This window comes from Brucella sp. HL-2 (assembly GCF_025846885.2).
Classification (GTDB): domain Bacteria; phylum Pseudomonadota; class Alphaproteobacteria; order Rhizobiales; family Rhizobiaceae; genus Brucella; species Brucella quorumnocens.
This window is the reverse complement of sequence record NZ_JAOYTK010000016.1, coordinates 1-57,671: the sequence shown is the minus strand read 5'-3', so window position 1 is coordinate 57,671 and position 57,671 is coordinate 1. Positions and strand designations below refer to the sequence as shown.

Genomic DNA, 57,671 nt, shown 5'->3' with positions numbered 1-57,671 from the left:
CGCGGACTTGTTTCGGTCCTTTCAGGTCTTATGGAAGCGAGCAGCGGGGCTATTCGTCTGAATGGCGCAGACATGCTTGCTGCCAAAACCGCAAGCTGGCGCAAAAAGGGTCTCGCCTATCTGCCAGCCGATCGCTTTTCGCAGGGCGGCGCGCCCGGTCTTTCGCTGGCGGAAAACGCGATTGCCGGAACCGGTCGTAACAACAAGACCGCAGGTCCCCCAATCTATTGGGGTCCTTTCCTCCGCTGGAATGCGATCAAGGCACGCGTCAGCGGCATGATCAAACAATATTCGGTGCGTGCAGGCGCAATCACCGAACGGCTTGACTCGTTGTCGGGCGGCAATGCTCAGAAGCTCATCGCTGCACGCGAACTCGCCACCAATCCGAAATTTCTGATCGCCGACCAGCCTACACGTGGCATCGACGTTTCAGCAGCAGCTTTCCTGCATCGTCGTATTGATGAGGTTGCGCAGGGTGGCTGTGCTGTGCTTCTGGTCAGTGCTGATCTTGATGAATTGCTGCGGCTCAGCGACCGTATCGTCGTGCTTTTCAATGGTCGCATTGTTGCCGTTCTCAAGAATGGACCAGACATCACTCCAGCGGTTCTCGGCCCGTATATGCTTGGCACGAGGAATGTTGCCTGATGCGTAGATTTATATCCTATCTTATTCCCTTCTTTCTGACCGTGCTGGTAATCGGCGTCATCATGGCGGCCCTGCTGGTGCCTCTGGCATTGATGCAGGATAATCCGGCAGGCGTTCTCAGAACCTTCTTCCTCGGCCCCTTTGGCAGCATTCGCCATATGGGCAATGTGGTTGAAGCCGCAACGCCGATCATGCTTACAGGTCTTGCTATCACCATTCTGTTCCGCTCTGGCCTGTTTAATCTCGGCGCAGAAAGCGGCTTTTATCTCGGTGGTCTGGGTGCGGTTGCGGGTGCGGTTCTGCTGCCTTCGCTTGGCTGGTTCTCGCTGCCTGTCGCCATTTTATGCGGTGCGGTTGCGGGTAGCTTTGCCTGCACCATTCCAGCGGCATTGCGCCTGCGCTTTGGCGCATCCGAAATGGTGACATCACTGGTTCTGAACTATGCCTTCCTGTTTTTGGGGCTGTTCGTGCTCAATTACGTGATCCGTGATCCTGCAGCCGGCGGTATGATGTCCATGCGCATTCCGCCTGACGCCAAGCTCGAACGACTTCTGGCAGGCACGCGCCTTAACAGTGGCTCGATCATTGCGATCCTCGCCTGCATCGCAGGCGGCATCTGGCTCTATTGGACGCGCTCGGGCCTCAATATCCGTATTGCAGGGTCCAGCCCCGGCCTCGCCAACCATCTTGGCCTGCCACTCAAGGGCATTGTCATGCGTGCGCAGATCATTGGCGGCCTGGTGGCAGGCATGGCTGGCGCGCTCGAAGTTCTGGGCTTGCACAATCGTTTCGCATGGCTCGATCTGCCCGGTTATGGCTGGACTGGCCTTGTCGTTGCAATTCTCGCGCGCGAAAACCCGTTTCTGGTCGTTCCGGCAGCATTGTTCTTGGGCTTTGTTCAGGTGGGTGGCGATCTTCTGGCACGGAACATGAATATTCCGACCGAAGTCGTGGGACTTGTGACCGCCGCCATCATGGTGGGTGCAACGGCCAGCGTCATTCACAATCATCCAACTGTGCAGCGTCTGATCCGAAACTTGCGCAACCGGGAAGGAGAACAGTCATGAGCGCCGTTCTTGCACAAATTCTCGATCCTTCCTTCATCGCAACAATCCTGCGTGTCGCCACGCCTCTTTTGTTGGCGGCATTGGGCGTGATGATCTCTGACCGCGCTGGCGTGCTCAATATCGGCATGGAAGGCATGATGTTGATTGCAGCATTGATTGCCGTTCTCGCAAGTGCCGCAACGGGAAGTCCTGCCATCGGCCTGCTCGCAGCTCTTATTGTGGGGGCCTTCCTTGGCTGGCTGATGTCATTGTCCGTCAATCGGCTCGGTACTGATCTCATCATGACCGGTATCGCGCTCAATATTGCAGCAGCTGCAGGCACGACGCTGGGGCTTTTTCTTGCCACCGGCGACAAAGGCATGTCAGGCGCGTTGAAAAGCGGCGCACTGCCAAGCTTTGCCATACCTTATATCGGCAATATCCACATACTGAGCTTTGCAGCATTGCTCGCTGTGCCTGCTGTTAGCCTCATGATGATGCGTACACGCTTCGGCCTTCATGTGCGTGCAACGGGCGTTGATCCCAAATCCGCACGCGCGGCAGGCATTCACGTCAAGCGTGTGCAAATGCAGGCGCTGGTGCTTTCGGGCATATTCAGTGGTGCTGCGGGTGCTTATCTTTCGCTCGGCTATGTCACATGGTTTGGCCAGAACATGACGGCCGGTCGCGGCTTCATTGCCATTGCAGCGGAGGTTATGGGACAGGGAACTGCGTGGGGGACACTGGCCGCAAGCCTTGTGCTGGCTGCCGCAGAATCTCTTGCAATTACGCTGCAAAGCCTTGGACTACCGTTCGAGCTGATGCAGATGATCCCTTATCTCGTGCCCGTCGTGGTGCTGACAGTGCATGCCGCCAGAAGACAGCGGCGTGCAAGACAATTGAAGAAATCCTGACATGCATAAGAATGAGAAAAACATGAAAGCCTGGGAGCTTACACGCGATCTGTTGCGCGACACCAAACCTGTCATACGCACAGCAGAAGAACAGACATGGGATGCAAGCGCTGTCATGAAGGCGCAGGACGACCTCATGGCAATGTTCTGGAAAAGCAATGTGCCGGGATCGGCAGCGCCTGAATGTCTGATGGCTGGCGCGCTGCAATCGCTGGAGAACAAGGGCTATGTGCTGGCACCATATGCGGAGCTTCTGCGCGATGGGCTTGCAGCGCTGGAGCGCGGCGACTTTGAAACGCTTTATCGCATCGATATGCGTTTGCGCGTGCTGATGCGGGCGGCAAAGCCGGACCCGAGCCACCCATCGCAAAAGACTACGCGTTTTGCATCATGGGAAGCCTTTGACGCAACGGTCAAATGGCCGGAAGACGTGGCTTATGATCTTAGCTCCGATGATTTCCGCGCGCGCACCTCGGGCGCGTGGATGGCACAGCTGGTGGGGGCCGCCGCTGGCACGGCCCTTGAAGGCTATACAGCCGAAAACATCGCCGAAGTCTTTGGCCCAATCCGCGATTATGTACGCGAACCCAACACCTATAATGACGATATCACCTTCGAGATCGCCTTTCTCGAAGCCTTTGGCGACAAGGGGTCTGCCGTTACCAGTGCCGACATTGCTGAACGCTGGACGTCGCTCATCCCGCTTGGCTGGTCTGCGGAGGCAATCGCACTTTCCAACATGCGTCGGGGGCTTACAGCGCCTGAAACCGGCACATCTGACAATCCGTTCGACGAATGGATCGGCGCACAGATGCGCGGCACAATCTGCGGCATGGTTGTGCCAGGTCGCGCGCGCGAAGCTGCCCGTCTCGCATGGATGGATGCAGAAATCTCCCACGCCGGAAACGGAATTCTGGGCGAAGTTTTCAATGCAGTCATGGCCGCACGCGCCTTTGCAGTGAGCGACACGCGCGAATTGCTCGTCTCCACGGCAGCGCTTTTCTCGACCGATACCGAATATGGTGCGGTTTTGGCGTTCGCGCTGGATGCCTGCCATACGGCTGTTAACTGGCAGGATGCATGGGCAAAATGCGATGCAGAATATGCCGAATTTAACTGGATTCATGTCACGCCAAACGCCGCAGCACAAGTGGTGGCACTGTGGTTTGGCGAGGGTGATTTCGACCGCACGCTCGAAATTGTCTGCGGCATCGGACACGATGTCGACTGCAATGCAGCGCAGATTCTAAGCATGATCGCCATCCAGCATGGCCCCGCCATCATCGCAGAACGCTGGTCGAAGCCGCTTTTGGCCGACGACATTGTCACCTATATGCGTCGTCCGGCGAAAATCTCCTTCAAAGCGCTCGTCGACCAGACCGTTGATGCAGCGCGCAACGCTCTCTAAATCTTTTTATCAGGAAGCTCTTATGGCTCGTAAAATCATTATCGATACCGATCCCGGTCAGGACGATGCAGTCGGAATTCTTCTGGCACTCGCAAGCCCGGAACTTGATATTCTCGGCATCACAGCCGTTGCTGGCAACGGCCCGCTGGCCCGCACCGAAATCAATGCCCGCACCATCTGCGAAGTGGCAAAAAAGCCGGACACAAAAGTCTTCGCCGGTTCAATCCGTCCGCTGGTGCGCCCGCTGGTAACGGCTGAAAACGTCCATGGCAAAACCGGCCTTGATGGCTATGATCTGCCTGCCCCAACCATGCCGCTTCAGGAGCAGCATGGCGTTGATTTCATTATTGAAACGCTGATGAAGGAAGAAGCTGGCACCGTTACGCTCTGCCCGCTTGGCCCTCTCACAAATATCGCATCTGCACTGATCCGCGAGCCGAAGATCGCTGAACGCGTCAAGGAAATCGTGCTGATGGGCGGCGGCTATTTCGAAGGCGGCAACATCACGCCATCCGCAGAATTCAACATCTATGTCGATCCACATGCTGCTGCGGTTGTGTTCAAATCGGGCATTCAGATCACCATGATGCCGCTCGATGTGACGCATAAGGTACTGACCACCGAGAAACGCATCGCAGCCATTCGCGGCATCGGCACCCATGTCGGCGAGGTGGTCGCGGCATGGCTCGAATTCTTCGAGCGTTACGATGAGGCGAAATACGGCACCGACGGTGGCCCACTGCATGACCCGAATGTCATTGCCTATCTGCTGAAGCCAGAACTTTACTCAGGCCGTCATTGCAACGTGGAAATCGAGATAAACTCGGAACTGACGATTGGTGAAACAGTCGTCGACTGGTGGGAAGTGACCGATCGTCCGAAGAACGCGCTCTTCATCAAGTACGTCGATGCGGATGGCTTCTTTGCACTGCTGACCGAGCGTCTGGCAACACTCTAAACACATAATCGCCACAAAGTAGCCGCAATTACCATAAAATTGCGGCTACTTAGCCTTTATTTAAAGGGCTTTTTGTGCGGCTTTACTGCTGTTTTTGCAGAAGTTCCGCGACTTCTTTTGCTGTCGGTGCAGCCGAACCGGCACCAGCGCGGGTCACGGCAATCGCACCTGCGGCAGACGCAAAACGCACGCAATCATGCAGTGACTGACCTTGCGAATAGGCAACGGCAAAGCCGCCATTGAAACTGTCACCAGCCGCAACCGTATCGACCACCTTCACCTTGAACGGCTCGAAATGCTTGACCTCATCAGCGGTCACAAGCAATGAGCCGCGCCCGCCCAGCTTGACGATGACGATCTTCGGGCCGCGTTCGAGAAGCTTGCGCGCAGCAACTTCCGCAGAGGCAATATCGGTGGGCTCAATGCCGGTGATTTCAGCGGCTTCGGTTTCATTAGGCGAAATGATTTCGCTCAACGAAATCAGATCGGCCATGCGGCTTGCATCACCCACTGGAGCAGGGTCGAGCAACACGGTGCCCCCTGCCGCCTTCACAGCCTTTGCAACAGCCAGATTGGCTTCATGCGGGACTTCACGCTGCAACAGCGTGATTTTCGCCTTAGCGATATCAGACGCATAGGCATCGATATCGGATGCCGACCAATGTGCATTGGCACCTGCGCAAACAACAATCGTGTTCTGCCCTGCTTCTTCGACTTGAATGATCGCAATGCCGGTATCGACACCATCAATCATTCGAACCCCGTCGGTATTCAGACCGAACTGCTGCATCTCTTTGACAGCCAGTTCGCCAAAAGCATCTTTGCCGACTGCACCGACAAAGCGAATGTCGCCGCCAAGCTTTGCCACAGCTACCGCCTGATTGGCCCCCTTACCGCCAAGGCCAATGCCATAGCCCGACGCATTGAGTGTCTGGCCGGGACGCGGCAGTGCTGCCATTCTGGCGCTTACATCCACGTTCACACTGCCGAAAATAAAAATTTTCAATGGAGTTCTCCACGATTGCTATTGCCGCCGAACATAGCGTCGCTTGTGGCAAACTTCCATGCCATGGCGCAAGGGTTCCGCTGCAAAAATGAGTTTGGCACAGAACACGGCTTAACTTTGGACGTAGTTATGCTGCGAGCGCTGTAAACTGCTGCTTGAGAGAAAGTGGTGTCGCTGAGGCGAGGCCCATTGTTGCTGGCTGTGTTGCAAACTTTTCGTCAATGAACACGATATAAGTTTCTAGGTTTCAAAACGCTGGGTTGTTCGATGTTCAAAGGCCGCCATTTCGATAAGTCCGTCATCCTTCTGTGTGTTCGATGGTATTTGGCTTACAATCTGAGCCTGCGCAATCTGAATGAAATGATGGCTGAGCGCGGTATCGCGATGGACCATTCGACGATGCAGGTTGTGTGCAATTTTTTTACATCTGATGAGTTATCACATGAAACTATGTAGAACTTGAGTGAGGCGGAAGCGGATGGCGGTCGATTTCAAAGGCGCACATTTCCCCAAAAGCGTCATTGTGCACGCGGTGTTCTTTTACGTACGATATCCGGTTTCCTATCGTGACCTTCAGGAAATTCAGGCCGAACGCGGAGTAGCCGTTGATCATGCAACCTTGAACCGTTGGGTCACTCGTTATGCACCGCAGATCGCGGAGCAAGCTCAATTGCGCAAACGCCGCACGGCCAGTTCCTGGCGAGTTGACGAGACCTATCTCAAAGTTCGGGGAAAAGACCTGGCATCCAGCGGTCTGCAAATTTTGCAGGAAAAGCAAGGTAGAGCGGCGCGCGTGTGCTTTCAGATGTCACCGCGCCGATATCGATCAGGGCTGACGTAACCCGACGTGCTGCGCGGTCGCTTAATCCCAATAGCGGCGCGATCTCGCTACGTTGCAATTCGCCTTGGTACAGAATGGTCTTGAGGACGATATCGGACTTGGGCGGCAATGCATCGGCCCTAATTTGCTCTTCTGTCCAAATCATGATCCGGTCGCGCAGCCTTTCCGGCTTCATCAATTCTTCCATAAAACTGACCTGATCGATACAGGCTTCCAGAAAGAAGGCTGTAAATTCCGCTAGCGTCTCTTCGCTCAACGTGCCGCGCCCATCCATGTCGTTGCGCCGTTTCATATCGCACGCGGCAAGATGCTGCTTGTAGCGGGATTCTCGGCGAGCGAGCCCCCGTGCTACGGACCAAAGGCCGCGCGTATCCAGCGATTTAAGCAGCATGGCATAGGACATCAAACGCGCAACGCGTCCGTTCCCGTCAATAAACGGGTGAACCCATAGCAATCGATGATGAGCAGAGGCAGCGGCCAGGATTGCATCAACCCTGCCGAGCTTGGAGTAGGCGGCATCCATGCGCGCCAGAAAACGCGGCACCGCGCCGGCGCTGATAGCAATGTGCCGTCCGACCTGCACATCGCGCTCGCGTAGCGCGCCGGGAATGACCTCGACATCCTCTCCGGTGGTCGGGTCATTCACAAACAACAACTCTTTGGGCAAAAGCGCGCAAAAGCGCCGGTGTATCTCCCGAATAACATCTGGATTAGTCGGGGACGCGATAATGCCGCCATCATCAATCCACTTTTGAACAGTGATATGGGCCTTGGCTTCGAGTTGTAGATTGCGCTTTTCGGGGTCGGCGCTGTAGTCATTATTCAGCGCGCGCTCGATATCGACCGGATGGGTATTATGCCCCTCGATCAGATTGCTGTAATAGCAGTTCATCGACCGCACGAGATCGGCCAGCGCCGTTGCTATGGAGACGGGCAGGCTCCGGCGGAATCCTTCGGAGCGCGTAGCAAGCTCTAACGCAAGATCGGCCAGCTTCCCGCGATGTTTCGAGCTTTCTGAAACCAGCAGCGGCTCGAATAGTCCTGTTGTTTCGCCATCGTCTCGGATAGGCATAGTAAGGCTGGCTTTCTGGCCGCTTTAATGGCCGCATTCTTATCGTTCAATTCGCTAATGATATCATAGGCGTAATTAAATTGACAGCGGAAGATATACCGCAGAAATGGCCGGTTTGATGGCCGGTGGGTCAGCCGCCTCGGACTTAGGGGCGTAGCGTACGCCGCGTCAACTCGCGAGTTAAGAGTTGCTGGCCGCTTGGCGCGGCGCGGCCGCTGGCGTCATCTTTGGGTATGCACGCGGTATTCTTTTACGTACGATATCCGGTTTCCTATCGTGACCTTCAGGAAATTCTGACCGAACGCGGAGTAGCCGTTGATCATGCAACCTTGAACCGTTGGGTCACTCGTTATGCACCGCAGATCGAGGAGCAAGCTCAATTACGCAAACGCCGCATGGCCAGTTCCTGGCGTGTCGATGAAACTTATCTCAAGGTTCGGGGTAAATGGACCTATCTGTATCGAGCTGTCGACCGCGATGGCCAAACGCTTGATTTCATGCTGTCTGAACGTCGGGATCTGGCTGCGACGCGGCGCTTTTTCAAGAAAGCCATTGCAACTAACGGCGTTCCCGAGAAGGTTGTCATTGACAAAAGCGACACCAATCTGGCTGGCCTTCAAGCTGTTAACACCATCCTGAAATTCACCGGAACAGGTGATATTATCGAAATCAGGCAGATAAAATACCTCAATAATATCCTTGAGCAAGACCACCGCTCTATCAAACGGATCACCAAGCCAATGATGGGCTTCAAGGCATTCCATTCCGCCTCGGCCACCATCGCAGGAATCGAAGTAGCCCACATGATCCGCAAGAACCAATTCGCCAACGACAACCGTTCGCCATTTCAGGTCTTTGCGGACCTCGCAGCATAAGTGTGCCCAAGGATAAGCACGCTTTTAACTGACTGAAAAGTTTGCAACAGATCTGACCGTAACTGATTGGATGAGACAGGTTTACTCTGTCTAAATGACTTGATATATATAAAACAAGATATGGAATATATATCAAAAAGGATATGCGTATGGCTCTTTATATCAAGGATTCTAACGTAGAGAATCTACTCGATCAAATCATGAAACAGGGAGGCGTTAAAACAAAAGTTGATGCCGTTCGCATCGCCCTGCAGCATGAGGTTGAACGCATAAGCCGCAACACTCCATTGCGCGACAAGTTCTCTGCTATCAGAGATAAGCGTAGCGACCTCCTTGGTCGTCCTATAGCCGGTGTGGATCAAAAGAAGCTTATGGACGATCTTTGGGAGAACGGTGAATGAGCTTCGTTGATGCATCGGCTATCGTGGCTATTATTAATGAGGAACCCGGCTTTGAAGAGATCGAGAAGCGACTGAACGATACCAAGGCACGCTTTTACATAACCTCGCTTGTACGGTTTGAAGCTGTGATGGCCATCTCACGGATACACATCACAGCGGCTAATGATAAAATTGATCGCACCAAAGTTATTACTGCGGCGCGAGAAGTCGTGGACGATTTCATACAGGCACTCGAAGCTAAAGAAATCGCGATCGATGCCGCGATTGGAAACCGCGCACTGGATGCTGCGGCCGAGTATGGCAAGGTTGCCGGTCATCCGGCAGCTTTGAATTTTGGGGACTGTTTTTCTTATGCTGCGGCCAAAGTCCACCGCTTACCGCTTATCTATAAAGGAAATGACTTTGCTGAAACTGATCTCGCTTAGAACGCGGGATCGGCAGAACAATCGTAATTGCCGTTTGCCCAATTATATCCGCAATTCGGAAACGCATGCCTAAAAGATTTCAAAATATATAGGGAGACGCAGGTATGATATCAGACAAGCTGCAGAACATGATTTCGCATGTTCATCTGGCACTTGAACGAGACATCCAGCCACTCAATGGGCAAACGCCTCCCTTTATTCTTTTCTTTTCTTTCACCGACACGAAATCCCGCGCACAAACACTGACCGCCACCGCCGGAAGCTTCAAAGACTGCTGGAATGCAGGCCTGGAGAAATTGCGACAGACCATCGCCAAGTCGAAAATCGATATAAAATGGCTGCGGGTCGATTGGGTGGAAAGCGTTGAAGAGATCGATGACCAGAAACTGATCAAGCGTCTTGGTCAAGTCAAACGGAATTATTTCCGCTATGGCATCGCACTCGATGCGCAATTTCAGACGGCTTTTCTCGAAACTGAACTGAATGGCAACGCCATGCTTTACGGCGGTCCATCGATCCCGACCGCAATTCTCAATGAAGCGAACTTCAACCGCTATGCAAAGCGCTCGCGGGGATTTGAGAAAATCCCGGTGTCTGAAGTGGAGCAGTTTTATGTTTTCTCCACAAAAGCGCTGTTCACGACTGATGACGACGATACCGTCCATCTGATCCCCGGTTCGGGGCCGAACGCCGGACGCAGAACAGTCGAAATGATGGATATCGCCGATGTCGACGGGCTGATTGAACGCGGCAGTCGGTTTCTCACAAGCCAGTTGGGTGAGGACGGACGCTTTATCTATGGCTGGCATCCGTGCTTCGACAATCAGATCAAGACCTACAACACGCTCCGCCACACGAGCACGCTTTATGCAATGCTTGAATCCTGGGAAGTCACCCGAGACGTCGCGCTGAAAGATGCGATTGAGCGCGGGCTTATGCATCTCACCACCAAGCTCATCAAGACAGTCGCTAAGGATGATAAGGAGCTGGCTTTTCTCACGGAAGAGAATGGCGAAATCAAACTTGGCGGCAATGCCGTTTGCCTGCTGGCTCTGGTCAAATACAGCGAGTTGACGGGAACCGACCGCTATCTGCCATTGCTGGAAAAACTCGCGCTCGGCATTTTGCATATGCAGGATCGGGAAACGGGAAAATTCAACCACGTCCTCAATTATCCATCGCTGAGCGTCAAAGAACCTTTCCGCATCATCTATTACGATGGCGAAGCAGCATTCGGGCTGATGCGACTTTATTCGCTAACCCACGACGCCCGATGGCTGGACGCGGTGGAAAAAGCTTTTCAGCATTTCATCGAAGCCGATCACTGGAAGGCGCATGATCATTGGCTTTCCTACGCCGTCAATGAGTTGACCCGTTATCGACCGCAACAGAAATATTACGAATTCGGCATCCGTAATTTTGCGGATTATCTGGATTTCGTCAGCAACCGCATCACAACTTTCCCGACTCTTCTCGAACTGATGATGGCGGCGCAGCAAATGATCAAGCGGATTGAGGCCGATCCAAAGCTCGCACCACTTCTGGCCGAGGTCGATCTCAAGAAGTTTTATTTCGCGCTGGAAAGACGGGCGCATCACTTACTCAATGGCCATTTCTGGCCAGAACTTGCGATGTTTTATGCAAACCCCGAGCGGATCAATGGCAGTTTTTTCATTCGTCACCACGCTTTTCGCGTGCGCATCGACGATGTGGAACACTATCTGTCGGGCTTTGTCGCCTATCGCAAATATCGCCTTGGAATGCAGTCTGCGGAAAGCTTAAAGCATGTCTCCCAAAAGTGGGAACCGGTTTTGGGATAAAGCCATGCGTTAACGCTTCCCGCCAGACCGAATTGCAAGCCGTTATATCGTGAGCGCTCTACTCACTGGTCCCTGATCGGGTCGGATCAGCAACAGGAAAGCTCTTGTCTGTCAGGCAGGTCTTGAGCCAGTCATAGTCGTCACTATCGTTGACTTCGCCGTCAAGTTTCAGCTCTGGTTTTGAACTGTAGAGTGCCGACTGCGCTTCTGGCTTCACATTCCAACTCCGCCCTTCCCCGCTCGTCGTGGGGCAGGTGTTATCATCACCATTGAATGAACAGCTGGCAATCAGCTTTGGCTTTCCATCGACGATATCGGCAATAAAGCGTTTGGTGTAACCGGTATTGGTCGCCCAATATTCCTCTACGCTGCACACACGATCATCATTCTGATAATGCCGCGTTGGAAAGCAGTTATAAGTCTGGTCAGGCGGCAGCATATCGCATGACGTCTCATAGCCCGCATAGTCGCCGCCACTGAATTGCTTGAGAAACGTCTGCTGTTTGCGTGCCACTTCAATGAGGCTCGTTCTGCCCTTTTCCTCAAGCTGCGCTGTGCGTTCGGCAATCATATCGTTGGCGACCTGAGTGGCACTTTTATCATCCGGTGCGCTGTCTTCAATAATGCCTTCAAGCGCCTTGTCGCGGGCTGCAATCCAGCGCTTCTGGCTGGCCACCAGCATAGTACGGATTTCCTCGTCGGGTGCAGCCTTCAGCGTTGCAGCATAGGTTTTATTCAGCCTGCTATCGGCTTTCTGGAGCGATTTGCTTGAGCAGATCAGCTTTTCGCTTGGCGTTTGTGCCTTGCTGCAATCAATTGCCCATGCCGGTGCGGACAAAGCACACAGAGCAGCCAGAACGGCCAGAACGGAAAGACGCAGAGCGGTTAGTTTCAAATTCATGTCAAATACCTGAAAGTTATTGATCAACTGACTTCATATCGCAGGTTGTTTCTGCATTCGAACATAGCCCCCGAAACCAGGCGCGCCCGGTCAACTGTTCATCGTTGGCAAGTTCGACAAGTTCTTCACCCGCGATGCGCTTGCGCAGCACCGTGTAATCCAACAGCACCCAATCCTCGTTACAGGCGAGGATGTTGTTGATCCTGCCCATTTCTGCCAGCCAGTCGCTGCCAATATCAAGCAGTCGCTCGCTCTGAGGATCAGGCTTGAGAAAGCCCCGCGCCGACTGAATGCCAACTCTGGCCTCGTCTGATTTTATCCAGCCTTCGCCCTTGTAGACCTCGCGCGGAACATAATCGTCGCTCTCTTCATTATAGGCATCGCTGGCGTTGGCTATTTTCAGCCAACCGTCTTTCGCTTCAAGCACATCAAAGCTGATGCTGTAGGCATATTCAGCTTCTCCGGCAGCGGAAACCGTCGGTATCTGCCCCACAAGTTGGGCGTCTGCAGACGGCGCTGCGCGCACCTCAATCAAGGCCTTGTCATTGTTGGTCCATGCATTGAACGCGCATGACGTTGCACCTGCAGGAACCTCGGCCTGAGTGCCTGCACCGTTGGCCAATGTCGTGGAAAAAAGTGCGATTGAAAGCGCAGGCACCAATACGAAAGGGATCAAAAGAGAACGAACACGCATTAAAATCTCCAACTATCAATTCTCCCGCTTGAGCGGCCTGTATCGACTATCCTCATTCAATGAAAACCTTCACACTTGTAGCCCGTCCGCCTGCATCAACAACGGTCAATGTCGAATAGCCGGTGCCATCCGGCAACCATGTCGCCGTGCGGCGGCGATTTGGTTCAGAAATAGGTTTGCCATTGGCAAGCCAGCGGAACGGCGCGCGTCCGCCCTGTAATTTTAGCACCAGCGGCGATGCATTATCAGTGAGCGCTTTCAGCTCCACATGCGCGCCATCAGGTGGAAACACGATGCGCGGCGCAGGTTCAATCGCGGCTTTGAGAACAGGCAGGGGGTCGCTCGCAGACGAAAAGCGTATCTGGGTCACCGGAAGATCGGCGCGCGCCGTGCGAAACGCACCAGCCGGTGCACGCGGCAGCGGCACTGACGCTACGCCCGAACGCACAAAGGCTTCAAACAGGATGGGAGCCGCTGAAACATAGCCAGCAAGGCCCGGCACAGAACCGCCATCGGCGCGACCGACCCAGACACCCAGCACATAGCGACCGTCGTAGCCGACCGACCATGCGTCGCGATAACCATAGGACGTGCCTGTCTTGTAAGCGAGGCCGAGGCGTTTCGCGCCTTGCGGTGGCACGACACCGGCCAGAATATCGCCAATCTGCCACGATGCTTGCTCGCTCAGAACAGGAGCCGATGGCTGCACAGGCTCTGAGCCTTCGGTGCCGTCACGAAGTGCTGCACCACGACCGCCATTGGCAAGCCCGGTATAAAGCTGCACCAGATCGCGCAGGCTGATGCCCGCGCCGCCAAGGCCGATAGCCAGTCCCGGCGCTTCGCCTTTTGGCAGTTGCAGATTGACCGCCGCCTGACGAATGCGCGTCGTCAGGCGCGCTGGCCCAACGGCATCAAGCAGGCTGATGGTCGGGACATTCAACGACATTTGCAGCGCCTGACGGATGCTGACATCGCCCTGATAGCTCATGTCGAAATTGCGCGGACGATAGCCGGCAAAATCCTGCGGACGGTCCTCGATAATCGTTTCCTGTGCAATCAGCCCCTGCTCGAAGGCCAGCCCATAGATGAAGGGCTTCAGCGTGGAACCGGGCGAACGCACGGCGCGGGTCATATCGATCCAGCCCTGCCGCTTCCCATCGAAATAATCAGCCGAGCCGACTTCACCTAAGACATTGCCGTTGCGACTGTCAGCCAGCACCATAGCAACGGATACTTTTGGACCGAGCTTCGCAGCAGCTTCTCGCGCCACAACTTCAAGCCCCGCCTGCACCGACTTTTTAAGCGTCAGGTGATGCCGGGCCTCAGTCGGTGCCTGTTTCAATGCGAGATCGGCAAAGTGGGCCGCGAGCGCTGGCAGCGGATGGCGCACATCGGATATGCGCTCACGCGATGCGCGCTCGGCTTCCTCGGCCGTGAACACAGCGGACGTTACCATGCGATTTAACACACGATCCCGCGCCGCGACCGCATTGCTCAATTCACGATCCGGGCGGCGGCGTTCTGGCAATTGCGGCAAAGCGACAAGCAATGCGGCTTCCGATGTGGTAAGGCGCAGCGGCCCCTTGCCAAAATAGGCTAATGATGCCGAACGTACGCCTTCCAGATTGCCGCCATAGGGCGCGAGTGTCAGATAGCGTTCGAGAATTTCAGGCTTGCTTAGCCGTCGTTCGATCTGGATCGCACGCGCCAGCTGTCGGAATTTGGAACCGAAGCTGCGGCTTTCACGCGGCTCGATCAGTCGGGCAAGCTGCATGGAAAGGGTGGAGCCGCCAGATACAATGCGCCCACTGCCTGCGAGCTGTGTTGCCGCCCGCGCCAATGCCCAGAAATCAATGCCGCCGTGATCGTAAAAACGCTTGTCTTCATAGGCGATCAGCATTTTCACGAATTTCGGATCGACATCCTCGATCCGCGTATTGAGACGCCAATAGCCATCCGGCGTTGCATAGGCGCGCAGCAAAGCGCCATCGCGATCCATGACTTCGGTGGAAATGGTCAGCCGTTCAGGCAACGGCGGAGGAAAAGCGCGGTCGAGCCAGTCAAGCCCAACTACGGTTCCGAGTGCAGCGATGCCACAGAATGCGGCACCGCCAATGGCTATTTTCCAACGCCTTTTCATTTTTTTTGCCATGATCTTGTCCGAAAACCGGTTCCCACTTTTCGGGATCATGGCTTACGGTGCCGCCACCTCCATCATGCCCGTTGCCGTGCGCGCCGCAAATTGCGGACGATACATGTCCTCAACGGTTGCTGCCGGATGGGTAAAGAGCCCCGGCGTCACCGCACGCACGACATAGGCCAGCGTGATCGGCTTCTTCTCGCCTGCGGAGCGGTCGAAAGCAGCCACAAAACGGTCGTTGCGGAATTCGAGATGCGCTGCCTGTGTGCTTTCAAGCCATGGGAAATTACCAAGATCAGCACTCGAAACAAGGCCCGGATTGTCGATCTCGAAACCAGCTGGCAGCAGATCGGTCACAAGCAGACGCGACTGCCATTGCTGCAAATCGTCGATTTTCAGAACAACCACATAGCGTTCATTCTGATTGACGCCTGTGACATTGGCCGGTTCGCCATCAAGCGTATAGTAAGTGCGCTCGATGTTGAAACCCTCACCACCAGCTGGCAGCGATTGTGCAGGCGGTGCGACCGCCGTCACAACAGCATCGACCGAGCCTTTGCCGGTGTTGGTAACGACCAAAGGCTGTGCTTCAAGCGCTGAACCGTTCAGGCGCTCGGAGAACGCGCCCTGATGCGCTGTGCCATTGATGTCAAGGCTAATTGCGCCATTGTCATCCTGAAGCCCGCGTGCTGCAAGCAGCATCCATGCCTGATCCTGCGTGCTAAGGTAACGTGCCTTTTCACGCTGGAATTCGACCAGCGTAATCAGCGATGGCAGCACTTTCGGCGCAGGTTTGGTTTCCGAAGCAAGAGCCAGCATGGCCGCGCCATCACGCAAAGGCGAACCATAATCGGAGCGATTATAATCGTAGCTGGACTGGCTGGTTGCGAGCTGGAGCGACGAATTGAACACGCGTTCCGAACGCGGCTGATCACCGTAAAGAGCAAGGGCCGCACCAAGCTGGGCAACGGCCATCGGGCTTGCAAAGTTTTCAAGCTGGGTATCGGCAAAGTAACGCAGATCGCCAACTGAAGCCTTCTTGTTGCGTGCCAGAACATAGAGCGCATAGGCAATGTCGTTGCCGCGTTCCTTGACGTCGGTGGTGTAGCCGAGCGCATTTTGCAGATTAGAAAGTGCGGACAGCATCGCCTGCTGCGGCACGTCATAGCTCTTTTCGCGGGCACGCGTCAGGAAGTCGGTCACATAAGCGTCCATCCAGAGATCACCTGATCCCGGCGACCAGAGGCCAAACGAACCACTCGAAGACTGGTTGTTGAGCACGCGGAAGATGGAATCCTGTACGCGCTTTTTAAGTTCTTCCTGACTTTCCAGACCCGCTGCAGCTTCTGTGCCTGCCGCCATTTCGCTCAAATAAAGCAGCGGCAATGCGCGGCTCGTGGTCTGCTCGGTGCAACCATAAGGATAGCGGTCGAGCGCCATCAACAAAGCTGGCACATCAAAGGCTGCACTGCGCGTGACGCCAACGCTGACAAAAGCACCATCGAGCAGGCTTTCAGACAGAAGACCGCCATCAACCTTGAGGCTTCCGCCATTGGCCGCGAGATTGACGACATGACGGCTCGTGACCGGCAGATCGACCGGACGTACCGGCAATGCAAGTGCCTGTTCGACTGAGAGGCCTGCATCGTTGGAAAGCCGGATCGTCACACCACCGGCACCCGTGGCCACCGCATTGAGCGGCACGGCAATTGACTGCCGCTTGCCACCGGCAAGTGCGATTGTTTCGGGATAGGAGCCAACCTCGACACCGAGATTATCGGTAGTTTCAAGGCTCACACGATAATTGCCGTCTGGCGCATCGGTATTAGCAATATCGAAGCGGATATTGGCCTGATCGCCAGGGGCCATGAAGCGTGGCAGACCAGCGGTGATAACCACAGGATCGCGGATGATGACATCTGTAACCGCGTGGCCGACGGCCTTCTTGGTCCATGCCACCGCCATGACACGCGCGGTGCCGTTGAACTGCGGTATGTCGAAGTCTATGCTCGCCTTGCCATCGCTGTCGAGTTCAACCGGACCGGAGAACAGTGCGACCAGCTTCTCGGTGGGCGGGCTGCCTTCGGCTGCCATATTGCCACCGTCGCCACCTGTGCGCAGCTTGCCGGTAACACCGAGCGAACCATCGATCAGGCGGCCATACATATCGCGCATTTCAAGGCCGAGCTGACGTTGACCGAAGAACCAGTTTTCAGGGTTCGGCGGCTGGTAACGCGTCAGATTGAGGATGCCAACATCGACCGCTGCTACCATCACATAGGCCTGCTCGCCACCCGCATTTTCAACTGAAACGGGGATGGAAAGTGTGGACCGCGGAACGATCTTTTCAGGCGGGGTCAGCTTGACAGCAAGCTGCTTGTCGGCAGGATCGACCTTCAGCCATTTAAGGCCAATCGCACGCGCAGGCATACGGCTTTCAATCGCCTCACCCGGACGGAACAGCGTTGCCGTAACATAGGCGCCCGCACCCCAATCCTCACCCACCGGAATTTCGATGGTCGTGCCACCTTCCGGCACGCTCGCGGTGATTGTCTTGAGCAGCTTTTCCGCACCAATGGTGATGAGCAGTTCACCGGCAAAACGCGGAGACACTTTCAGTTCAGCCGTATCGCCGACTGCGTAATGTTCCTTGTCGAGCGCAATTTCGAGCCCGTCAGGTGTTTCGGTCGAGGTCGAGCTGACATACCAGCCGGCATCGAATTCATAGCTGGTGGTCGGCCCCGAAGCATCTGCAGTTTCGATTTCCAGACGATAACGACCCCAATCGACCGGCAGGCTGATTTCAGCCTCGCTATCGGTTTTGAGATCGATCTTGCCGTTGGAGATGGCCTTGGTGAATGTCACCGGCTCGTAATTCCAGCTGTTGCCGCTGCGATACCACTGATAATTACGCTCGATCTTGACCAGCGACCATTGTGCGCCATCAAGCGCCTTGCGATCACCCTTGCTGTCGGATGCGATCAAGCTGAACTTCGCCGTTCCGCCCTGCGGGACTTCATCGCCGGAAAAATCGGGACGAATGCCGATGAGATCAGTTTCCGGCTGGATAGCGACATCGATCTTGCGCTCAACGGCACGACCGCCGGTTTCACGCATACGAACGGTCACGGCTGCGTTGACGAGACGTGTCGTCGACGGCATTTCATCGACTGCAACCGGGAAAGTCGCTTTGCCGTTGTCATCAACTTTTGACAGGCCATCAAGCGGAAGGCGTGTGGCTTCGCCCTGTTCCTCGTCGGCGAGGCCGAAATAATAGCCCTTGAAGCGGTCCCACTGACGCTTGGTTGAAAGTGTTACTTCGCCTTCAAGCGCAAGACCGGCAGCAGGCGCACCATAGAGGAAACGACCGTCTACGGTGATATTGGCCGTTTCACCCACGGCGATTTCCGGTTTGTCAGACGTCAGATCGAACTCGATCCGGTCCGGTACAAAGTCTTCAACCAGAAACATCTGCGATGCGATGGCTGGCTGTTTTGGATCGGTATAGATCGAAACATTCCAGGTGCCGCGCATGGCGTTTGTCGGCAATGTCAGGTCGATGGCATGACCACCGGCGAGCTTGCTGTCGGAAACAAGACGGCGATCTTCCACACCATCAGGACGCGTGAAGATGAAAGTAAGCGGCAGATCGTCAATTGCCTCAGCACGATCATCGCGCGCCAGCGCACCCACATGCACAACTTCGCCAGCGCGATAGATGCCACGCTCGGTCCATGCATAAAGATCAAGCGCCTTGGGCACTGCACGGCCCGTCACACCACGATCAGAAAGATCAAAACCAGCGCGCGCCATATCGAGGAATGTGAAATCATCATCATTCTGACTGGCCATCAGCACCGCTGGCACCATGCCGTCTGTGCCGCGGGTCAGACCGGGCGTGAACGTTGCACGGCCATCGCTGTCGGTGGTCGCTTCGCCCAGTACTTCATTGTTGCGGGCAAGCAGCGTCAGCTTAACGCCTTTAAGCGGTTCTGCGCTTTCCAGCGAACGGGCAAACACATTGATGCCGTCCTGTCCGGTATAGGTCGAAAGGCCGATGTCGGAGACGACAAACCACTGCGTTGCCTTGGTGCCGTATTCGTCATCGGACTTCTGGACCAGTGGTTCGGCGGTCAGCACATAAACGCCCGGTTTGCGTTCCGGCAGCGCTTCATCGACCGGGAAGCTGGTTGTCGCTTCCTTGTTCAGCTCGTTGCCTGCAACCTCGATCTCGCCTTGCCAGACAGGCGCGCCCATCTGTTCGGAAACCGTGCTGAGGTCGTAGCTGTCGAGCTGGCGCAGAAACTGATAACCGGAAAGAAGCTGTGCGAGCGAACGGTCGCCGACACGGTACAGCTTGACCTTGGCCGCGTCGAGATTGACGCTGACCAGCGGAATGCCGCGACGTGCCTTGGCAGGCAGCACGAAGCTGTCGCCGGTAAAGCGCACGGATGGCGCACGATCCTGCACATAGATCGAAAGATTAACCGGGGCTGGCAGCACTTCGCCAACAGCCGATGGCAGGCCCTGACGGAACGTCACTGTATAATTGCGGCCATGTTCCAGACCCTCAACGCAAATCTGGCGATCCTTGGCCTCAACCGCCTGCGGGGAACCATTGTCGAGCTTGACGAAGCTAGAATAATCGACACCGCTTTTCACCAGCTCTTCCGAGAATTGCGCGCAGATGCGTGGTGCTGCATTGTCATTATCAACAGTGTTGTTGACGATGCGGAAGCCTTTGCGGGCTTTCAAATCTTCATAGGCTGCACGAACGGATGCGGAATTGACGAGATCAAGGCTGGCTTCATAGGCCTGCAATGCCGGACGCGATGCATCGCGTTTTTCCAGTGCCTGCGCCATGACGGCAAGCGCTTGCGCGCGCTCATCCTTGGTGCGTGAAGTCTGGTAGGCAAACCACGAGGCAGACGTCGCATCGCGCTGGAACTTGGAACGTTCCTGGCCATTGGACGGCTCGGTCGCAAGCGCCGACAGCGCATATCCGGCCCAGATTTCGCTTTCGTCAGGGGACATGCTGGCAGCCAGGCGGAACTTTTCCATTGCCGTGCGCGGATCGCCATTCATGCCAGCAGCGCCTGCCTCATTGCGCAGATCGCGCAGGCTGTCAGAGCTTTCAAGTCCGCTGATTTCGCGCTTCAGACGACGGGCTTCGTCAACCAGATTGGCGGCAAAGAACGATATGGCAGGTGCGGCACCAAGATCTTCGCCCTTGGCAGCCTTTGCTTCGGTCACAACCTTGCCAGCGATAGAGCCGACGGACTGATTGAGCTTGTTGAAATCGGCTTTCAGAAAGCACCATTTGACCTTCGGATTATAGGTGAAGGCCAGACAGGAATTATCGCCAAGACAGATGCTTTTGCACTGATCGAGCGAGACATTCTTTTCGGTTCTCAAATCGAAGCCGAAATAATCGCTATCGGGCGTGGTCTCGATGCGTCGTGTTTCGGCAGCACTAGCCCCAAAGGATAATCCGAATGATGTCGCAAGGCAGAACGCAGTCGTAAAGGCCAGTATCAGCCGATTAAACCGAACAGACATGAATGTCACTCTTCTGTAGTTGTCCCTCATTCCGCACGGATGTCATCGAACCAGACCCGCACGCTCTCCAGAACAGACCTTATCAATTTATCCAGAGCTGGATAGTTGGATTCGTGTCTGAACTTCTGAATAGACTCTGATACAGGACTAACCTGACCAGACAAGGCTTCTTTTAGCTGTAGCTTAATCGGCAGGCCAGAAATTCATGCCAATTTTCAAAATTATTAGAACGATATTCTAATTCTGTTTCCAGCAATGGAATTCCGTTCGTCGTAAAGAGGGTTCTCCTTCCTGTAAATTCGCGCCAGCTTAATCGAAGGAAGTCCCCCATGATCCTCAGCGTCAAAAACCTCACCAAGACCCTTATTGCGGGCTCTCTCATGGCCCTTGCCGCGTCGGGTGCGGCCCATGCAGACGCAACACTGGATCGCATCAAAGCCAAGGGCAAACTGACCGTTGGCATCATCCTTTCAGGCGCACCGTTCGGCTATATTGATTCCAAGACGCAGGAACAGAAGGGCCTTAACATCGACATCGCCAAGGAACTGGCGAAAGGCCTCGGCGTGGAACTTGCAACGCAGACCGTTACGCCGCCAAACCGCGTGCAGTTCCTCCAGCAGGGCAAGGTCGATATTCTGATCGCCAACATGCAATATACGGAAGAACGCGCCAAGTCGCTCGGCTATGTGAAGACGCCTTATGACCGTATGGGTGGGGCTGCGATTGGCCGCAAGGATAGCGGCATCAAGGACTGGAAGGACCTCAAAGGTAAGATCGCCTGCGTTTCGCAGGGCTCCAACTACACCCAACCGCTGATTGAAGAATATGGCGCAAACGTCAAGGCGCTGCCAAGCCAGCCGGAATCAATGCTGGCGCTCAAGGGCGGCAATTGCGACGTTTCCGTGCATGTCAGCGCTACACTTGGCCTGATGCTTCAGGACCGTGCCGAGGAGTGGAAGGAGTATGGCATCCTGATCCCGACCGACCTCATCCCTTCGGATTCAGTCATCTGGCTGAAAAAGGACGAGAACGACACCGAAGCCGCTCTCGACAAGATCGTCCGCGATCTGCACGCATCGGGCAAGATGATCGAGATTGCCAAGGCAAACCGTCTGCCGAACCTGAGCTATCTCGAAGAAGAGCATAACAAGCTCAAGAGCCAGTAAGCCTCAAAACTCGACTTTGTCAGAATATTTGCGGGCGGTTCATCCGTCCGCAATTTCCGAGCGCTGATCTTATGCAAACAGATCAACGCTCTAAAACGCAATCGGATCATTTCAATGAAAGAAGCTCTGATTTCGCGCTTCATCGAGCTCACCAGCGCAATCGGCCTCAATTATGAATTTCTCAATAGTGGCTATGAGCTTGATATGTGGTTCAATGGCATGGTCACGACGCTTGAGTTGGTCGCGATCACCATTCCACTAAGCCTGTTTTTCGGTGTCTTGTTCGCAGGCGCTCTGACATCCGGCAAGCGCTGGCTGTCAGTGCCGGTACGCGGCTATGTCGAACTCACCCGCAATACGCCTACACTCGTTCAGCTGATGTGCGGCTTTCTCGTGCTCAATATGCTGATATCCAACGCCATTGGAGGCGCGCAGAACAATCCGCTCACACCATTCTTCTGGCTGGTTGCGATCACGGGTCTGCATATTGCAGCCCTGCATGCGGAAGCGCTGCGCGGCGGTATTGAAGCTGTTCCCGGCACAACGATCGAAGCGGCACGCGCCATCGGCTTCAATTCGTTTCAGGTGCTGATCTATGTCGAGCTGCCGCTGGCAATCCGCACGGCACTTCCGGCTGTTGTCAATAATCTCGTCAATCTGGTGAAGCTCACGACAGTTGGCTCGGCCATTGCGGTCAGTGAAATCACTTACGCTTCGATCCTGATCTGGACACAGCGCGATAATGTGGTCGAGCTGATGCTGGTCATTCTTCTGTTCTTCAGCATCATCAATCTCATCGTCGCGCGCGTTGGCTACTGGTTTGAAAAGCGCCTTGCAATTCCGGGATATGGCCAATGAACATCGCTATCGAACAAAAGCCCAGCATCTGGCTGTCGCCTGCGACCCTCACATTCACGACCATCATTCTGGCCACTGCACTCTGGTTCTATCTTGATCCGTCGCTTGGTCAGGTCTGGCTCGACTGGCTGCCCTATCTTGGCAAAGGCTTTGCCATGAACGTGCTGATCAGCGTTTTTGCGATCACGCTTGGCACCTTTGCGGGCGTGTTGCTCGGCATCATGGAACTGGCACCTTACAAGATCATCCGCGCACCCGCTGTGACCTATGTGCAGATTTTCCGCAACGCGCCGCATCTCGTGCTTATCTTTGCTGCGACCTATATTTTCCCGTTCGAGCTGGTGATCTTCGGCAATTACATCGCTTTCCCCGATTGGATCAAAGCGGTTGTCGGCCTTGCCATTCCGGCAAGCGCGCATATCGCGGAAATCACTCGCGGCTCCATCCAGTCGATCCCGACCGCACAGTGGGAAGCGGCGCAGGGCCTTGGCTTTTCGCGCCTGCAATCGCTGCGCTGGATCATCCTGCCGCAATGCGTCAAGCGTTCGCTGCCGCCCTGGATGAACCTTTATACGTCTATCACCATGGGTACGGCTTTGGCCTCGCTTGTGGGCGTGCATGAGCTGTTGCATTCGGCAACCGATGCAAGCACCGCAGTCCAGCGCAATGACTTCACCGTCATCATCTATCTGACCGTGCTGATGGCGTTCTTCCTCTTCTGCTATCCCGTGTCGCGCTTCACGCAGCGGCTCGAAAAGCGGCTCTCCTCCCGCTGACAAGGATCTGAAATTCACATGAGCGACACCACCAAAACTACACTGGTCGAACTGGAGAACGTTCATCTGTCTTTTGGACAGAATGAAGTGCTCAAGGGCATCGACCTCAAGATCAACAAGGGCGATGCAGTCTCGATCATCGGACCATCAGGTTCTGGAAAATCAACGATCCTGCGCTGCATCAACGGTTTGCTGATCCCGCAATCTGGCAAGATCACCGTGGGCTCAACCCGCGTGGACGAGCTTAAAACCGAAGCTGAACGCATTACGCTGCGCAAGCGCATCGGCATTGTGTTCCAGCAGTTCAACTTGTTTCCGCACCTGACGGTTCTGGAAAACATCACCATTGCACCGGTCAAAATCCTGCGTACGCCTAAAGCCGAAGCCGAGCGCCACGCAAAAGAACTGCTGAAAAAAGTGCGGCTTGAACACAAGACGGATGCCTATCCGGGTGAGCTTTCGGGCGGTCAGCAACAGCGCGTCGCCATTGCCCGCGCGCTCGCCATGCGGCCGGAACTGGTTCTGTTCGATGAAGTCACCTCCGCACTTGATCCAGAAACCGTCGGTGAAGTGCTGTCGGTCATTCGCGACCTCGTAAATGAAGGCATGACCAGCATTCTCGTAACCCACGAAATGCGCTTTGCCGAAGAAATCAGCGATACGATTGTCTTCACGGAAAACGGTCGCATCATCGAACAAGGCTCGCCAGAGCAGCTTTTCTATAAGTCAACGAACCCACGCATAAGCGCCTTCGTCAACGGGCTTGGCGGCAATGCAAGCCGCGTCAATGAAGGTGGCGAAGGGATCTGACATGACAGATCATGTAACCAAGACCCTAAGTCAGGCTATTGTCGGCTCTGAGCCATCGCCAGAAGCAATCGCTGTTGCCCGCACGGCAATTGTTGATTTTCTTGCCTGTGCGCTTGGCGGAGCGAATGATCGCAGCACGCTTCTTGTCAGAAAGGTTCTGGGTGCCAGCGGCAATGTCGCGTTGATTGGAAGTAGCGGCACAACCGATCCTTTCACGGCAGCGCTGATCAACGGCCATGCGGCCCATGTGCTTGATTATGACGATGTGCATGGTAGCGTGCGCGGACACCCGACAATTACCATCGTCCCAGCCCTTCTGGCCGTTGCAGCTGAAAACAACGTTCGTGCAGACGCGTTTGTTGCTGCCTATATTGTCGGGCTTGAAACCATGGCCCGGCTCGGCCTTGCCATGGGCACCAAACACTATGAAACCGGCTTTCATGCAACTGCAACGCTCGGCACGATAGGAGCTGCAGCAGCCATCGCGCATCTTCTCAAATTCGATGCTGCGACCACCGCCGTTGCGCTCGGTCTGGCCGCCACACAATCGGCAGGGCTTCGACTGCAATTTGGCTATGATGCAAAACCGCTTCATGCAGGATTTGCCGCGCGTGCAGGTCTCACTGCCGCCCGATTGGCGGAAGCTGGTTTCCTTGGTGCGCCTGATTTCATTGACAGCGCAAACGGCTTTTTCAAAGCTTTTGCCTTTGGTGCAGACGACATATCGCGCGTCACGCAAGGCTGGGGCGCACCATGGCAGATCATCGTGCCGGGACTGACACTCAAAGCCTTCCCGTGTTGCACCGCCGCCCATCCGGTTGGCGTTGGCGCTTTGGCGTTGCGCAATGACAAGGCGCTGCAACCTGATCATGTCGCAGCCGTTTCCATCACCTTTCCGCCCGGCGGCGACGCAGCACTTGTGACGACCAGGCCTGTGACGGGGATCGATGCGCGGTTCAGCCCGGAATATATCTTTGCGGCTGTATTGCGCGACGGAAAGCTGGCGATTGCTCATTTCGATGATCGTCCGGTGGATGCGGATCTGGCACAACTTGCGGCTAAAGTGACGCGGCGTCATGACGAGAATGCGCCGCGGCTCTCGCCCGATCCTAAAACCCGCTTCGTCATCATTGATGTAACGCTCAAGGACGGCTCAAGGCTTTCGCAGCGTGTCGATGGTCTGCCGAGCATCAGCGATCCAACCGACAAATTCAAGGACGCAACGAAGGATGATCCGCGCTTTGCAGGTATCCCGGACCTCGTCCAATCCATGACCAGCGCAGACGACTTGCAAAAGCTCATCTCGTGGCTCAACCAATCCCCGGAGTAAAAGACATGACCAAGAAACAAATGCATCTCGGCCTCTTCCTGCAAGGCGCAGGCCACCATGTTTCGGGCTGGCGGCACCCGGATGCAGAAGCGGGCAGCGAGAATTTCGATCTGCTACGCCGCGTGGCGAAAGAAGCGGAAGACGCAAAATTCGACATGATATTTCTGGCGGATGGCCTGACCAGCGGCGTTGACGCTCACCCATCGATGGTTGCGCGTTTTGAACCGCTGACCCTGCTATCTGCACTTGCCATGGTCACAGACAAGATCGGCCTGGCTGCCACCGCTTCGACCACTTACGGCGAGCCCTATCATACCGCACGCGCATTCGCGTCTATCGACCATCTGAGCCACGGACGGGCTGCGTGGAACATCGTCACCACATCGTATGCCCGCACCGCCAACAACTTCTCGAAAAGCCATCCTGAACATGACGAGCGTTATGCCGTTGCCGAGGAATTCGTCGATGTCGTGCGCGGTCTTTGGGATAGCTGGGACGACGATGCTTTTCCGAAAGACAAGGAAAACGGCGTCTATGCCGATCCCAACAAAGTGCATGTGCTCAATCATGCGGGCAAATATTACTCGGTTCAGGGTCCGCTCAACATTCCGCGTTCTCCGCAGGGCCATCCCGTTCTCATTCAGGCAGGTTCATCCGGCCCGGGTCAGGATCTCGCAGCGCGTATTGCAGATATTGTGTTTACGGCACAGCAAAGCCTTGCCGAAGCACAGGCCTTCTATGCAAGCCTGAAGGAACGCGTGGCGAAAGCCGGTCGCGACCCCTACAGCGTTGCAGTAATGCCCGGTTTCATGCCGGTAATCGGCGATAGTTTCGAAGATGCTGCTGAGAAGCTCAAGGAGCTGAACCGCTGGACAGATATCAAGAGCGCCATGCCGCTTCTCGAAGAGCGCATCGGTCATAGCCTTGCTGATTATGATCTCGACGGTCCGCTGCCTGATCTGCCAATTTCCGATCAGCTTCGCAGTCGTGCAGAACTTCTGCGCGATCTGGCACGCCGTGAGAATCTCACCATCCGTGATCTGGCGCTTCGCGTCGCCGCTGGCCGTGGCCACCATATCGTTCTTGGCACACCTGAGCAGATCGCCGACCGAATGCAGGAATGGTTTGAGGGCAAAGCTGCTGATGGCTTCAATGTGATGCCACCTTATTTCCCGGGCGGTCTTGAAGACTTCAACAGACAGGTTGTGCCGATCCTGCAGGAACGTGGTCTGTTCCGCACTGAATATACGGGCTCGACATTACGTGATCATCTCAATATTGCTCGGCCTGAAATAAAGCATACATAAAGAAAGCAGCCGCATCGCCCTCCTCCCTCAAGCATACGGTGCGGCTGCAATATTTATATCCCCCAAACAAAAGGCCGGAAGCGCTCCCAAGGTTTCCGGTTGGCATGATTGATGGCACACCCGAACAGACTGAACTCAGCAGCGCTTGATTTACGCCCCGATACGGCCACGGCGGATGAATTGAAAGCTGCGATGCGACAGCTTGCTGCCGGCATCAGCGTGTTGACCGCAGGAACCGGTGATAGCAAGACCGGCGCAACCGTCACGTCTGCGACCGCTCTTTCCGTCGAACCGCCGACAATCATCGTCAATATCAATCTGACCGCATCGGTGTGGCCGACAATTAATACAGAACGTCATTTCTGCCTCAACATTCTTTCGGGCGAGCAGCAGGCAATCGCCGACCGTTTTGCGGGCCGGAATGGCGAAAAGGGTACGGCGCGCTATGAAGGTGCGGAATGGTATGCGCTTGAAAGCGGCGCGCTGGCACTGAAAGGCGCGCTTGCCTCTATCGATTGCGAGGTCGAAGAGATCATTGAGCGTCATACCCACGCCATCGTCATCGGTCGTGCGCTCAAGATCGTCACTGGCGAGGGAGAGCCGCTCGTCTATCATCACGGACGCTATCACGCCCTCAAACGCTAGCATGTCTCCCAAACCCGGTTCCCACTTTTGGGAGACATGGTCCAAGTTCCGCTTAAACCCACAACTTGCTTGAAACATTTGTTGCCCTGCTGACATAAATTGCCTAGCTGTTAGACAAGTTGCATAGAAGTGGGAGAGTTCGGCGTCGTGATTGAATGGTTGGCCAATAGCAGCCCGGTAAATCGGAAAAGTGCGGCTGAAATCGTGTTCGAGGATATCCGCTCTGCGATTACGACTGGACGGCTGATCGTTGGAACACGTCTGCCCTCCGAAGCCCAATTGGCCGAAAAATACAGTGTCAGCCGCCCCATCGTGCGCGAGGCGCTGCGTTCTCTGCAAACACTTGGCCTCACCCAGACACGCACCGGCAGCGGCACTTATGTACTCAAAGCTGCCCCCGGACCGGAGCTGAGCTATGGCGGTTATTCCGCGCGCGATCTTATCGAAGCTCGCCCTTTCATCGAAGTGCCGGCAGCTGGCTGGGCAGCCCTCCGCCATACTGAAGAGCAACTGGCCAAGCTGATCGATCTTTGCGACCGCATGGACAAGCAGACCGATCCGCATAAATGGGTGCTGCTCGATACCGAGTTTCACAGCATGATTGCTTTGGCGTCAGGCAACGCGATGTTTGCGAAGATCGTCGCAGATGCCCGCGTCGCACTTTCACGCCAGTCGGAACTCGTCAATCTGATGGCCGGTCGGCGTGAGGCTTCCAATATCGAGCATCGCCAGATTGCCGAGGCTATCAAGGCTGGTTCCGAGGAACAGGCACGTCTTGCGATGCAGAACCATCTCGGACAGGTGAAGCTGGCTGTCACCACGATCATCGCCAAAGAAAAAGGCTCGCCGGAGTAAAGATCAGGCGAACCTTTCACACGGTTATCAGGCTTCAACCACCAGATTGGCGAGATGCTCAGGCTTGAGTGCCTGCTGCAATTGCTCAGCGGTCATATGTCCCTGCGCAAGCACGACCTCTGGCACCGTCTGACCGGTGGCAAGCGCTTCCTGCGCAACTTTGGTCGCAGCATAATAGCCGATCAGCGGATTAAGCGCTGTGGCAAGACCGATGGATTCTTCCACACGGCGCGCCATGATTTCCGGGTTGGCGGTAATGCCATCCACGCAGCGTTCTGCAAGAATGCGGCAGGCGGCACCAAGATGACTGATGCTTTCAGATAAAGAGCGCACGATGATCGGCTCGAAAGCATTCAACTGCAACTGACCGCCTTCGGCTGCCATTGTGATCGTTACATCGCTGCCAATAACCGCAAAAGCCACCTGATTGACCACTTCCGGGATTACCGGATTGATCTTGCCCGGCATGATGCTGGAGCCTGCCTGAACGGCGGGCAAGTTGATTTCGCCAATGCCAGCACGCGGACCAGAGGACAATAGCCGCAGATCATTACAGGTCTTGGAAAGCTTGACTGCAACGCGCTTCAAAACACCCGAAAGATGCACGAAGGCGCCGGGGTCCTGAGTTGCTTCAATCAGATCGCTGGCCGTGACCAGCGGGCGGCCGGTCAGACGCGAAAGATGCTCACAGGCAAGCGCTGCATAGCCTTTCGGCGCGTTAAGCCCGGTACCGATTGCCGTGGCACCAAGATTGATCTCGTGCAGAAGCTTTGCCGATTCCAGAAGCCGTAAGCGATCCTCGCCGAGCATCACCGCAAAGGTACGAAACTCCTGGCCGAGCGTCATCGGAACAGCGTCCTGAAGCTGCGTGCGCCCAACTTTCAGCATCTTATCGAATTCGCGCGCCTTGCGCTCAAACGATGCCTGAAGCAGTTCCATACATTCGGCCAGTTCATCAATGGCTTCAATCACCCCGACATTGATGGCAGTCGGATAGGCATCATTGGTCGACTGGCTGAGATTGACGTGATCGTTGGGATGCAGATGCGCGTAATCGCCCTTCTCATATCCCAGCAATTCCAGCGCACGATTGGCAATCACCTCGTTGGCATTCATGTTGGTGGATGTGCCCGCACCGCCCTGAATGACATCAACGACAAACTGATCGTGCAGCGCGCCGTCACGAATTTCGCGGCAGGCACTGACAATTGCATCGAGGTGCTGGCGGCTTAGAAGGCCCAGCTCGTGATTGGCGAGCGCTGCTGCTTCTTTCACAAAAGTCAGGCCGCGGACCAGATAAGGATAACGCCCGATGCTTACGCCTGTGATCTGAAAATTATCCACTGCTCGCGCCGTATGGACGCCCCAGTAAGCATCTGCGGGCACCTCTTTTGCACCAAGCAGATCATGTTCAACGCGCGTTCCGACCACTTTGTCCTCCTGAACTCGAAACGTTAAATCTGTCTGACAGCATGACAGATTTAACTCGGTTACTCCTCCTTACGGCAGCCGTCAACACAGTTGTGAACTTGACTCGTGTTTTCTGATATGCGTTAAAGCCGCAATTAAATCTGTCATGCAGCTTTACAGAAAATGCAACGGGAACGAACTGAAGCATGTTCAGAAACCTGCTCCCCCTGGGGTGGTGAGGTTTCTTTTCTCAACAATGCTTTCAATTAAAACAAAAGATGCATTGCCGGGCCGTGCACGAGCTCCATGTATCTGACTGTTTCAAAAATGCCGTTCTTCGTTGCGGGTACTGCGTAAAGCTATAGCCTTTATTCAAAACTGAGCTCTCAGGGAGGAGCGATGACAACGGAATTTATCAAGGCCACACCGGCCGAACGCGAAGTCTTCACCGAAGAAGACCGCGGCTATCACAAAGCGCTGAAGCCGCGTCAGATCCAGATGATTGCCATCGGGGGAGCAATCGGTACGGGTCTGTTTCTGGGTGCAGGCGGACGTCTGGCACAGGCTGGTCCGTCACTTGTGTTCGTTTATGCCGTGTGTGGCTTTTTCGCATTTCTGGTGCTGCGCGCACTTGGCGAGCTGATCATGCATCGCCCAAGCTCCGGCTCATTCGTCTCTTATGCCCGTGAGTTCTACGGCGAGAAGATGGCCTTTGCCGCAGGTTGGATGTACTGGCTCAACTGGGCCATGACATCGATTGCCGACGTGACCGCCGTCGCGCTTTATATGAATTTCTTCAAGCATTATGTTCCATGGCTCGAAGGTATCGACCAATGGATGTTTGCAATGACCGCGCTCATCCTCGTGCTTTCGATGAACCTGCTCTCGGTCAAGGTTTTCGGTGAGCTGGAATTCTGGTTCAGCCTCGTCAAAGTGCTGTCTCTGGTAATTTTCCTTGCTGTCGGCATTTATTTCGTCGTGTCCGGCACACCGATTGACGGTCATCAGCCCGGCTTCCATCTCATTCGTGAGAGCGGCGGTTTCTTCCCCAACGGCATCTTGCCCGCGCTCGTGATCATACAGGGCGTCGTCTTCGCCTATGCCTCGATCGAGCTGATCGGCACCACGGCTGGCGAAACCGAAGACCCGCGCAAGATCATGCCGGGCGCAATCCGCACCGTCGTTTTCCGCTTGATCGTCTTTTATGTCGGCTCGGTTCTGCTGCTCACCATGTTGCTGCCGCATACACTTTATTCGGGTGGTGAAAGCCCGTTTGTGACCTTCTTCAGCAAGATCGGTGTTCAGGGTGCAGATATCATCATGAACCTCGTCGTGCTGACTGCGGTTCTGTCATCGCTGAATGCCGGTCTTTATTCGACCGGGCGCATTCTGCACTCAATGGCTGTCTCGGGTTCCGCACCCGCAGCACTTGCCAAGATGAACAAGAACGGCGTGCCTTATGGCGGCATTGCCGTTACCGCTGTCGTCACCGCAATCGGTGTTGCACTCAATGCCGTTGTGCCTGCCGCAGCTTTTGAAATTGCGCTCAATCTTGCTTCGCTCGGCATCATCACCGCCTGGGGTGTGATCATCCTTTGCCAGCTCAAACTCTGGCATCTGTCACGCAAGGGTGAAATTGCCCGTCCAGATTTCCGCATGTTCGGCGCACCTTACACCGGCATTCTGACGCTTCTGTTCCTCTTCGGCGTTCTGGTTCTGATGGCTGCGGATTACCCCGTTGGCTCCTATACGATTGGTTCGCTGATTATCATTATACCCGCACTGGTTATTGGCTGGTATTGTCTGCGAGACCGAATCTATCGTCTGGCGGAACAACGCGCGGCTGATACAAAGAAAAGCAGCTGAGTGAGGGGAAAGAGTGAATAACAGGCAATTCAAACCATTGGTGGCGGTCATCGCCACCGGTGGAACTATTGCAAGCAAACGCGGGGAAGATGGCGCAAGCACGCCGACGCTGAATGGCGACGATCTGCTTGCAACACTGGGCCATGTCGATGCACGATTGCGTCCGATCGATCTGATGGCGAAGGATTCATCCAGCCTGACGCTGATCGACATGCAGACCATCAGCGATGCTGTTGAAGCGCAGATCGCGGACCCGGAAATCGATGGCGTTGTCGTGTTGCATGGCACTGACGCCATGGAAGAAACGGTGCTGCTCGTGCATCTGCAGCGCCATCTTTCCAAGCCGGTGATCTTCACCGGCGCACAGTTCACTGCAGATCACCCCGATGCGGATGGTCCATCCAATTTGACGACCGCAATCCATCTGGCTGCAGACCCGGCCAATGCGGAAAAAGGCGTGCTTATCGCCTTTGGCGGCCGGATTGTGCCTGCATGGGGCGCATTCAAGTTCAGCAGTGATCACGCCGATGCGTTCCGGTCGGTGCGCGATCTGGAAAGACCAGATGCAATCCGCCTTCCTGCATCTGTCAGCGGAACGCGTGTGGATATCGTGGCCATTCATCCGGGTTGTGATGACGTGCATCTTCAGGCGAGCATTCAGGCGGGAAGCCATGGAATTGTGCTGGCAGCGCTCGGTTCCGGCAACGCGAATGTGACCATCGTTGAAGCCGTGAAGCAATGCACGAAACGCAATATCCCGGTCGTGGTTTCAAGCCGCGTTCCAACGGGCGTGCTGGTGCCAGGTTATGGTGGCGGTGGTGGCGGTCATGATCTGGTTGCAGCCGGTGCTGTGCATTCACAGACCCTGCGCCCCGGTCAAGCACGTATTCTTCTGGCAAGCCTTATTGCCAGCAAAAGCCCGAAAGATGCGATCACAAAGGCTTTTGACGATCTGAACCCATAAAGCTCATCCGCAACCACGAGAGAATCTAAAGCGTGTCGTTCCCTACGGCGCGCTTTTTTGTTTTCACGCACATCTTGTTCCGAAAGCAGGTCGCCATTTTTCGGGATGCGCTCTGGCCCTCACCCGACGCCAAAACATATATGACTTTTTTATATTTCAGCCTTTTCCCCTCTCTCGAAACCCTATGCACAGCGGCAGCATAATGCCCGCGTGAAACAGGGAGCCCCACAGGCAATCAGGCCGGGGGCAATAGAAATGACAATGGATATCGCCGTGCTTGGTATCGGCATCGCATTCTTCGCAATGCTGTTTGGCTATTTGCGTCTTTGCGAGAGGCTTTGAGGAACCCGCCATGCTGATTGAATATATCGCAGGCGCCTTGGTTGCGGCTTTCGTTGCCGCCTACCTTCTTTACGCGCTCATTCGTCCGGAACGGTTCTGAATAAGCAGCCGATTTGAGCCTTCTCAAGGCTTGGGAAAAACCATGACAATCAATGGATGGATACAGATCCTCATCTTTTGCGGGATCATCATCGCGCTCGTAAAGCCGCTTGGCAGCTATATGACGCGCGTTTTCACTGGCGAGCGCACGTTTCTATCGCCTGTCCTCGTTCCCATCGAACGGGGGCTTTTTCGCTTGGCGGGTACCAGCGAGCGCGAGGAACAGCACTGGACGAGTTATGCGGCCGCCATGCTGCTGTTCAATCTCGCGGGCTTCCTGCTTCTTTACTTTCTGCAGCGCGCGCAAGGTTCTCTGCCCTTCAACCCGATGGGCATGAGCAATGTGCCTGCGGACCTTGCCTTCAACACGGCAACAAGTTTTGTGACCAACACCAACTGGCAGAACTATGGCGGCGAAAGCACCATGTCCTACCTCACCCAGATGGCAGGCCTTACGGTCCAGAACTTCGTTTCGGCTGCAACGGGTGTGGCCATTGCGATTGCGCTCATTCGCGCTTTCTCGCGCAAATCCATGAAGACCCTCGGCAACTTCTGGGTCGATCTCACACGCTGCATTCTCTACATTCTGCTGCCGTTATGCATCGTCATGACACTGGCTTTTGTGGCGCTTGGTGTGCCGCAAACGCTCGGCTCCTATGTCGAAGCCACCACACTGGAAGGTGCGCGTCAGGTCATAGCGCTTGGGCCAGTTGCCTCGCAGCTTGCAATCAAAATGCTCGGCACCAATGGCGGTGGCTTCTTCAATGCCAACTCCGCACATCCGTTTGAAAATCCCGATGCCATCTCGAATATGATCCAGATGGTCGCGATCTTTGCCATCGGTGCAGGCCTTACCAACGTGTTTGGTCGCATGGTCGGCAATGAAAAGCAGGGCTGGGCGATCTTCGCTGCAATGGGCGTGCTCTTCGTGGCCGGTGTTGCCATTTGCTATTGGGCAGAAGCTGCGGGCAACCCGCTGATCCATGCGCTTGGCATTGATGGCGGCAATATGGAAGGCAAGGAAACCCGCTTCGGCATAACCATGTCGGCATTGTTTGCTGTGGTCACAACGGCTGCGTCCTGCGGTGCGGTTATCGCCACGCATGACAGCATGATGGCGCTTGGCGGCATGATCCCGATGATCAACATGATGCTGGGCGAAATCATCATCGGTGGCGTGGGCGCAGGTTTCTACGGCATCATTCTGTTTGTGATCGTCGCAATCTTCGTTGCGGGTCTGATGGTCGGACGCACACCGGAATATCTGGGCAAAAAGATCGAGGCCAAAGAAGTGAAGATGGCCATGCTTGCCGTCCTCTGCCTGCCACTGTCGATCCTTGGCTTTACCGCTATTGCCTCGGTCATTCCGACCGGCCTCGCATCGATTGCCAATCCCGGACCGCACGGCTTCTCGGAAATCCTCTATGCCTATACGTCAGGAACGGCCAATAACGGCTCGGCCTTTGGCGGCCTCTCGGGCAACACACCCTGGTATAACATCACCATCGGCCTTGCGATGCTGATGGGCCGCTTTCTGGTCATCGTTCCGGCACTGGCAATTGCTGGTTCACTGGTTGCCAAGAAATCAGCGCCCGAATCTGCCGGGACATTCCCGACCCATGGACCGCTTTTTGTCGGCCTTCTGATTGGTGTCATTCTCGTTGTGGGTGGTTTGATCTTCTTCCCTGCGCTGGCGCTCGGACCTGTGGCTGAACATCTTGCGATGATTAACGGGCAGACATTTCAATGATTAGCCCATCAAACCTCATTCTCCTCATCCTCGCAGCAGTGCTGATGATCGTCTTTGCTGCAGAATTTCTGGGTCCGCTTTTCTGGAGTTCCCTATGAGCAAGTCCCAATCCGCCAAAGTAGTTAAAACCGGCATGCTTGATGCCCGCATCCTCATTCCCGCCATCGGCGATTCTTTTCGCAAGCTCAACCCCAAGAGCCTTGCGCGCAATCCCGTCATGTTCGTCGTGGCGGTCGTCTCGCTGCTCACCACCGTTCTTCTGCTGAAGGACGTTGCGACCGGCGGAGCCAATATCAGCTTTTCGTTCCAGATCGTGCTGTGGCTCTGGTTCACGGTGCTGTTTGCCAATTTTGCCGAAGCTGTTGCCGAAGGTCGCGGCAAGGCTCAGGCAGAATCCCTGCGCCGCACCCGCACGGAAACTCAGGCCAAACGGCTTGGTGATATAGGCCAGAAAGACTTTACGACTGTGCCTGGCACAAGCCTCAAGGTCGGCGATGTGGTGATCGTTGAAGCAGGCGATATCATTCCATCGGATGGCGAAGTCGTCGAAGGTGTAGCGTCCGTCAACGAAGCAGCCATTACAGGTGAATCCGCCCCGGTCATTCGTGAATCGGGTGGCGACCGCTCTGCAGTTACAGGCGGTACGCAGGTTTTGTCCGACTGGATCAAGGTTCGCATAACGGCAGCACAGGGCTCGACATTCATCGATAAAATGATCAGCCTTGTCGAAGGCGCTGAACGCCAGAAGACGCCAAACGAAATCGCCCTCAACATCCTGCTTGCAGGCATGACGCTGATCTTCGTTCTGGCCGTCGTGACAATTCCAAGCTTTGCCTCCTATGCGGGCGGCTATATCCCCGTCATCGTGCTGGTGGCTCTTTTCGTAACGCTGATCCCCACCACAATCGGCGCGCTTCTGTCAGCAATCGGCATTGCCGGTATGGACCGTCTGGTGCGCTTCAATGTGCTTGCGATGTCTGGTCGTGCGGTGGAAGCTGCCGGTGACGTTGACACTTTGCTGCTCGACAAAACCGGCACAATCACGCTCGGCAATCGTCAGGCAACCGCTTTCATGCCGGTTAGCGGTGTGAATGAACTGGCCCTTGCCGATGCCGCACAATTGGCCTCGCTCGCCGATGAAACACCGGAAGGCCGTTCCATTGTCGTGCTGGCCAAGGAAAAATACGACATGCGCGGCCGCGATATGCAGAGCCTCAATGCCAGTTTCGTGCCTTTCACGGCACAAAGCCGGATGAGTGGTGTCGATATTGATGGATCGTCAATCCGCAAGGGCGCGGTTGATGCCGTGCTCAAACATACAACATCGGATGAGAAGACTGTCCATGAACTGCAAGCCATTGCCGACACCATAGCCAAAACCGGCGGAACGCCTTTGGCAGTCAGCAAGGATGGACGCCTGCTTGGCGTCATTCACCTCAAGGATATCGTCAAGGGTGGTATCCGCGAGCGTTTCACTGAATTGCGCCGTATGGGTATCCGCACGGTAATGATCACTGGCGATAATCCGATGACCGCAGCTGCAATTGCTGCGGAAGCTGGTGTCGATGATTTTCTGGCGCAGGCAACGCCTGAAAACAAGCTCGAACTCATCCGTGAGGAACAGGCCAAAGGCAAGCTCGTGGCCATGTGCGGCGACGGCACCAATGACGCGCCAGCCTTGGCGCAGGCCGATGTCGGTGTTGCCATGAATACCGGCACGGTTGCCGCGCGAGAGGCCGGTAATATGGTCGATCTCGACAGCGATCCGACCAAGCTCATCGAGATTGTCGAGATCGGCAAGCAATTGCTGATGACGCGCGGCGCGCTCACGACCTTCTCGATTGCCAATGATATTGCGAAGTATTTTGCGATCATCCCGGCGATGTTCCTCGCCTTCTATCCGCAGCTTGGCGCGCTCAACATCATGGGGCTTGCAACGCCACAAAGCGCGATCCTCTCGGCGATCATCTTCAATGCACTCATCATTGTCGCGCTGATCCCACTGTCGCTGAAGGGCGTCACATACAAGCCCGTTGGAGCAGGTGCGCTGCTGTCTCGCAATCTGCTGATCTATGGAATTGGCGGTGTCGTTGTTCCGTTCATCGGCATCAAGGCCATTGATGTTGCCATAGTTGCCCTCGGTCTGGTTTAAGGAACTAGAAAATGCTGAAACAACTTCGTCCAGCACTCGTCATGATCGTTGCTCTTACCGTCATCACCGGGTTGATCTATCCGCTTGGCATGACCGGTCTTGCACAAGCCATCTTTCCACAACAGGCCAATGGCAGCCTGATCGAGAAAGACGGCAAGGTAATCGGCTCCGAACTGATCGGGCAGAAATTTGCAGGCGACCGCTATTTCCATGGCCGTCCTTCTGCGGCAGGCAAGGAAGGTTATGATGCAGCCAGTTCCGGCGGCTCCAACCTTGGGCCAACCAATCCGGCACTGATCGAACGCATCAAAGCCGATGCGGATGCGCTCAAACAGGGCAACCCCAACGCTGAGGTGCCGATGGACCTCGTCACAACATCGGCAAGCGGGCTTGATCCGCATATCTCGCCGGAAGCAGCCCTTTTTCAGGTGCCACGTGTTGCCAACGCGCGCGGCCTTGATGAAGCAAGCCTTCGCGGTATCGTCGAACAGCAGATCGAACAGCGCGAACTTGGTTTTCTGGGCGAGCCGGTGGTCAATGTGCTGAAGCTCAATCTTGTTCTGGACAGAACGAGTAGTAACTAGAGTAGATCAAAGCATTTCCAGCAAAAGTGCATCGCGGTTTTGTGTTGGATAATGCGTGAAAACAAAGAAATAGAGCGGTCCCAACGATTCTGCTAAAACTGGAACCGCTCTACCGGCGGGTTTTCCCGCCGCCTTCTTATGTTGAGGAAACAACGCTTGGTATCGGACGATCTTCGCCTTGGCGATATAAGGCCTTCCCCCGATGCGCTGCTTGAACAGGCAGAGCGCGAAACGCGTGGCCGTCTGAAGATATTTCTGGGAGCAGCTCCCGGCGTCGGCAAGACCTATGAAATGCTGATGTCCGGGCGCGCGCGCAAGGCTGACGGCGTTGATGTCGTGATCGGCGTTGTCGAGACGCATGGGCGCAAGGAAACCGAAGCTCTCGTCGATGGGCTTGAAATCATCGACCGCATCGAAATTTCCTATCATGGCCATCGGCTCGATGAGATGGACATTGACGCGATCCTTAAAAGACAGCCACAACTGGTTCTGGTGGATGAGCTGGCCCATACCAATGCGCCGGGCAGCCGTCACCCCAAGCGCTATCAGGATGTCGAGGAAATTCTGGCGCGCGGGATCGATGTTTATACCACGCTCAATATCCAGCATGTCGAAAGCCTCAATGATGTGGTGGCTCAGATCACCCGCATTCGCGTTCGCGAAACCGTGCCCGACAGCATCATCGACCGGGCCGATGATATTGAACTGATCGATCTCACGCCGGATGATCTCATCAAGCGGCTCGATCAGGGCAAAATCTATCTGCCCAAAACCGCAAAACGCGCCATCCGCAACTATTTCTCTCCCGGCAATCTAACTGCCTTGCGTGAGCTGGCACTTCGCCGCACAGCGCAGCGGGTTGACGAGCAATTGCTGACCCACATGCGCGCCAATGCCATACAGGGGCCATGGGCTGCCGGTGACAGGGTGCTTGTTGCGGTCGACCAGCGCACAAACAGTGCTTCACTGGTCCGCTATGCCCGGCGGCTTGCCGACCGAATGCGTGCGCCCTGGGCTGCCATTCACATCGAGACGCCGCGTTCCGCCAGTCTTTCCGATGAAGCCAAGGATCGGCTTGCGGCAACCATGCGACTTGCCGAGCAGCTTGGCGGCGAGACCATCATCATTCCCGGCCAAAGCATTGCCGAAGAGCTGGTGCGCTATGCTTCAACGCATAATTTTACGCATATTGTTGCCGGAAAATCGGCCAAGCCACGCTGGCGTGAGGCAATCGAAGGCTCGGTCGGCCATGCACTGATCCGCCAATCCGGCGCAATTGACGTTCATATCACTGCTGCCGCTGACCGCGACAATGCCGGTTCCGCCCGCAGCATTAAAACCGTCAGCCATTCAACCGGATACGACGTTAAGCCCTATCTCGCAGCATCTCTTGTTACAGCCTGCGCGCTTGGTGTCGGGCTTCTGCTTGATCAGTTTCTCGATGTGCGAAGCATCGCACTGGTTTTCGTTGTCGGTGTTCTCGGTGTTGCGGTCACGCTTGGTCTATGGCCAGCGTTGTTTGTCTCGGTTTTAAGCGCATTTGCCTATAATTTCTTCTTCCTCTCCCCGCTCTACACGCTATCCATCGCCGATCCCGAAAGCGTGGTGGCGCTGTCATTCTTCCTGCTTGTAAGCTTCGTTGCCAGCAATCTGGCAAGCCGCGTCCAGAGACAGGCCACGGCCGCACGCCAGCGTGCACACATGACGGAAGACCTTTATCTGTTCAGCAAAAAGCTCGCGGGAACCGGCTCACTCGACGATGTGCTTTGGGCGACCGCCTTTCAGATAGCCTCCATGCTCAAGGTACGGGTCGTCATCCTGCTGCCGGAAGGCGAAAGCATCGCCGTTCGCGCGGGCTATCCGCCCGATGACAGTCTTGTCGATGCTGATATTGCAGCAGCGCATTGGGCCTGGGAGCATGAACTGCCAGCCGGGCGCGGGGCTGATACCCTGCCGGGCGCCAAACGGCTTTATCTTCCGCTCAAAACTGCGCGGACATCTGTTGGCGTGATCGGCCTCGACAATGATCGGCAGGGGCCAATTCTTACGCCAGAACAGCAACGACTTTTTGAAGCGCTCAGTGATCAGGCAGCCATTGCCATTGAGCGTGTGCAACTTGTTGGCGATGTTGAACGCGCCAAGCTTGCAGCAGAAGCCGACAAGCTCCGTTCGGCGCTTCTCACCTCCATATCACACGATCTTAAAACCCCGCTTGCGGGCATCATGGGTGCGGCAACCACATTGCGCGACTATTCTGGTTCACTGCCGGATAACGATCGCACTGAATTGCTCTCGACCATTGTAGAACAATCCGAGCGGCTCAATCGCTTCATTGCCAATCTACTCGACATGACACGGATTGAATCGGGCGCCATGGAACCCAATCTGTCGCTGTATTATCTCGGTGATATTGTTGGTACAGCGCTTCATCGTGCCACCAAGATTTTGGCGCATCATAAAGTTCAGGTGGCGGTGCCAACCGACCTTCCCATGGTGAGGCTTGATGCGGTTTTGTTCGAGCAGGTGCTCTTCAATCTGCTGGATAATGCTGCAAAATATGCGCCGCAGGGTTCAGAAATCGCTCTTAAAGCACATGTCGAACGTGGCCGTGTGACGCTTGAAATCAGCGATCAGGGTCCCGGCATTCCCGAGATCGATCTTGAACGGATTTTCGATACATTCTATCGCGTTCGCAAAGGCGATCACGTGCAGGCAGGAACGGGCTTAGGCCTTTCCATTGCGCGTGGTTTCACCGAAGCAATGGGCGGAACCATTCGGGCTGGAAACAGGGCTGACGGTTCGGGTGCTCGCTTTACAATCGCGATACCCTTGCCAGCTCAAGAAATGGACAGCACCATATGAACGACCCCAAGCCCAAAATTCTGGTGGTCGATGACGAGCCCCCCATTCGCAAATTGCTGCGGGTCGGACTTACGACGGAAGGTTACGCCGTGGTCGAAGCGACCAACGCGCGCGAAGCATCGGCACTTCTGGACAGCGAAAAGCCTGATCTTGTGCTGCTTGATCTTGGCCTACCGGATACGGACGGCCATGAGCTTCTGCGTTTGTGGCGCGAACAGGGGCTGACGCTGCCGATCCTCATTCTTTCAAGCCGTACCGATGAGGCAGGCATCGTGCGGGCTCTCGAAACGGGGGCCGACGATTACGTGACAAAACCTTTCGGCATGAAGGAACTGGCCGCAAGAACGCGCGTTGCTCTGCGCCACAAGTTGCATCAGCAGGGCGAAAAGCCGGTGTTTCAAAGCGATGGTCTGTCGGTCGATCTGGTCAGGCGCATCGTCAAACTGGATGAGACAGAGATAAAGCTCTCACCAAAGGAATATGAAATCCTGCGCCTGCTCGTGCAGCACGCGGGCAAGGTGCTGACGCATCAATATATTCTAAGTCATGTCTGGGGACCGGCGGCCGATGTGCAGTATCTGCGCATCTATGTCCGCCAGTTGCGCCAGAAAATCGAGAAATCTCCCGATCAGCCGCATTATATTCTGACGGAAACAGGCGTCGGTTATCGCCTGCGCGAAGCCGACGCAATCACTGCATGATTAGGCTCAGGACTCATTAATTTGATGAAAATGGCACCTGAAATGACCAGACATGCAAGGAAAGGCGTGAAGAACGGGGGTGTTTTCCCGCGTTAGAGCGGCTTGACGAAGCGGATCGCCAGTTCATTTCGGTGTCCGGAGGATGTGGCCCATCCGCTCGGCTACTTTGTCAAAAAGGCTCGAAAATGAACCACATTTCCTTCGCCTTTTTTCCTCGTATCCAAACGAATGGTCTCACACCATTTCCATTAAATTAATGGGTCCTGAGCCTAGGCTTGCGCTTTCGATGCCTTGGATTTTTTCAGCGTCTTGCCGTGATTGGCAATCCAGTCCATTGCAGCCAGAAGCACGCCGGAAATCACGAAAACCAAATGAATGATGACCATCCATTTGATGTGATCGGCGGAGTATTTGGCGACATCCATGAAGACCTTGAGAAGATGGATACCGGAAATCGCAACGATTGAAGCAACCAGCTTCAGCTTAAGCGCCGAGAAATCGACTTCACCCTGCCAATCAGGGCGGTCCTTGTGATCGGCGAGATCCATGCGGCTGACGAAATTTTCATAGCCTGCGAAGATCACGATCATCAGAAGATTGGCGGCAAGGCTGAGATCGATCAGTGCCAGCACACCAAGAACCGCATCATTGACCGTCATTGACGGGATGATCAAAGCTAAATGCCATAGCTCGACCATGAAAACCCACACCAGAATGACCAGCGCCAAAGCGAGGCCTATATACATGGGTGCCATCAGCCAGCGACTGGCGAAAAGGCTGCGTTCGATCAGTCGTTCCATGGCGTGCTCCTAAAGCGTGTCGCATTTCATCATATCCGCATGACACGCTTGAAAGCATTTCCAGCAAAAGTGCGAAGCAGTTTTGCGTAGGATAATGCGTAAAAACAAATAGTTACAGCGGTTCCAACGATTCAGTCTTAACTGGAACGGCTTTAAGTCTTTGTTTTCAAGCATGTCTTTATCCCAAAATCGGTTCCCACTTTTGGGTGACATGCTTTAGGTTTTGCAGGAGACGCAACTATCACGCGGATGTGACCGCAGCAAGTCGGTTAACGAAGCCGCGGCCCGCATTAAATCACAGGGTGCGACTGAACTTCTCACCACTTCACATTCAAACCAATATTGCCTTCCCATATGCGGTTGCGTTCGCCACCGAGATTAGTGGTGTAATCGGCAGTCGCATAAAGGCTTGCCTTCTCGGTGATGTCGAGGGTCAGGCCGCCGCCAACTTCCAGAGACGTGCCTTTCAGGTCCGTCACAATCGGATCGGTGGCAAAGCGCACAGTCTGATCGGACGAGAAGTTCTGCCAGAGATTGGCCTTCAGATAGGGTCGCAGCTTGCCGATGGATGTATCCTCAGCACCCTGCAGACGCATTCCGATGCGCCCGGTCCAGGCATTGTCTGAATCAAACGATACCGATGAATAACGGTCTGCCTGATCATCAAGTGAAAGGCTCTGCCAGATGAGCTGTGCCTGCGGTTCCAGCGTCCAGCTTCCGCTAAGCGCAATCGGGTAGCCGCCTTCAAGCGAAGCCGTCACGCCATGGCCATCAATATCAATGCTCTGTCCCGCATTCGAGCTTGCATCGCCGCCATACCATGTGCCCATCAGCACGGCATCGAGATACCAGCCTTGCGGACCGATATGGGTCCAGTAGCCGCCAAAGCTGGTGCCGGTCATTTCCAGATCGCCAACAGCAAGATCATTCCAGCCGAGCGCCTGACCTGTAATATCACCTGTCACACGGGTATAACCGAAGAACAGGCCGAAGCGGTCGGAATGGCCGCTTTCTGTTTCACGGCCCCAAAGGTCCTGACCAGCCTGAATACCAAAGAGCTTGCCATCAAGACCCGGTGCAACAGTGCCCTTCCACTTCGTATCGATATCCTGCCCAAACAAACGCGCCCAGGTCGCAGGCAGATAGCCGCCGCTTCTGAGAAGATCCTGTTCGCCACGGCGCTCATGGAATGTTCCGAGCGTCGTGAGTGCCAGATGATAGGCGACCGGTGGCAAAGCGGAATAGACAGGCACCTCGACGCGATAGAGCGGAACGACATCGCCTTCCACACGCGTGGCCCCCGGCGATGGCGGGACGGCCCCTTCAAACCCGATCTGCGGCGTTGCTGCCTGCCCGTTGGAGGTGGCCGGTGGATTTGCAGCCTCAGCAGGAGGTGGTGCCGGAGGTGCCTCTGGTTGAGGCGAGTTTTCCGTTACCGGAGCAGACGTATCCTGGGGATCGGGATCATTCGGATCGATCGGCAATGGTGCTGGCGGCTGTTCCAGTGCTGGTGGAGGCGCGGAAGTTTCCGGCGCTTCAGGCGTCAGGTTTTCTTCCGGAACAACAGGGGCAGGTTGGCTGCCGCTGACCAGCGTCGAGCGCAGATACCAGTTTTCATTGGTATTGGCGGAAACGCCACCCTTAAACAGGAAATATTCGTAAGCACCGGCTGCTACGCGTCCGTTAAGCGAAAACGCACCGCCAGTTGTCGTTGCTCCGTTGAGCGCCTCGACAACCATGATGCCATCAGAGACGGTAGATGCGCCAGCGCCGCCAACATTGTTGACCACGATACCGGTCGAGCCGGATGCGTTACCCGTATCAATGACCAGTTTGTCTGATGGCGATGCATCGGCACCCAGCACAGTATCAACGAACAGAAGGCCGTTCTGACCGGTATAGTTGCCCTTGATGGTGAAGGTATCGCTTGTGCTTGAGCCACCATTGGTCAGATCGATGCGTCCGGTATTGAAAACCGAAGCAAGCTGACTGGGCGAAAACGCATTGATGCCGCTTTGTGCAGAACCGCCATAGATCGTGCTGGCAGCATCGACATTGAGCGTTCCAGTGCCTGTTCCGGCATCGCCCAAGGTGAGGGTCGTGTCGAAAGTCAAGCGGGTGTCGTTGGTGAGATTGATCGTCTCCCAACTGTCAAACCGACCAACCTTGCCGGTCTTGACGTTATCGAATGTCAGTGCATCGACGCCGTCGCCGCCGGTCAGGCGCTTGGTTGCGCCAATATTGGCATCTGTCAGATTGGCAAGCACAACCGTATCGCTGTCCGCGCCCATATCGATATTGCCATAGACAATGCCGCCGCCATTCCAAGTGAACTGGTCATTGCCGAAGCTCATAAGAACGTCACCGGCCACCGTCCCGCCAGTGATCGTGACACTGTCCGTCCCACCGCTGACGCTGATATTGCCGCCGATCATGCCATCGGAAATAATGATCGTATCATTGCCAAACCCCGCCACCAGATTGCGATCGATGGTGCCGCCGGACATATTGAAATAATTGTTGTCGAGTTTCATGTTGACGCGACCGATGCGGCCACCCGTCATCACGGCATAATCACCGTCATCAAAAGCATCGACAATTCTGCCGCCAGACATGAAGAACGTATCCAGCGCATCACCCTGATTGAGCGAGCCAATCTCGCCCCCGGTCATGCGGAAATCGTCAATACCGAGGCCCTGCTGGATATTACCGGTGACGGTTCCACCGGAAATCACAAACGCATCCGCGCCGTCGCCCTGAATAACGTTGCCGGCTATCGTGCCGGAATGAACCTCTATCCGGTCTGTTCCTGCACCGAATGTGACATTGCCGTTGACTGTTCCGCTTCCACCGGAAGGCAACAGCAAGGTGTTATTGCCGTTCGTATCAGTCAAACCGCCCACTGATGTTCCGCTATCGCAGATATATGTGTCGTTTCCAGATGTGGGGGTAAACGAACAGGCCGCCAAAGCTGGATCTGTCTTCAGTATAAAACTACTGATTGTAATAATTGCGGTACTGGAAAGAAAAGTAACAAAGGTTGGTCCAATAATGCGGTTATTCATTATACCCCTCCAATTTATAGCTGTGGTCGGCAAAATAATATTGAGGTATTTTTTGTATTAGGCAAGGCGGATATTTAAACATAATTAAGGAAATATGCTTCCGATAATTTGTTGCTATTTCAATATTTTAAGAGAAATCAGCGCAATTGGAAACATTAAACCCAATATGTTTAGTGGTATATATAATAGTTAAAGCAAGTCAGAGCCGCGTCTATTCAGACGTTACGAAACTTGCATATCCATCGCCGAGCGTTTTGTTGATAAAACTGGAATATTGGCCATAAGATAGATCTGCCGGGGTTATTCGACCAAAAACCGGCGTTTCGAACACCTTCATTGGAATAAGCGCCAAAGGCACCGATACAGGCGTCAGTTGTGCTCCCTGCCCCGCACGCAAGGTTGTCAGAATGCCGTACATTTCGCCCGCAATACTTGGGCGCGAAAGAACCGCCATCCGGTATTGCCCGGATGTATTGGTCACAAGATAAACATGGCCCGAAAGATGCGGCACTGAAACACGCCCCTGCTGCGAAAACGACGTATCGGTGCGTTCGCGCTCCTCAAACTTGAGATGCGTATTCTCAGCGTCCCAGCTGATATGCGTGCAATAGGCGAAGATGTCGCTTCGATTGCCGAATGACGGACGCAAGGTGAGAAACGTTCCTTCCAGCCAGGAAACGGCGGCGCGCGAATAAGCGCCAAGTTCTTCCGCCGCATGTCCATGAGGAGCGGCTGGCTTTGGCTTTTCTGTTTCCGCCTGATCGCGCAGTTCAAATCCCATTGCCTGCTCAAGCCGGATGATAGTGGCAAGCGTAAAAGGCCGGTGCCCGGAAAGCGCCTTTTCAAGCGTCGATAGGCTGATACGTGCCTCATCCGCCAGATGCTGGCGTGAAATTCTGCGCCGCGCGATTTCCTCGCGCACACGTTCAGCAACGCGGAGATTCAATTGATCGGGCAAAACCGCATCGTGCTGAGACATGAAAACTTCCTGGATCCGTACTTTCCTTCACAATTCCACACAAAGCCAGAACCGGCAAGGTGGCTTGCGGCAAACTACGGACAAAACTTGGCAAAGCTTACGCTGGCGAGGAAACAGCACTCCGGCGCAAATTGTGTCCAGTTATCCGATCGATACAGGAGCGCACAATGTCGCCTGCCATCAAACACTCCCACAACAACGCAAGGGCAGTCAGCCTCTCGCAGTTCTGCAAACTCATCTGGTTTGTGAATATGACGATACTGCCAATTCTGGCCGTTGTTCTTTCGCTTCTCAACGTGGCTGCGGCCCGCGCGGAAAAGCCGGCCTATGTAACGCCGAATGCCATGCAAAGCGGCAGCCTTCTGCTTCAGAGCAGTGAAGCAGGCCAATATGTCGAAGCGCCACGACTTGCCACCGATTTCGATATCGATGTCAGTGGCCCCACCGCTCGCGCCCGTCTCAGTCAGGTTTTTGAAAACCCGACCAGCGGCTGGGTCGAAGGGCTTTATGTCTTCCCTCTGCCCGAAGAGAGTGCGGTCTATTCCCTGAAGATGATTGTCGGTGACAAGGTTATCGTCGCCGATATCAAGGAAAAGCAGGCGGCGCGTGAAATCTACGAGAAGGCAAAAAGCGAGGGCAAGAAGGCAGCTCTCATCGAGCAGCAGCGCCCCAACATCTTCACCAATGCGGTTGCAAATCTCGGCCCAAATGAAAAAGTCGTCATTCAGATCGAATATCAGCAGGCAGTCCGCCTGAGCGACAATCGCTTTTCGCTCCGCGTGCCGCTCGTTGTCGCGCCGCGCTATAATCCCGATAACAGCGACCCGATCATTGAGACCGCAGACATTCAAAGTGGCTGGGGACAGCAGAAAACGGAACCAACCCATGGTCCCGACAATGGAGCGATTGAAACGCCTCTCGTGATGCCGGGCGAAGACCGCACCAATCCAGTGACGATCACTGTCAATCTCAAGCCTGGTTTCCCGTCCGCCGATATCAAGAGCCTTTATCACCCTATCAAAATCGACAGTCAGAATGAGCAAACCTCCAAGATTGTTCTGGATGGCAAGGCCACAGCCGATCGCGATTTCGTTCTCGAATGGCAAGCAGCTGAAACCGCTATGCCCAATGTCGGCCTGTTTCGCGAACGTGTTGGAAATGACGATTATTTGCTGGCCTATGTCACGCCGCCGGTTGTCAAAAGCGCTGCAAATCAATCGCGAGAAATCGTGTTTGTTATCGACAATTCAGGTTCGATGGGCGGAACCTCGATCAAGCAGGCCAAAGCCAGTCTCGATTATGCCCTCTCCCGCTTAAAGCCCACCGACCGTTTCAACGTCATTCGTTTCGATGACACTCTGACCAAGGTATTTGATGACTCCGTTCCTGCTACGCCACTCAATATTACCGATGCCCGCGAATATGTGGCCACGCTTGACGCGGTCGGCGGAACAGAAATGCTGCCCGCATTGCACGCGGCTCTTGATGACAGCCACCAAAAGGACGGTTTGCGTCAGATCGTGTTTCTGACCGATGGCGAGATTAGCAACGAACAGCAAATGCTTGATGTCATCGCATCGCGCCGGGATCGCTCCCGCCTCTTCATGGTCGGTATTGGCTCAGCGCCCAACACCTATCTGATGAACAAGGCCTCTGAACTTGGTCGCGGCACCTTTACACATATCGGCTCGGTTGAAGAAGTCGACGAGCGTATGCGTGAACTGTTTGCTAAGCTCGAAAACCCAGTTGTAACCAATGTGAAGGCCGGCTTCTCGCAAGAGGGTGTCTATCTGACGCCAGGCCTTCTTCCTGACCTTTATCAGGGCGAACCGTTGGTGATTGTGGCACGCACAAAACAGGCAATTGGCACCATTACAGTTGAGGGTACAGTCGGACGACGCCCATGGACAGTGACCTTACCGCTTGATGCGGCAAGCCCCGCCGAAGGCATTTCCAAGATCTGGGCCCGTCGCAAGATCGATGATGCTGAGGTGGACATGAAGCTTGGCAAGATTACAGGACTGGCAGCCGACACGCGTATCCTCAACCTTGCGCTTGAGCATCATCTGGTAACGCGTCTTACAAGCCTTGTTGCAGTGGATCAGACGCCAACCCGCCCGGCGAATACCCGCCTCACCCGTGCAGACATTCCTTTGCAACTTCCTGCCGGATGGGATTTTGATGCGCTGTTTGGTATCCGTGCTGACCGTAATGTGCTTGATCATGCCGATGCAGGTCAGGAGCAGATACTGGCTCGAAGCAATGATCGTCCTGCATCGCCCGATGTTTCAGCCCCTGCAACGCCTCTGCCGCAAACCGCAACTCCGGCAACGCTTAATATGCTTCAGGGATCGGTCGCTCTGTTGATTGGGTTTCTCATCTTCTGGTTTTCACGCCGCAAGGAGAATGCATGATGAGTGTCATCGTAGCACAGAACTCAAAGGCAAAGGAGCGCGCTTGGTTGCGCTCCCCCCTCGCCCTTCTTTCGATCGCTGTTATGGTCTGCGGCCTCTTTCTTCTCGGTCAAGGCCTCTGGATTCATGCCAAAGCTTATGCGGCTCAAATTCTTCTTGAGCGCGCTTTCTCCGAGAGCATTGCGACAGGTGAAAAGGTTAAGCCCTGGGCATGGGCGGACACATGGCCGGTAGCGCGTATCGAGGCACCACGACTGGCTGCGTCAGCAATCGCTCTTAATGGTGCAAGTGGACAAGCCCTGGCTTTTGGTCCGGGCCATCTGCAAAACACACCGCAAGCTGGTGAACAGGGAACCGCAGTCTATGCCGCCCATCGCGACACGCATTTTGCTTTTCTCAAAGATATTGAGCAAGGCGACCTTATCCGCGTTACCCGCAATGACGGCAAAACATATACATATCGCGCCACTCAGATGACTGTCACGCGCTGGGATGAAGCCCAGATCGATGTTCACGCGGCAGGCTCTCATCTGGTTCTTGCGACCTGCTATCCCTTTGATGCTGTTACGCAAGGTCCGCTTCGTTATCTCGTTTACGCAGATCTGGCAGAAGAGCCTTCTTTATAAGAATAAGCACGCCCCCCAGAGCACATGGAAACAAGTTCCTGCATTATCAGCGATAACGCAATGTGCCCGGAGGGTTCATGGTTAGCATTAGCCACCTGGCTGGCAGTTCATCTCGGTAAAGGCAGCGAGCTCGTTTTTATTCTCGCTAAAGCCGAAAGCTTTGATGGTGAGCTTGCCGATCATCATATCGTTACACAGCATTATGGAAGTGGGCTTTTTGCCCGAAATATTCATATCGCAAATCGCACCGAAGCTTTCGTGGCCAGATTCGCCCTGACTTCCAATGAGCAGATTGCAGTTCAGCTTTGCTGCAATACCAAGCTGATTGAGATCGTTCTCAAAATCAGCGGCACGTTCTGATATCTCTTGCTTATTGGTGATATCACGGACCTTCAAAGTTTCGGCAGCCACTGGCGCTGTCAAAAAAATCAAGCTTGCGCTTATCAAGCTACCCAATTGGAAATACATACTTTCTTCTCCTAAGCCATAACCAGATCTGCACTCTTAAAACAGATTATCAATACAATCACATTGCCTATGTCTAGACCTTATTTGGTACATAACAATTCCATGGCCGGTGTTCGTATCGGCGTGTTCGTATCAGCCCCTATTCGCTTGGCCATCACCAGTTTGTGAAAGTTAACTCTTCGTTAAGTTTCAACACAGCGACGGAGCCAACATTCCCCTCATCCTGTTTCCAACTGCTATCAGGACATAGGAGCAAGTATCAATTCATTGCAGTTGCCTTTGTTGAATATGCAGAGCGCTGACCATGAGCGCCTTTACCGAAAACGCGTCTTCAGCAGCTTTTTCCGTGAGAATGCGAAGATAACCACTCACAGAGCGAATATCGTTATAGCGCTGGAGCAGATAGGCAATTGTGATAGCGGTATTCTGCTTTCCAAGCATTTTCAGAGCCATTTCATAGAGTTTGGTATCGATGCCGATAAAGCTTCGCACCTTCTCTGCTGTGGCCATCAGATGTTCCCATTGGCTTATCGGAACTGATGCGTAAGTGCTTATCTCTGGACAGGCTCGCAGAACCATATCGAGAGAAATACCGGCATTAATCGCGCAATCGGTTATCGTCGTGATCGCAACTGTGTCTGATTTTGTGACGTTCCTATCAAAATGGGAATCTGGTTTTGATTCACTAAGCTGCCGCTCATTTTGGGATTCATTGTCGCTCAGATTTTGAACTTTTTGATTATTATTCAAAGCTTTATCAACAGAACCACGAATTTCATGCAGTTTTGCGACGAGTGTTGTCAGCTCGAGCATCTCTGCACGGCGTGGAATGCTGTCGACAACTGCACGAAACTCGACCTTGAGTTCATCCCATGGACCAACAAGCGATGCTTCGATTGCATAATCGAGCAGCTTTGATATGTCGCGACGCAGCAAAGTCAGCTGTTCACGGATTTCACGCAGAGCGATTTTCTCGGATTTGACCTGCTCGGCAGCAGCCTCAAACTCATCTGCACGCGCCAAAAGTGGTGCAAGCGAGAAACCAAAGGCAACCTTTAACTCACCGGATTTGCTGCGACGAGCATAGCGTTTGCCATTCGGGCTATCCTGACGAGTGATGATACCGGCCTCGACCAGCGCTGCCAGATGACGACGCAATGTTGCATCGGCCATGCCATGCGCGCGCAAGGCCAGCTGCTTGTTGGACGGAAACACCACCAGAGCGCCGGTTTCGACCAGCGTGTTCTCAGGATAAAATGACAGCAAAGCAGACAGAACCGCCAAAGAACGATCACTGATGCCGATGATATTTTTGCCTTCGCACAGCCAGCGATGAAGCTGCCACTTATCAGCAGCAGATCCCTGAGGGATTTCTCGAGCTTTTTGATGCCCTGCCAACAAGGCGTGCGTCATCCGCTGACTGCCAAAAGGCGTCAGTCCGAATTGAGACTCCATTTTCTTTCACCTTCCACAAGGCAAAAGAAATCCACCCGCCAAAATGACGCTAATTACACTTGACAGTGATTCGTAGATTTGCGATTCTCTAGCTGCTAAACCAATGAGAAGGGCTTCCACGCGGCGACGTTTGGGGGCCTTTTTCTTTTGCTGCTGCTTCCTCTTCGTCAAATTATGCAGATGACCACCACCTGCACTCTTCCACTTTTATACGATACGCTGATTAGGTGGGGGATAAGTGCCCTCACCCGATACGCTTACTCACTTCTCGTCGTCACTGAATGACGCATAAAGCGCATCCAGATTACGCGAAATCCATTCAGCAAAACGCGGACCATTGGCTGCACTGAGCGCCAGGGTTGCTGTTTTGCCATTCTGTTTGATGGTAGCACTGACGCTTTTGTCAGCTGCAGTCCAGCTCGAACCGGGGCGTAAAGCTGCCTTCGTAACTGGCTTCTTCTGGTTCGAACCTTTGAGATAACCATAGAGCTGCTCAAAGCGTGTGCCAGACTGTGCTGCCTTGAAGGCATCGGTTGCCATCAACTCACGCGCCGCATCAGCCTTACCAGGCATTTCAATCAGCTTGCGCAGTTCAAGCCAGCGGTCACGACCAATACCTTTCGCTGGTCCGATAGCAACGAGCATATCTTCGGAGATTGCGCGCGGAATGGTCAGCATCTTCGACAGGGTCTGGTAATCGATGGAAAGAGCGGCCTGAATAGCTTCACGGCTATACTGCAGTTCCTCAAGGCGTGCTGCAAACAGCACACGCTCAATGAAGCTGAGATTGGCACGAGCAGAGTTTTCCTGACCCTGGCTCAGAATATGTTCAAGATCAGCGAGAGGCTTGATGACGGCCTTGACCTTGATCCCAAGCTCACGCGCAACCTTTGCCCGACGATGACCGAATACGATCATGAAACGACCGCTGGTCTCGGGGTGAGGGCGCACAAGAATAGGGCTATCCTGTCCACGTTCACGAACAGCTTCCAAAAGCTCAGCATATTCCTGATCATCAGCCTCAGGCAGACGATCAGCAATGAAAGATGCATCGAGAACTTGAGGATCGAGTTCGACGATGGTTTCACCATCAAGCTTCTGGGAAGCCTGCTTGGCTAGCTCATCGATTGACGCAGAGAGAGACTTTGCAGCACCAAAACGACGCGAAACATTTTCGACCGGAGAAACGGGCTTTTCTTCCGCTTCTTCGGTCTGCATTACGCTCTGAAAAATGTTCTTCCGTGCCATTCTCTTATCCTCAAACCAGTCATAAGCCTGATTTTATTTCATATTTTCCGAATTAGACTGCCGTCTAACGACCCCAGGCTTCATGAATAAGCCCGCGAATTTCCGAATTAACGCCCTCAAGAGCCTCCATAGCGCGATCATAAGTTCCGCGGTTCATGGAAGAACGCTCAACTTCATAGAGTGTCTGCTTTGTAAGACCTGCATCCGATACCGCAGTCGATTTGAGCATCTGATGCTTGAGCATGTGGGATGCCAGCATGCTCTGCATAAAACCAACCATCTGTGCCTGTGGCACGTCAGTCGGCTCATAGCGGGTGATCAGATAGCGGAACCAATCGAGTTGCACTGCACCGCCAGCCTGACGCACCGTCTTGAGGATATCGCCAAGCATAAGCAGGAACTGCGACATCGACATTAGATCGAGCATCTGCGGATGGACCGTGATGAGAACCGACGTTGCCGCTGAAAGGGCGGTCAGCGTGAGATAACCAAGCTGCGGCGGGCAGTCGATGACGACCACATCATATTCCGCATCCACTTCAGCAAGTGCAGACGCAATACGATTCCAGAAGGTTTTGCCTTCGCCGCCGTTCTGCATTGCAAGCGGCGTGTCGTATTCATACTCCTGCAGCTCAAGCATTGCAGGGATGATATCGAGACCCGGGAAATTGGTCTTGCGAATGACTTCGCGGATGGATTTGCGTTGCTCGTCATAGCGAACGGCTTCATAGAGCGATGGGAACTCATCAAGCTCCGGCTGAATGCCGTGAAGCGCTGAAAGGGACGCCTGCGGATCAAGATCGATTGCAAGCACGCGGTGGCCAGTCAGCGCCAGATGCTGCGCCAGGTGCGCGGCTGTGGTCGTCTTGCCGGAGCCACCCTTGAAGTTCACAACACCGATAACCTGCAATTTATCATTGCCACGACGATGCGGAACATAGCGCTTTACTTCGGCACGACCGTTCTGATCAAGCCAATGACGGAGTTCCTGAACCTGCTGGATTGTATAAGCACGGCGTCCGCCGGAAAGGATGATGGGATCAACCCCCTTTCCTTCGAGGTGCAGTTTCTTCAGATTGCTCGGAGATACACCAAGGAAGTAAGCCGCTTCAGCCATGGAAAACTGGCGCAAGTTTTTGCGCGCATCAGGCGGGAAGTTTTCATGACGCAGCAGATTGAGCTTGCGCGAGATCTCTCGCCCTTGCGTCAATATCATGTCGTCAAACGACACTTGCTCTGCATTATTTGCGATATTCATAGACTTGGGATCCCTAGTGACGGCACTGGAACTAATGCCGTCTAAATACCGTCATTATGTCCGATTCTTTTTTTGCCGCAAGGGGCGTATATTAACTAACAGTTAGCATCGCTGGTGGGCCGGTCTGGAATCTATGTCCATTGGAATCGAAATAACCCTATCTAACTGAATTTAAAGAGAATTAAAGATAATAGACGGCAGTCTATTCAGACCTTCATTCCAGAATCACGGGATTCTCTCCCGCATTCAAGCGAGATCAGCAATGCGGGGAACAATACTTGTGGGAAAATCGGTCTTCTACCTGATAGATAGTAAAGTAGCCTAATATGCATAAGATGCGCTGGTCGCGGCAGAATTGGAAGCGTTCTTCTGTTGACGCAGTCAGAGAGCCCAGAGTGTGTCGCACTTAACCGCACCCATATCGCTTACTCTGGATTTTATAGTTGTCGCATGTTCGCGAATGCCAAATGAATGCGTTTGAGCGCGACATGCTATGGCGGCCACCTGTAACGGGCAGTTATCTTGTAGGCATCGTTCCTCAATGAGCGACTTGTTGTAAAGGCGTAAGCTGAAGCCTCTTGCCCAGGCATCCCTCAATAAGCGCTCTGCAATTTCCCGTACTCAGCATTCGTATCGAACAGAGGGCTAAACTGAATATGCTGGCGGTGGCGCAAAATAGGATTGATGAGAAGCCGGTTGGAGTCCAACGCTATTGGATTGAAGTAGATCGATCCTCAAATGTTATATTCGAATGCGCAGCTTAGTTTCAAAACGGTCTCACATTGTAAAGGGCGCACAGATTGGCCGCGTCACGAGGCGATATCCCCGGCAAATGGCATTATTATTGCGGCTGGATGTTTTGAGCAATTTCCTGAAAAGCGTTCAAAGGGCGGGGCAGTTATTAAGCGACGGTGGAGATACAGCATTAGAACGAGCGAGGGCGGTGCGTGAAGTTAAGCATGTTAGACGTAGACATTCTTAACCAAATAGTCCTATAGTACCTATCAATGAAGATGGGCCATTTCAAAGACTCCTTCACGCTTATTCTGAGAAAAATAAGCCTCCCAGCCACGTGTCGGAGTGGCTAAACAAAAATCTCATTTAGATTGATTAAAGCGCGATTGATTGTTCTTTTTCAAGAAGATAGCTCTATGACGCCTTGATCCGTTGCGCAGTCTGGTCACGGGTCTGGTTGAGAAAGCAGAACGTGCAGAAGTTCGCCTTGAGAAGCTGGAAGCTGAGAATTCAGCACTCCGTAAGGAGAATGACGAGCTCCGTCTGGAAAATACCCAGCTTAAAGTTGAGAACCAACTACTTCGCGATGAGATTGCGTGGCTGAAAAACCTGCCACCACGGCCACCGTTCAAACCGTCAGGCATGGACAAGGCCACAGATGCGAAGGTTCACGACAGCGGCGGTGGCAAGAAGAAGCCTCGTGGACCAAAATTGGATGTTGAACGCGTTGACCGTGACGTTGTTCTTCGTGCCAATGCTCCGACTGGATCACGCTTTAAGGGCTACAAAAGCTGTTACGTGCGGGATGTGGTTTTGCGTGCTGAGGTTATTCACTACCGGCGCGACTGCTGGGTGACACCGGACGGCAAAACAATCCTTGTGCCCCTGCCTGCCGGAATCGTCGGAGGCTACGGACCCAATCTGCGGCGGTTCTGTTTAATGCTGCACGCACAGGGCCAGGTGACGATGGAACGACTATCGACGCTGTTGAACGATATAGGCCAGGAAATCTCGAAACTACAGGTTGTTCGTCTGCTGACCAGGAACCTGGATGGTTTTATCGCTGAGGATGCTGCGGTTCTGCATATCGGTCTGGTGTCAGCCGCCTATGTGACGGTCGACGACACCGGTGCCCGTCATGCTCGCGATAACTTCTATACTACTCATATCGGCAACGCGCATTTTAGCGTCTTTCGCACCAAAAAACAAAATCTCGCCTGAACTTCCTGTCGCTTTTGCGTGGCAATTTTCAGAACTATGTTCTCAGTTGGGATGCTGGTATCTTATGAAACCATCCGCCGCTGGGGGATCAAATTCGGTCCGGACTACGCCCGTCGGCTGCACCACAAGCGGGCGTAACACAACGATGTCTGGCACCTTGATGAAATGGTAGTCGCCATTTCGGGCAAGAAACATTCTCTGTCGCGCGCCGTTGACCAGGGCGGCTACGTCCTCGATGAGATCATCCAGGCCCGCCGTAACACCAAAGGGGCCAAGCGATTGCTGATGCGGCTGTTGAAACAGCAGGGCTTGCCACCCAAGCGTATGATCACCGACAAGCTACGCTCCTATGGTGCAGCAAAGCGGCAGATCATGCCAAGCATCGAACATCGTTCGCACAAGGGGCTTAATAACCGGGCCGAGAATTCTCATGTGCCTCTACGAAAACGGGAAGGGTCCATGCAAGGTTTTCGATCTCCCGGAGGATTGCAATGCTTCGTTTCAATCTTCTCAACCTTGCGCAATCTGTTTGTTCCGCCCCATCACAACCGCACCGTTTTCGCTATCCACCTGCACAGGCTTCGTCAAGTGGCAAAGTGGAAAGCCGTGACCGGAGCGACTGACTAAAGTCGGAGCTGCGGGTGTTGTTGCTCACATTTTACATTAACGTGACATCGCCAACGGACTTCATTTACAAAAAACTTTCAACAGAGCTTCTCAATCGTATGCTGGCATGTGGACAGTTGGATTCTGCCCGCATAAAACCCACATCAAATTGCGTTTTGTTGATGGTCGCTGCACTAACTGCTTTTTTAGACAGAATGGAAAAAAACGTTAAGTACTTTCGGGTATCCGTTTTAACGACGGTTCAATTCCAGCGTACTCTCTAATGGTAATAAAATGAAAATCCTGTTCACTACACTCGTCGTCACTCTTGCGATGAATTCCATGGCAGCCGCTGAACGAAAGCCAACGATCCTGGATCTTACTGAACAAGGCTATGAATTCAAAACGGCTACTGGAAACTATGTTTTTTTACAGAATGAAGAAAAAATCTATGTTTGCTCACTCCTGCAGGTAAGTGAATATAATGTCGTTTCTGGAGAGATTGATGCCATCAAATTCGATTGCGCTGCTGTCAAATGAGACGAACATGAATTTGTTTGCAGCCGGTACCGCTCTGCTTCAACTCCCGACCAGCAATGTCGGATGAATACAATGAAAACGGTGGTATTTGTTCTCGGAGTGCTTCAGATCCTGATTGGGCTGCTGTTCATCGTTGAAGCGCCGTCAACACAACGACAGATACTCGGTACTATATCGTTCGGGCTTGGGTCGGTTTGTTTCGGCATTGCAGTGATCATTGGTCGGTTGGACCAAATCCATACAAATCGTGGCAACCCCAAACTTTAATGACAGGCGGGCGTTCTGGATCAGCCCTGCTGAGACGTAATGCCATGTATGAAGCAAGCTGGATTTGCTGGGGACCATTTAATCTGAGTTATCCGGCGGTGGTAGGCGCGTCCAGCATGACGCAATACCGCGCCCCAGCTTCGGCGAACGCGATATTCCGAAAGGCTCGAAAAACCGCCGGCGATTTCCAGTGGACCCCTTTTTCAAAGGTGGAGAATTCGACAGTGTCGGAGTTACCTGTGGGCTTCACCGGTGAATGACTGTGAGCTTGTAGAGACCATTGTTTGTTTCGGCGAAAACGTTGTCATAGCTGCCACTAATACTATGGACGACAGGTTCGATGCAGATGTTGCATCGATTGGTTGGATCGCTGGGAACACCCTATTGGTGTAATGCACGAAGCCTCCAATTTCTTGAAAGCCAATGACTGAAAGGTTTGAACCGCACCGGGTTTGCCGGAGACCCCAACTCGTGAGAAATAGGGTCTATGACAAGCAAGACGACGAACAAATTTTCTCCTGAAGTCGGTGCTCGCGCCGTTCGGATGGTGACGGAACATGAAGCCGAGCATTCATCACGCTGGGCGGCAGTATCATCGATAGCGGCCAAGATCGGCTGCTCGGCGCATACCCTCCATGAATGGGTGAAGAAGGCCGAGGCCGATAGCGGCAAGCGCGCAGGTTTGCCGAGTGACGTGGCGGAGAAGTTGAAGGCTCTGGAGCGGGAGAACCGCGAGCTTCGTCAGGCGAATGAGATTTTGCGCAAAGCCTCGGCGTATTTTGCCCAGGCGGAGCTCGACCGCCCGTG

At 54.3% G+C, this 57,671-nt stretch carries 44 protein-coding genes and 5 pseudogenes (1 of these 49 running past the window's edge); 35 read left to right on the top strand and 14 right to left on the bottom strand.

All coding sequences use genetic code 11. From position 1 onward, the window contains the following. The 5 genes in view from OIV19_RS16450 to OIV19_RS16430 are tightly spaced (at most 22 nt apart) and all read left to right on the top strand, a layout consistent with a single transcriptional unit that may run on beyond the window. Positions 1–645 carry the 3' portion of an ABC transporter ATP-binding protein gene (locus OIV19_RS16450; RefSeq protein WP_264232295.1) on the top strand. 939 nt of this gene lie to the left of the window's left edge, so 645 of the gene's 1,584 nt are visible here — the last part of the coding sequence; its start codon lies off the left edge, out of view; its stop codon occupies positions 643–645. Beyond that, positions 645–1,712: an ABC transporter permease gene (locus tag OIV19_RS16445; RefSeq protein WP_264232294.1), complete on the top strand. Its 1,068-nt coding sequence runs from the start codon at positions 645–647 to the stop codon at positions 1,710–1,712. Before OIV19_RS16450 ends, OIV19_RS16445 begins: the two co-directional genes overlap by 1 nt. Then, positions 1,709–2,605, top strand: coding sequence for an ABC transporter permease (locus tag OIV19_RS16440; protein ID WP_264232293.1), 897 nt, complete (start codon positions 1,709–1,711; stop codon positions 2,603–2,605). The genes OIV19_RS16445 and OIV19_RS16440 overlap by 4 nt, the downstream gene beginning before the upstream one ends. Before the next feature lie 22 nt (positions 2,606–2,627). Beyond that, the gene (locus OIV19_RS16435; RefSeq protein ID WP_264232292.1) at positions 2,628–4,013 is read left to right on the top strand and encodes an ADP-ribosylglycohydrolase family protein; all 1,386 of its coding nucleotides are present in this window, start codon (positions 2,628–2,630) and stop codon (positions 4,011–4,013) included. Between the two features lie 22 nt (positions 4,014–4,035). After that, the gene (locus OIV19_RS16430; RefSeq protein WP_264232291.1) at positions 4,036–4,971 is read left to right on the top strand and encodes a nucleoside hydrolase; all 936 of its coding nucleotides are present in this window, start codon (positions 4,036–4,038) and stop codon (positions 4,969–4,971) included. An 82-nt stretch (positions 4,972–5,053) separates the two neighbouring features. Here OIV19_RS16430 and rbsK read toward each other — a convergent pair whose 3' ends face one another. Next, on the bottom strand, positions 5,054–5,929 hold the full coding sequence (rbsK, locus tag OIV19_RS16425) for a ribokinase (RefSeq protein ID WP_264232312.1): 876 nt from the start codon (positions 5,927–5,929) through the stop codon (positions 5,054–5,056). Positions 5,930–6,244: 315 nt separating this feature from the next. Between rbsK and OIV19_RS16420 the strand changes: the two are divergent. Both OIV19_RS16420 and OIV19_RS16415 read left to right on the top strand, forming a co-directional pair. Then, positions 6,245–6,379: pseudogene (locus OIV19_RS16420) on the top strand (IS6 family transposase); the annotation flags it as partial. A gap of 76 nt (positions 6,380–6,455) precedes the next feature. After that, positions 6,456–6,713: pseudogene (locus OIV19_RS16415) on the top strand (transposase domain-containing protein); the annotation flags it as partial. On the opposite strand, the gene OIV19_RS16410 reads toward OIV19_RS16415, so the two are convergent. Continuing rightward, entirely contained in the window at positions 6,697–7,890 is a 1,194-nt protein-coding gene (locus tag OIV19_RS16410) for a Fic family protein (RefSeq protein WP_424577285.1), read from the bottom strand. The pseudogene OIV19_RS16415 and the gene OIV19_RS16410 sit on opposite strands and share 17 nt — an antisense overlap. A 233-nt stretch (positions 7,891–8,123) precedes the next feature. On the opposite strand from OIV19_RS16410, the gene OIV19_RS16405 reads away from it, so the two are divergent. From OIV19_RS16405 to OIV19_RS16390, 4 genes are all read left to right on the top strand, one after another. After that, the gene (locus OIV19_RS16405; RefSeq protein WP_264232290.1) at positions 8,124–8,765 is read left to right on the top strand and encodes an IS6 family transposase; all 642 of its coding nucleotides are present in this window, start codon (positions 8,124–8,126) and stop codon (positions 8,763–8,765) included. Between the two features lie 149 nt (positions 8,766–8,914). Next, a complete protein-coding gene (locus OIV19_RS16400) occupies positions 8,915–9,166 on the top strand; it encodes a type II toxin-antitoxin system VapB family antitoxin (protein WP_264232289.1) in 252 nt (83 codons plus the stop codon). Beyond that, the gene (locus OIV19_RS16395) at positions 9,163–9,591 is read left to right on the top strand and encodes a type II toxin-antitoxin system VapC family toxin (RefSeq protein WP_264232288.1); all 429 of its coding nucleotides are present in this window, start codon (positions 9,163–9,165) and stop codon (positions 9,589–9,591) included. The genes OIV19_RS16400 and OIV19_RS16395 overlap by 4 nt, the downstream gene beginning before the upstream one ends. Positions 9,592–9,695: 104 nt before the next feature. Continuing rightward, positions 9,696–11,411, top strand: coding sequence for a glycoside hydrolase family protein (locus tag OIV19_RS16390; protein WP_264232287.1), 1,716 nt, complete (start codon positions 9,696–9,698; stop codon positions 11,409–11,411). Positions 11,412–11,469: 58 nt separating this feature from the next. Here the strand turns inward: OIV19_RS16390 and OIV19_RS16385 are convergent, their stop codons facing one another. Genes OIV19_RS16385 through OIV19_RS16370 form a run of 4 tightly spaced genes read right to left on the bottom strand, consistent with a single transcriptional unit; the run spans position 11,470 to position 20,705 of the window. After that, entirely contained in the window at positions 11,470–12,312 is an 843-nt protein-coding gene (locus OIV19_RS16385; protein WP_264232286.1) for a lysozyme inhibitor LprI family protein, read from the bottom strand. Between the two features lie 16 nt (positions 12,313–12,328). Next, positions 12,329–13,006: a hypothetical protein gene (locus OIV19_RS16380; RefSeq protein WP_264232285.1), complete on the bottom strand. Its 678-nt coding sequence runs from the start codon at positions 13,004–13,006 to the stop codon at positions 12,329–12,331. 52 nt (positions 13,007–13,058) lie between these two features. Further along, positions 13,059–15,146 (bottom strand): penicillin-binding protein 1C, encoded by a 2,088-nt coding sequence (pbpC, locus tag OIV19_RS16375; protein ID WP_264232284.1) that lies wholly within the window; start codon positions 15,144–15,146, stop codon positions 13,059–13,061. Positions 15,147–15,200: 54 nt separating this feature from the next. Then, positions 15,201–20,705: an alpha-2-macroglobulin family protein gene (locus tag OIV19_RS16370; RefSeq protein WP_264232283.1), complete on the bottom strand. Its 5,505-nt coding sequence runs from the start codon at positions 20,703–20,705 to the stop codon at positions 15,201–15,203. 329 nt (positions 20,706–21,034) lie between these two features. On the opposite strand from OIV19_RS16370, the gene OIV19_RS16365 reads away from it, so the two are divergent. The 8 genes from OIV19_RS16365 (at position 21,035) to OIV19_RS16330 (ending at position 28,452) form a co-directional block, all read left to right on the top strand. Beyond that, positions 21,035–21,871, top strand: a complete 837-nt coding sequence (locus OIV19_RS16365) for a transporter substrate-binding domain-containing protein (RefSeq protein ID WP_264232282.1) — start codon at positions 21,035–21,037, stop codon at positions 21,869–21,871. 114 nt (positions 21,872–21,985) lie between these two features. Next, the gene (locus OIV19_RS16360; RefSeq protein ID WP_264232281.1) at positions 21,986–22,729 is read left to right on the top strand and encodes an amino acid ABC transporter permease; all 744 of its coding nucleotides are present in this window, start codon (positions 21,986–21,988) and stop codon (positions 22,727–22,729) included. Then, a complete protein-coding gene (locus OIV19_RS16355; RefSeq protein ID WP_095445190.1) occupies positions 22,726–23,505 on the top strand; it encodes an amino acid ABC transporter permease in 780 nt (259 codons plus the stop codon). The genes OIV19_RS16360 and OIV19_RS16355 overlap by 4 nt, the downstream gene beginning before the upstream one ends. A gap of 18 nt (positions 23,506–23,523) precedes the next feature. Continuing rightward, positions 23,524–24,315 (top strand): amino acid ABC transporter ATP-binding protein, encoded by a 792-nt coding sequence (locus OIV19_RS16350; protein ID WP_151091233.1) that lies wholly within the window; start codon positions 23,524–23,526, stop codon positions 24,313–24,315. A gap of 1 nt (position 24,316) precedes the next feature. After that, entirely contained in the window at positions 24,317–25,645 is a 1,329-nt protein-coding gene (locus OIV19_RS16345; RefSeq protein WP_264232280.1) for an MmgE/PrpD family protein, read from the top strand. A 5-nt stretch (positions 25,646–25,650) separates the two neighbouring features. Further along, on the top strand, positions 25,651–26,952 hold the full coding sequence (locus OIV19_RS16340) for an LLM class flavin-dependent oxidoreductase (protein WP_264232279.1): 1,302 nt from the start codon (positions 25,651–25,653) through the stop codon (positions 26,950–26,952). A gap of 111 nt (positions 26,953–27,063) precedes the next feature. Beyond that, positions 27,064–27,597 (top strand): flavin reductase family protein, encoded by a 534-nt coding sequence (locus OIV19_RS16335; protein WP_264232278.1) that lies wholly within the window; start codon positions 27,064–27,066, stop codon positions 27,595–27,597. 147 nt (positions 27,598–27,744) lie between these two features. Further along, a complete protein-coding gene (locus OIV19_RS16330) occupies positions 27,745–28,452 on the top strand; it encodes a FadR/GntR family transcriptional regulator (protein WP_134157583.1) in 708 nt (235 codons plus the stop codon). Positions 28,453–28,479: 27 nt separating this feature from the next. On the opposite strand, the gene OIV19_RS16325 is transcribed toward OIV19_RS16330, so the two are convergent. Beyond that, entirely contained in the window at positions 28,480–29,883 is a 1,404-nt protein-coding gene (locus tag OIV19_RS16325; RefSeq protein ID WP_264232277.1) for an aspartate ammonia-lyase, read from the bottom strand. Between the two features lie 378 nt (positions 29,884–30,261). Between OIV19_RS16325 and OIV19_RS16320 the strand changes: the two genes are divergently transcribed. The 9 genes from OIV19_RS16320 to OIV19_RS16280 all read left to right on the top strand — a co-directional run bounded on the left by OIV19_RS16320 (position 30,262) and on the right by OIV19_RS16280 (position 41,182). Further along, on the top strand, positions 30,262–31,728 hold the full coding sequence (locus tag OIV19_RS16320; protein ID WP_264232276.1) for an amino acid permease: 1,467 nt from the start codon (positions 30,262–30,264) through the stop codon (positions 31,726–31,728). Positions 31,729–31,741: 13 nt separating this feature from the next. Then, entirely contained in the window at positions 31,742–32,692 is a 951-nt protein-coding gene (locus OIV19_RS16315) for an asparaginase (protein ID WP_264232275.1), read from the top strand. Between the two features lie 210 nt (positions 32,693–32,902). Then, positions 32,903–33,034: a hypothetical protein gene (locus tag OIV19_RS16310; protein ID WP_264232274.1), complete on the top strand. Its 132-nt coding sequence runs from the start codon at positions 32,903–32,905 to the stop codon at positions 33,032–33,034. Positions 33,035–33,044: 10 nt separating this feature from the next. Then, on the top strand, positions 33,045–33,134 hold the full coding sequence (gene kdpF, locus OIV19_RS16305) for a K(+)-transporting ATPase subunit F (protein WP_036567035.1): 90 nt from the start codon (positions 33,045–33,047) through the stop codon (positions 33,132–33,134). A gap of 42 nt (positions 33,135–33,176) precedes the next feature. Beyond that, on the top strand, positions 33,177–34,883 hold the full coding sequence (gene kdpA, locus OIV19_RS16300) for a potassium-transporting ATPase subunit KdpA (protein ID WP_264232273.1): 1,707 nt from the start codon (positions 33,177–33,179) through the stop codon (positions 34,881–34,883). A 94-nt stretch (positions 34,884–34,977) separates the two neighbouring features. Further along, positions 34,978–37,035 (top strand): potassium-transporting ATPase subunit KdpB, encoded by a 2,058-nt coding sequence (gene kdpB, locus OIV19_RS16295; RefSeq protein ID WP_264232272.1) that lies wholly within the window; start codon positions 34,978–34,980, stop codon positions 37,033–37,035. An 11-nt stretch (positions 37,036–37,046) separates the two neighbouring features. Further along, positions 37,047–37,619, top strand: a complete 573-nt coding sequence (gene kdpC, locus OIV19_RS16290) for a potassium-transporting ATPase subunit KdpC (protein WP_264232271.1) — start codon at positions 37,047–37,049, stop codon at positions 37,617–37,619. A 156-nt stretch (positions 37,620–37,775) separates the two neighbouring features. Continuing rightward, positions 37,776–40,481 carry a sensor histidine kinase gene (locus tag OIV19_RS16285; RefSeq protein WP_264232270.1) on the top strand — a complete coding sequence of 902 codons (2,706 nt, stop codon included), beginning with the start codon at positions 37,776–37,778 and terminating at the stop codon, positions 40,479–40,481. Then, positions 40,478–41,182 carry a response regulator transcription factor gene (locus OIV19_RS16280; RefSeq protein ID WP_264232269.1) on the top strand — a complete coding sequence of 235 codons (705 nt, stop codon included), beginning with the start codon at positions 40,478–40,480 and terminating at the stop codon, positions 41,180–41,182. Before OIV19_RS16285 ends, OIV19_RS16280 begins: the two co-directional genes overlap by 4 nt. 269 nt (positions 41,183–41,451) lie before the next feature. Here the strand turns inward: OIV19_RS16280 and OIV19_RS16275 are convergent, their stop codons facing one another. The 3 genes from OIV19_RS16275 to OIV19_RS16265 form a co-directional block, all read right to left on the bottom strand. Then, entirely contained in the window at positions 41,452–41,982 is a 531-nt protein-coding gene (locus OIV19_RS16275) for a TIGR00645 family protein (RefSeq protein WP_264232268.1), read from the bottom strand. Between the two features lie 317 nt (positions 41,983–42,299). Next, complete coding sequence (locus OIV19_RS16270; protein WP_264232267.1) at positions 42,300–45,047, bottom strand: autotransporter outer membrane beta-barrel domain-containing protein; 2,748 nt, start codon at positions 45,045–45,047, stop codon at positions 42,300–42,302. Positions 45,048–45,258: 211 nt separating this feature from the next. After that, a complete protein-coding gene (locus tag OIV19_RS16265) occupies positions 45,259–46,026 on the bottom strand; it encodes a helix-turn-helix domain-containing protein (protein ID WP_264232266.1) in 768 nt (255 codons plus the stop codon). Between the two features lie 167 nt (positions 46,027–46,193). Between OIV19_RS16265 and OIV19_RS16260 the strand changes: the two genes are divergently transcribed. Together OIV19_RS16260 and OIV19_RS16255 are read left to right on the top strand one after the other, a co-directional pair. Further along, positions 46,194–48,440 (top strand): marine proteobacterial sortase target protein, encoded by a 2,247-nt coding sequence (locus OIV19_RS16260; protein WP_264232265.1) that lies wholly within the window; start codon positions 46,194–46,196, stop codon positions 48,438–48,440. Continuing rightward, complete coding sequence (locus tag OIV19_RS16255) at positions 48,440–49,066, top strand: class GN sortase (RefSeq protein WP_264232310.1); 627 nt, start codon at positions 48,440–48,442, stop codon at positions 49,064–49,066. The genes OIV19_RS16260 and OIV19_RS16255 overlap by 1 nt, the downstream gene beginning before the upstream one ends. Before the next feature lie 87 nt (positions 49,067–49,153). Here the strand turns inward: OIV19_RS16255 and OIV19_RS16250 are convergent, their stop codons facing one another. From OIV19_RS16250 to repA, 4 genes are all read right to left on the bottom strand, one after another. Continuing rightward, positions 49,154–49,477, bottom strand: a complete 324-nt coding sequence (locus OIV19_RS16250) for a hypothetical protein (protein ID WP_264232264.1) — start codon at positions 49,475–49,477, stop codon at positions 49,154–49,156. 321 nt (positions 49,478–49,798) lie between these two features. Next, entirely contained in the window at positions 49,799–50,989 is a 1,191-nt protein-coding gene (gene repC, locus OIV19_RS16245; RefSeq protein WP_264232263.1) for a plasmid replication protein RepC, read from the bottom strand. 261 nt (positions 50,990–51,250) lie between these two features. Beyond that, positions 51,251–52,237, bottom strand: coding sequence for a plasmid partitioning protein RepB (gene repB, locus OIV19_RS16240; protein WP_264232262.1), 987 nt, complete (start codon positions 52,235–52,237; stop codon positions 51,251–51,253). Between the two features lie 64 nt (positions 52,238–52,301). Beyond that, the gene (gene repA / locus OIV19_RS16235) at positions 52,302–53,495 is read right to left on the bottom strand and encodes a plasmid partitioning protein RepA (RefSeq protein ID WP_264232261.1); all 1,194 of its coding nucleotides are present in this window, start codon (positions 53,493–53,495) and stop codon (positions 52,302–52,304) included. Between the two features lie 1,167 nt (positions 53,496–54,662). Here repA and OIV19_RS16230 point away from each other — a divergent pair. The 5 genes and pseudogenes from OIV19_RS16230 to OIV19_RS16210 form a co-directional block, all read left to right on the top strand. Further along, positions 54,663–55,498 (top strand): annotated as a pseudogene (locus OIV19_RS16230) (IS66 family transposase); the annotation flags it as partial. Position 55,499: 1 nt separating this feature from the next. Further along, positions 55,500–56,078: pseudogene (locus OIV19_RS16225) on the top strand (IS6 family transposase); the annotation flags it as partial. Positions 56,079–56,351: 273 nt separating this feature from the next. Next, complete coding sequence (locus OIV19_RS16220) at positions 56,352–56,597, top strand: hypothetical protein (RefSeq protein ID WP_264232259.1); 246 nt, start codon at positions 56,352–56,354, stop codon at positions 56,595–56,597. A 72-nt stretch (positions 56,598–56,669) separates the two neighbouring features. After that, on the top strand, positions 56,670–56,864 hold the full coding sequence (locus tag OIV19_RS16215; RefSeq protein WP_264232258.1) for a hypothetical protein: 195 nt from the start codon (positions 56,670–56,672) through the stop codon (positions 56,862–56,864). Between the two features lie 487 nt (positions 56,865–57,351). Then, positions 57,352–57,671: pseudogene (locus OIV19_RS16210) on the top strand (transposase); the annotation flags it as partial.

What these genes read in the sequence shown, in the direction of transcription:
- OIV19_RS16445 (WP_264232294.1), top strand. Translation starts at nt 645, where the DNA reads ATGCGTAGATTTATATCCTATCTTATTCCCTTCTTTCTGACCGTGCTG.
- OIV19_RS16440 (WP_264232293.1), top strand. Translation starts at nt 1,709, where the DNA reads ATGAGCGCCGTTCTTGCACAAATTCTCGATCCTTCCTTCATCGCAACA.
- OIV19_RS16435 (WP_264232292.1), top strand. Translation starts at nt 2,628, where the DNA reads ATGAAAGCCTGGGAGCTTACACGCGATCTGTTGCGCGACACCAAACCT.
- OIV19_RS16430 (WP_264232291.1), top strand. Translation starts at nt 4,036, where the DNA reads ATGGCTCGTAAAATCATTATCGATACCGATCCCGGTCAGGACGATGCA.
- rbsK (WP_264232312.1), bottom strand. Translation starts at nt 5,929, where the DNA reads ATGGCAGCACTGCCGCGTCCCGGCCAGACACTCAATGCGTCGGGCTAT.
- OIV19_RS16410 (WP_424577285.1), bottom strand. Translation starts at nt 7,890, where the DNA reads ATGCCTATCCGAGACGATGGCGAAACAACAGGACTATTCGAGCCGCTG.
- OIV19_RS16405 (WP_264232290.1), top strand. Translation starts at nt 8,124, where the DNA reads ATGCACGCGGTATTCTTTTACGTACGATATCCGGTTTCCTATCGTGAC.
- OIV19_RS16400 (WP_264232289.1), top strand. Translation starts at nt 8,915, where the DNA reads ATGGCTCTTTATATCAAGGATTCTAACGTAGAGAATCTACTCGATCAA.
- OIV19_RS16395 (WP_264232288.1), top strand. Translation starts at nt 9,163, where the DNA reads ATGAGCTTCGTTGATGCATCGGCTATCGTGGCTATTATTAATGAGGAA.
- OIV19_RS16390 (WP_264232287.1), top strand. Translation starts at nt 9,696, where the DNA reads ATGATATCAGACAAGCTGCAGAACATGATTTCGCATGTTCATCTGGCA.
- OIV19_RS16385 (WP_264232286.1), bottom strand. Translation starts at nt 12,312, where the DNA reads ATGAATTTGAAACTAACCGCTCTGCGTCTTTCCGTTCTGGCCGTTCTG.
- OIV19_RS16380 (WP_264232285.1), bottom strand. Translation starts at nt 13,006, where the DNA reads ATGCGTGTTCGTTCTCTTTTGATCCCTTTCGTATTGGTGCCTGCGCTT.
- pbpC (WP_264232284.1), bottom strand. Translation starts at nt 15,146, where the DNA reads ATGAAAAGGCGTTGGAAAATAGCCATTGGCGGTGCCGCATTCTGTGGC.
- OIV19_RS16370 (WP_264232283.1), bottom strand. Translation starts at nt 20,705, where the DNA reads ATGTCTGTTCGGTTTAATCGGCTGATACTGGCCTTTACGACTGCGTTC.
- OIV19_RS16365 (WP_264232282.1), top strand. Translation starts at nt 21,035, where the DNA reads ATGATCCTCAGCGTCAAAAACCTCACCAAGACCCTTATTGCGGGCTCT.
- OIV19_RS16360 (WP_264232281.1), top strand. Translation starts at nt 21,986, where the DNA reads ATGAAAGAAGCTCTGATTTCGCGCTTCATCGAGCTCACCAGCGCAATC.
- OIV19_RS16355 (WP_095445190.1), top strand. Translation starts at nt 22,726, where the DNA reads ATGAACATCGCTATCGAACAAAAGCCCAGCATCTGGCTGTCGCCTGCG.
- OIV19_RS16350 (WP_151091233.1), top strand. Translation starts at nt 23,524, where the DNA reads ATGAGCGACACCACCAAAACTACACTGGTCGAACTGGAGAACGTTCAT.
- OIV19_RS16345 (WP_264232280.1), top strand. Translation starts at nt 24,317, where the DNA reads ATGACAGATCATGTAACCAAGACCCTAAGTCAGGCTATTGTCGGCTCT.
- OIV19_RS16340 (WP_264232279.1), top strand. Translation starts at nt 25,651, where the DNA reads ATGACCAAGAAACAAATGCATCTCGGCCTCTTCCTGCAAGGCGCAGGC.
- OIV19_RS16335 (WP_264232278.1), top strand. Translation starts at nt 27,064, where the DNA reads ATGGCACACCCGAACAGACTGAACTCAGCAGCGCTTGATTTACGCCCC.
- OIV19_RS16320 (WP_264232276.1), top strand. Translation starts at nt 30,262, where the DNA reads ATGACAACGGAATTTATCAAGGCCACACCGGCCGAACGCGAAGTCTTC.
- kdpF (WP_036567035.1), top strand. Translation starts at nt 33,045, where the DNA reads ATGCTGATTGAATATATCGCAGGCGCCTTGGTTGCGGCTTTCGTTGCC.
- kdpA (WP_264232273.1), top strand. Translation starts at nt 33,177, where the DNA reads ATGACAATCAATGGATGGATACAGATCCTCATCTTTTGCGGGATCATC.
- kdpB (WP_264232272.1), top strand. Translation starts at nt 34,978, where the DNA reads ATGAGCAAGTCCCAATCCGCCAAAGTAGTTAAAACCGGCATGCTTGAT.
- kdpC (WP_264232271.1), top strand. Translation starts at nt 37,047, where the DNA reads ATGCTGAAACAACTTCGTCCAGCACTCGTCATGATCGTTGCTCTTACC.
- OIV19_RS16280 (WP_264232269.1), top strand. Translation starts at nt 40,478, where the DNA reads ATGAACGACCCCAAGCCCAAAATTCTGGTGGTCGATGACGAGCCCCCC.
- OIV19_RS16275 (WP_264232268.1), bottom strand. Translation starts at nt 41,982, where the DNA reads ATGGAACGACTGATCGAACGCAGCCTTTTCGCCAGTCGCTGGCTGATG.
- OIV19_RS16270 (WP_264232267.1), bottom strand. Translation starts at nt 45,047, where the DNA reads ATGAATAACCGCATTATTGGACCAACCTTTGTTACTTTTCTTTCCAGT.
- OIV19_RS16265 (WP_264232266.1), bottom strand. Translation starts at nt 46,026, where the DNA reads ATGTCTCAGCACGATGCGGTTTTGCCCGATCAATTGAATCTCCGCGTT.
- OIV19_RS16260 (WP_264232265.1), top strand. Translation starts at nt 46,194, where the DNA reads ATGTCGCCTGCCATCAAACACTCCCACAACAACGCAAGGGCAGTCAGC.
- OIV19_RS16255 (WP_264232310.1), top strand. Translation starts at nt 48,440, where the DNA reads ATGAGTGTCATCGTAGCACAGAACTCAAAGGCAAAGGAGCGCGCTTGG.
- repC (WP_264232263.1), bottom strand. Translation starts at nt 50,989, where the DNA reads ATGGAGTCTCAATTCGGACTGACGCCTTTTGGCAGTCAGCGGATGACG.
- repB (WP_264232262.1), bottom strand. Translation starts at nt 52,237, where the DNA reads ATGGCACGGAAGAACATTTTTCAGAGCGTAATGCAGACCGAAGAAGCG.
- repA (WP_264232261.1), bottom strand. Translation starts at nt 53,495, where the DNA reads ATGAATATCGCAAATAATGCAGAGCAAGTGTCGTTTGACGACATGATA.
- OIV19_RS16220 (WP_264232259.1), top strand. Translation starts at nt 56,352, where the DNA reads ATGAAAATCCTGTTCACTACACTCGTCGTCACTCTTGCGATGAATTCC.
- OIV19_RS16215 (WP_264232258.1), top strand. Translation starts at nt 56,670, where the DNA reads ATGAAAACGGTGGTATTTGTTCTCGGAGTGCTTCAGATCCTGATTGGG.